This is a genomic window from Nocardia sp. NPDC006982, assembly GCF_042869435.1.
Taxonomy (GTDB): domain Bacteria; phylum Actinomycetota; class Actinomycetes; order Mycobacteriales; family Mycobacteriaceae; genus Nocardia.
Genome location: NZ_JBIAFV010000028.1, coordinates 1 through 53,898, shown reverse-complemented (window position 1 = coordinate 53,898; position 53,898 = coordinate 1). Strand labels below are relative to the sequence as shown.

Here is a 53,898-nt window from a genome sequence, read left to right as displayed (position 1 = left end):
TTGCGCACGACCTGCTCAGGGGTGTGCCTCTTGCGTGTCGCCATGGTCATCGAGCCTTCCTGCCCACTACGTGGGCCGCAAGGCTCTCACAGTCCTCGGACCGAAATCATGGGGTCAGGTCAGTGGCACAGTGTTCTGGGCGTACATTCCGAGCATAGGGCTCGTCGACCTCGGTGCCACGGCGGATGTCTCCTGGTGACGCCTGGCGGAGAGTTGATGGGACGACCGCCGAGGAGCACCCCGGATGAACGACAAGTCTGATCGGGATCGTTATGAATGACACCATCGATGTAGTCGAGACTCGCCCACACGACGAGCTGGATAGGCTCGACGAGTTCGCAGACGCTATTGCTGCTCCGTGTGCGCAACTGCGGTGAAATCGCGGTCGACCAGATCTTGGGCACGGCGATGACCGGCACCTTTCCCCGGGATCGTGCTGCGATGTTTGCCGCCGCGGACCACGCCGGACAGGCCTTCGTCGCGCATCAGCCGGTCGACGGTGCCGATGCCGACCCGGTAGCCCAGGCGGCGCAGATACGGGGTCATCTTGCGGCGCCCATACATGCCCTCAGGCGTGCCGACGGTGGCGTGCAGTGCATCGGTCAGATACGCATCGGTCACCGTCCGCGGCGAGGGCGGGGCGGTTTTCCAGTTCCTATAGGTGCGTCCGGCGACCTGCACGCCCTGCTCGGTGAGCACGCGACAGATCGGATCGACCCGGTAACCTTGTGCACGCATCTGGTCGATGAATTGGCAGATCACCGGCGGCGCGGGTCGATCTCCCGGGCGAAGAAGATCGAGGCCGCTTTCAGAATCTCGTTGGCCTCCTTCAGATCTCGGACTTCGCGTTCGAGTTCCTTGATCCGCGCCTGCTCCGCGCTCGTCACACCGAGAGCCTTCCTGGTGTCGATCTGGGCCTGCTTCACCCAGACACGCAACGACTCCGGGTGGACTCCGAGTTTCGGCGCGAGCGCTTGGCAGGCGGCATACGCCGACGGATACCCGTCGAGTCGGTCCAGCACCATCTTCACCGCACGCTCACGCTGCTCGATCGGATAACGCTTGGGCATGGCCCACATCCTCCACAGAGAAGGAAGCGGCCGGAAAATCGGGGCGGTTCAGCCCGCGACTTGGCCTGGCGTCGATCGTGACCAAAGGCTGGTCTGCCTGGTCTGGGGAATGGGTAGAGCCCTAGGGCGCGGCAGTGATCACCACATTTCCTGATCCTCTCAACGTAAAGCCACCGCGTCCGCCGGTCCGCGATTGGCCCGAAATGCTCTGCGCCGCTGCGGAACCCGACGCGTGGTCTTCAGAAAAGGCGATGGCTCATGGGCGACGAAGCTATCGCTCCGATCATCGCCTCGACGCTCCCCGCGACCGTAACCGTCATGACGGTGATCGGCTGCAGCGGCCCACGCCGTGCGGCGCCTGAGCGGGACTGCGACAGTGAAGACGGCGCAGGCGCATCCAACTCTGCTGTGGCACTGCCTATTTCATTACATAGAGCGGTTGAGTCGCAGGTTCTGATGCGGCGGAGGGCTGCACAGTCTTGAACCACGATCCGGAATCGAAAGCGGAGTGGCTGTCGTGGTACGGGGTGACGCTGCCGTATGTAGAGCATCGCGACGTGGGATGGGCTCGGTGATCAGCGAGACGTCTGCGGTGGTGGAGGTCGCCATCGATCGTGCCGCATCGTGGGTCGCGTGGGCGGCATGATCGCCGCGCAGCGGCGCGGCCGAGAGAAACCTCCTGTAGCCCCTCCCAGAGCCACCTGTTCGAGGTGACGATGCCCACTGGTAAGGGGGAAATCCGGTGACACCTTCGAATGACCGACACCAAAAGGGGATGCGGGTCAAGCAGCCAACATCACGGAGGCCGGCAAATTGTTTGGCGTGAGCAAGTGCGGGATGAACTCGTACAGAGTGCCATCCGGCGTCGAGAAAAACCCATGTAGCGCAAGTATGTCCGCGAAGTCAGGCCGGGCAGGCATGTACCACGTGTGGTCCGGAATCCTTCGGGTGGACAATTGCCCGCTTATCGTATGTGGCCACCAACTCTGAGCTGGATTGGTCGACGACGTGGTTGTAGCCGAAAGACCGGAGGAGGGTGTGGATCTGAACGGCGGTGTAGAACGTTTGCCACGGTTCACCCAGCTGCGCGACGGTCTCCGCGCGTGCCTGAAGCTGGTCGGTTGTAGGGTCATGTGGCGTCGAGACGATGGGTTCGACCCAGTAATCGAAGATCAGTTCGGAGCCGGAGTGGTGAGCGATGTAGCGGAGGGTTTCGTCGACGGCGGAGCGGGTCAGATACACGGTGACGCCGAGCCAGATGTACATCGCGCTGCGGGTCCGGTCGAGGCCTGCCTTAGTGAGTCCGTCCGCGAGCGTGGACTGGTTGAAATCGATCGGGACGAAGGTTAGCGAGTCTGGGATCGCGATCCCGCGCTCGCTGAGGATGTTCCGTTTCCAACTTTGCGTCGAGGGATGATCGACCTCGAAGAATTGCACGTTCTTGTTTGTGTTGCGGTAGGGGGCCGTGTCGAGTCCGGCGCCGAGGATTACTACCTGTTCGGTTCCTCTGGCTATGGCGGCTGCCGCGCGGTCATCGGCAAATCGGGAGCGTGCTGCGATGTACCACCTCCGACGACGAACTACGTCCGGTTTGAGTCCCCGGTCGAGGTCTGTTTCAGGGAGGACTGGTTCACCGAGGATCAGCTCTGCTAGTGGGTCATTGAATATTGATGCGTCGTCGGCTTTCTGGTGGAGGGCCCTGATGTGCGCTATCGCTCTCGCTGTTTCACTGGGTCGCCCGGTCTGCATGTTGTCGTCACCTTCCCGTCGGTTGGAAAACTCGCGGCTTGGTCTGCTGTTGCAAGCTGATCGGTTGAGCGCGGGGGAACACGACGGGTAGCGCCGTGAGCGCCCGCTGGAAGACGCCTGGCCGCCACGTCAACTCCGCGGCGCGGACGGCTAGCGTGATCTCCGGAATGAGGTCGAGCAGGTAGTCGACTGCGTCTTGCGCGACTTGGTACGCCAATGGTCGAGCAATGCAGGCGTGCGTCCCGGTACTGAAACTGAGATGGCTCCGGTTGCCGGTGCGGTCGCCGTCGGTGATCGGGTCGTTGTTGCAGGCGGCGATGCTGACGACGACCGGCTGGTCCGCGGGCAGCCAGGTCTCGTCGATCAGCACCGGCTGGCGCGGGTAGGTGATGCAGAAGTTGGTCATGGGTGGGTTGTCGAACAACACCGCATCGAGGGCGTCGCGGGTAGACAGGCTCCCGCCGAGCAAGCTGCCACCGAATCGGTCGTCGGTGAGCATCAGGTGCAGGGTGTTCAGGATCAGGTTGTGCAGCGGCTCGATGCCGGCGCCGTAGAAGCTGATCAGCTGGGCAACGATTTCGTCGTCGTTGAGCTTGCTCGGATGGTCGATCAGCCGCGTGGTTATGTCGTCGCCGGGCTGGTCGTGCTTGTACCGCACCAGCTTGGTCAATGCTTCGGTGAGCATCGCCATGCCCTGCTTCGCCGCGGCAGTGCTGTCGAAGCGTGCGGCGGTGCCGTCGGCGATTTTGTTGTCCGATTTCGTTCGGGCAGCCGATAGCGTGGTTGAGGACGGCGATCACGAGCGGGGCCGCAAACTGGCTCGCGAGCTCGACTTCGCCTGTCTCGATCCAGCCGTTGACCAGTAGCGTGACGAGGTCTTCGACGATGTCATGCATTGCGTGCAGGTCGACGGTCTCAGTCGCGGCGGCCGACGCTTCCCGGAGTCGCGTGTGTTCGGGGCCGTCGGTGTGCCGCGCGGCGGGGAAGTATACCATCATCGGCCGGAGAGGACAGTCATCGGCGACGGTCTTCTGCCACGCGCGCGGATCGACGGGAAAATGCCACGGGTCGTGGAGGATGCGCACGGCGGTTTGGTAGCCGAGCACGAGAGTGGCCGGAACGCCCAGCGTCAAGTCGACCGGCGCCAGTGTCCCGAACTGCTTCCGCAGCTGCTCGAGCACTGCATGCGGGTTCCTGGTGAACTTCTCACCGTCGAGCCGTACGCGCTTGACAAGCGATACGGGCTTGTCGTCCGTGTCGATAGGAGACCCGTAGACGACAGAACTCAACATAACTCCCCTTTTTGGACAGCGCTCCGAGCGCGCACAGTCGTTGTATCGGCCTCGTCGCCTACCCGAAATCAAATGCCATTGTTTCGGCAGCAGAACAGCACTGTGCCACACCTATAGGCACCGTCGAAATAGGTGACCCACCCAATCCGCACCCATCCGCGGAACATCTTCTTCGCACCCATTCTCGATAGCGGTTGATAGCGCTTGCAAGGCGAAGTAGCACATCCGAATCGCAACAAGAAAGCCCAGATCACTCTGCTTTTCGGGTTGTTCGATCATCGCTGGACCTGAATTCGAATGATTCGTTCCCAAGTCGCCCAGGCGGTGCGTCACCTATTGGAAGCTACGTGAATAGGTGGCCACCTATTTACCACCTATTTGGCTCACACCTATTCGCTGCGTGGGCGTGGAGTTGGGAATTGTTTCGATACCGCGCGGCATCTTTCACGGTATGGTCACTGTGTGAACAAACCTGGGGCGGGAAGCGCGGTGCCGGCACACCAGAGCATCGTGGGACGTGAAGAGGACTTGGCCCTCATCGGTGAGCTGGTGAAGGCTGGATCGGACCGGATGATCACCCTGGTCGGTCCGGGAGGGATCGGGAAAAGTAGTCTGGCGGCCGAGGCTGCCCGTGAAGCAAAGGCGCGCGGTGTCCAGGTGCATTGGGTGCGCCTTGCGCGACTGCCCGTGGATGCGGACTATGCGGCAGTGGAGAAGGAAACCGCGTCTGCGGTGATCGCGACCGACTTCTCAGAGCGAAATACGTGGGACGCACTGGTCGAGACTCTCGACCAAGCAGACAAGTCGGGGCGCCGTCGACAGGTCGTCCTCGTGCTGGATAACTGCGAGCACGTGATCAGGGGGCTAACTCTTTTGATCCCGGCCCTGCTCGATGCGGTCCCGGGGCTGATCATCCTGGCTACCGGCATCGGCCCGACCGGTTGGCAAGACGAGCGCCTGATCCCGGTGCGCCAGCTGCGCGAAGCCGACGCTGTGACCTTCTTTCTCCAGCGTGCCGAACTCACCGGCTATGCCCCGATTGACCCGAACGACCCGAACGAAGTAGGCATCGTCGCCGAAATCTGTGCCCATGTCGGCCGTAATCCCCTCTTCATCCGGCTGGCGGCAGCGAGGCTGCGGCACAAGTCGCTGCGTGGTTTGAGCGCCGAGGTCACCGGACGCGTGGGCGACAGGCGGATGCGATGGCAAGGCTCGGGAGTCGAGGAGCGCCATCTCGGGATTGGCAATGTCATCCGCTGGGCTTATGACCTGTGCAGTGACCAGGAAAAGCTCTTGTTCGAACGGTTCTCGGTGTTCGCCGCCGGGGGCGACACCGAGGGCGACACTATAAGCATCGCGGGGGTGGGTGCGGGCCTCGAGGCGATCGAAGCCGTATGCAGTGACGAGCAGACTGGTGATGGGCAGGCGACGCTGCCGAGGCACGAGATCGAAGCGGTGCTGGAACGGCTCGTGGACCAGTCACTTGTCACGATCCACATCACTAGCAGTGCCGCCGTGCGATATTCGATGGGAGAGAGTCTGCGATTGTTCGCGCAGGACCGGCTCAATGAACGCGGTCCCGACGAACGTGGGCGCCTGGCCCTTCGCCACCTGTACTTCTACCGGGACAAGGTGGTTGACGCCTCGCGCAGGTGGTTCAGCCCGGCCGAACGTGAGTTGCTTGATTGGGCGAAGGCCGCGTGGGGCAACATCGTTACCGCGATCGAGACCAGCATCAACACACCCGGCGAGGCCCGTGCGGGTTTGGAGATCTGCCGCGGGCTGATTCACTTGCGGCTTCCCTTCCTGCGAGGTTCGATCCGCGAGATCCGAGACTGGACCGAGCAGTGTCTGGAGGCGAGTAAGAAGCTGACACCGCAGCCCAGCGAGGTGCAGCTGGAGGCCAGGTCGGCTCTCGCGTGGATACTTGTGCGCCAAGGCAAATCCGCCGACGCCACACGCTTGCTCGATGAATGCGTCACCGCCTCCGATTCGAATGGCGCGGACTGGCAGAACAATCCGGCAGCTGTCAAGGGACTGACCGGCCTGCTCGATTTGGCGATAGGGACACGGTCGTTCATGGATGCCAAAAATCCAGCCGCTGTCGAGGTGTTGGAACGGGCACGCGGAAAATTCGAGGAGGCAGGCGAAGACGGCGCCGCTGTCTTCGCGGGCATGTTCGCTGGTCTGGCTGCCGCGTTGCTCGACACGACCGGCGACCGCGCCAACGAACTCTCCCGTCACGCGGTCAAGCGGGCCTGCGAGTCGGGAGCTGAGTGGGCGACGTCCTGGGCGTCGCTGGCGTTGGCGGTCACTTTGATCAAACACGGCGATCCCGGCGAGGGGGCGGAGATCCTGCGCGACACGCTCAGGAAACAAAGGGACATCGGCGACCGGTGGGGCGCGCATTGGTCGATCCAGTTGCGGGGCTGGGCACTGGAGGAGATGATCAACGCTGGTATCGGCGACCCCGTGCGAGTCGCGACCGAGATCGCCCAGCTCGCTGGCGGTCTCAAAACTCTGCGATCGATCTTGGGTATCGATCTGCTCCGCATGGGTACCTTTGCGGACGCAAGCCAAGAGGCGATCGACACCGCCCGCGGAGTGCTCGGTGATGTCGTTTTCATTGCGGAGATGAACCGAGGTGAAACGGGCCTGCGCTCCGATACTGACGACGTGTATCGCCTCGCACTGGGCGAAAACACCCTTGACCCCGCACCCGCTGAGACGGTCACCGACCCTGCTGAGGCGCTCTGGAAAAGTTTGGGCCGGGTGGAGCAGGGAGTCGCACTTCTACTCGCCGAAGGTCAATCGAATTCCTATATTGCCCGCCAGAACAACGTCTCCATCAAGACCATCGAAAACCAGGTTGCGTCGATACTGAGAAAATTGAATATTTCGTCGCGCGTGGAAGTATGCGGGGCCCTTCCCGAGAAATACCGGCCCGCGGTCGTGCGCCACCCGGCCCGACGTCGTAGATAACAGCAACTCGGCCATCTCGGATCCTCTAATTCCCGGCAGCCCCCACCAAGGCGTACGGTGCAGGGCCACCGGTGGGATCGGGCACAGAGGCCGTAACGAGAAGATTCACTTTGCGCTGAGGTGTGATCGGCAGAAGGGACATCGGTGGCGCATCCGAGCGCTGTGATGTCGCAGTCGGTTGAGCTCACGTGGTTCCTGACTCTGCCCGCTTGCGCGTAGCCATGTTACATCGCAAGGGAATTATTTCAGCGGCATTGCCGGTCGAGGTGGTCGGTGGCGACTGTCCCAGCCTTTCATCACTACACGAACACAAACGCATGACGCGGGAATTCGCCGACGGTCCTCAGTGCTCACCACCCATTCCACCTATCACCACCCGTTCGCGCGGGTAGCGACCTGTCCGGCGAGCCGCCCGGATGTGCGAATTTCCGGCGCGTCCGCGAGCTCGGTCATGAAGTAAATCTCCAGGTAAAAGGGGGAATTCATGACGAGCGGGTGGGTGGTGAATAGGTGGTCTTCCAGGTGGTGCGTGGGTGTTCCGCCTATTTCAATTCGATTGGGAGTATGTGAGAGTCGTGTCGTCAAGACAAGGCCGGCTCTTACGAGGAGAAACAGACGTGCATCGACCAAACATAGACATAGATTCTCGACCACCAGACGAACCCGAACCAGGTTCCACCTGCTGAATGAGCAGCAGTAGCAGTGCGTGCAGTACTACGGATTCTCGCATTGCTCGCCGCCAGGATGGAACAATTATCCGAGAAGGGGCTTTATGTCTCGCGCCTCCATCCATATGGCCAGTTCAGGCAATAGGCGCCATATATCAGTAGGTACATGATAGGTGTTCCTGCGTTTAGTTTTCAATGCGTCTATGTGGCTGTCGAGCGGTCAGTGACCAGCTCGTGAATACGTCGCTCCATGCGCTGGTTCCTTTCTTAGGCATTCGCTGTTCGGCAAATTACTCGACGGCATTATCGGTATATGTATCACGTCGGCAATCCGACACGGCATGAAGGATATCCCATGTCTCATAAAACCATTTCACGCGATCGGATCGCCGTGGTCGGCGCGGGCCCGGTCGGATTGTTGCATGCAATCGTGTTGCTGTGGTTCGGGGTGCCGTGTCGAGTTTTCGAGCAGGCGAGCGGGCCGCTGGGCACGTCGCGTGCCTGCGTGATGCATGCGAAGTCACTGGAACTGTTAGCTCTGCTCGGGATCGCCGATCGCTTTATTCGTCAGGGACGTCGTGCTTTCCGGTTCAACTATCACTTTTTGGGCGCAGGTGAAATTGCGCAGTTGGACTTCACCCGCCTCGACGGCATGTTTCGCTACATGCTCAATATCAGCCAGGGCACCATCGAGCAGATTTTGCGGGAGTATCTCGCCGAGCTCGGAGGCGTGATCGAGTGGAACACCGAACTGCAAGCTGTCACGACCGATGGTGCCGGTCGCATCACCGCGCGGGTGGTCAATAAAGTCACCGGTCGCGAGGAGACACTGCATCCTGAGTGGCTGATCGGCTGCGATGGATTGCGTAGCCGCGTCCGCGATCAGATGGGCATTCCATTTGTTGGCGGTGAGTACCACGCCGATCAGATGAGAATGACTGACGCATGGTTGCGCGGCCTGGTCTGGGCCCAGCAGCCGGGCACGGCCGGGCTCACGTTGTCCGAGGAAGATACCCACTACCTCGTCGACGATGACCGAATGACCTTGCTCATCAACCTCCCTGGCCCCCCATACCGGCTTCTGGTCAGCGACATGAGCGCGGTTCCCGAAGACGAAATTACCTCTGAGGCTTTCCAATCGGTGCTCGACAAGCACTTCCGCGGCGCAGTGACTCTCGGCCATCAGGAATGGGCGTCGAACTTCACCATCCGCAGCCGCATCGCCGAGACATATCGGCGCGATGGCGTGTTCCTGGTCGGCGATGCCGGCCACATCCACTCACCCGCTGGCGCGCAAGGGATGAATCTGGGGCTCGCGGATGCGTTCAACCTGGGCTGGAAGCTCGCCCGGGTCGCCAGGGGAGAAGCCCCGGAGGCGCTGCTCGACACTTACGAGCCGGAGCGGCGCCCGGTGGCCGAACAGGTCATCGCGCGGACGAAGAAGCTTCATGACTTGCTCATGAATCACGGCACGCCGGTTGCCGAACGTCTCGAGATCATCCGAGAGCCGGAGTTCCTGCAGCAGGCGGTGAACGGAATCTCCGGGATTGGCACGACCTATAGGCAGACAGCCCCAACAGTGCCTGGACTCACGGCGCTCGATGGCATAGCCGCCGGGGACCGCGCCCCGCAGGCGCACCTGACACCCAAAGAGCATGTGCACAAGCTGTTGCGTCATGCCGGGGATACGTTGCTGGTCTTTCAGGGCGACGCCCGGTCCGCATCACCATTGAAGGCATTGGAAAGCCGGATCGCCCGGCGTTTCGGTGAGCGAGTGCACTACCGGGTGATCACTCCACCCGATCTGAGCGCCGCCGCACCATCCGGTGCGATCGTGGCCGACAGCTATGCCGCCCACAAACTGTATGGGGCCGACAAAACCGACGCCATGGTTTTCGTGCGTCCCGACGGCCACATCAGCTGGCGGTGCGAAATGCCTTCGCCAGAGCTGATTCTCCCCTTGCTTGAGAGGCCCGTACTGACGTGACCTCGCGGCGCAGACGAGATCACGATCTTGTGGGAATCTCGATGACGAACTCTGATGCCGTCTTCATGTTGTTGGCAAGGCCACGGCCACATGAATCCTGTTCCGACTCTTGTGCACGTCGCGGCGTGTCTGGGTGTGAGGGTTCTGGCATGCACAGGTGTGGACGTTGGCAGTGCCGGATAGGTGGTCATGTCTGCCAGCGCTATCCAACCGATGCCCAGCTCGAGCCCGACCAGATTCGTTGGGCGTGATCGGGATGGATCGCCACATCGCAGTTGAGTTCGGGGTGCAGGGCCTGCCGATTCAGCACTACCGCGCCGAGGAGGCGGCAGCGGCGGCGTTCGCTGATGCCGTGCGACGGCAAGGTCTGGCGGAGTGGGTCACGATCGACGATCGCGTGACGGACGCGTTGAGAGATCTTCCCTACCAAAGGCTCTTCCGGCCATAAGCAGATGTCAGAGAGACGAGGTGTACGGCCGATGGGAGCGATGTGCCCAATGACCAGGCTAGATTCGGCACCGGCCGCACGGAGGCCGACCGAGGCATCTACTGACCTAGACGGCCATAGAGCTACTGATGGTGCGTTGGTGGACGCAACGGCCGACCAAGAGACACCGGTCACCGTTCACGGGTGCGGTGCTGCTGTGATCGTGCAAACCCGTTCTCGCGCCAGTCCTGTCGGCGTATTGCTGGCCGGCGATAACTTCGGTAGAGGTCGAATGCCCGCCGAATTTAGTCCCGTTGAAGCCCGAGCCGCAGGGCTGGACCGGTCGGTGCGGGGCCCGTTGTCGTTGAGCACGCTGGGGTTACGGCGTGCTCACCCGGTCGTCGTAGGTCTACTGCGTCCGGACTTGCGCGCTTTCGGGAATCGCGCGCTCGCGCAGGCGGCCGCCGATGCGGAGAAAAGGGAGATTGAGGCGATCGCCAACCAGCACCAATGGCAGTTGGTCACTGTGCTGGATCCGCTGGGGCTACCGCCGAAGACCGAGGAGATCACCGATCCGATCGATCATCTGCTGGGGGAGGTGCGCGCCCAGCGCGCTGATGCGGTGGTGGTCACCCACCACCGGTACCTGACCGATCTGCGGGGACGCGACTGCCTCGAGGTGGTGTGCCGGGAGTGTTCCGTTGCCGCGACCTCGCTGCAGCAACTGTGGCCCCACATACAGCCGCCACCATATTCGTACAGTTCCAGGCTGTGCTGACGTGAGCCTGAGAACTGGCCATTCGAAACATCGGTCCAGGCGCGGCCGACACGGGGCGTCGAAATTCAGTTCAAATCTGTTCGACCCGTGATCTGCTCGGCCTGGTGCGTGCGGTGAGGTGTGCAGGCCACTGCTTCATCCTCGGTCCAGGTGCCGGCAATCGAATCAGTCGTATCCACTTTGTGGTGCTCGGGGGAGTAATCATTTGCGTAGCATTGGACGAGGACAAAGAGCGTCTGCAACCGACGTCGCCATCGGTGAGCGGGACAAGAAGTATCTGGAGTACGGTCGCTGGGCGGGGGCTCAGCGGGACCACCCAACAGATTCGGAGCGCAAACCCAAGGCCGACGATTGTCGTCCGACGTCCAGCCGAGCCAATGACGCGGCCGCGGAACCTGGGGGTGCCGAGCACGCTCGCCAGCCCCCTGAGTGCCGTCGAGAAGTCGTGTCACGCAGTATTTCTGGCTGCGGCCCGGAAACAGCGGTTGGCAGCGCTCGCCGGCCAGACAGTCCGCCGCATCCGCCGGTAAGGCTGCCTGGACCGGGCCTATGGAAACGTGACGAAATCTGCGACTGGTTCGGTGAGCAGACCGGCCTGCAGATAGACGTTGCTGCATGGCGAACGACGATCGGTTCGCGACCAAAAAGTGCGGCATTGCTGGTACTCGAGGATCGCCTCGTAGTTCGATACGACGGTCGGCGGTCACTTCGGCATCAGATACAGCAGACGATGCACGAATTCGGTCATGTCCTGTGTGATCACTTGGGAGGCAGGAGGTTCCAGAGCAGGCCAGGTTTGTTTGCGACGAGTCTGGACGCGGCAGCGCTCGCTGCTGCGATGCAGCGAGATTCCCTCGACTCTGAGTCCGAGATCCAGGCGGAGACGATCGGCACCGAGCTTGCGCTCATGACCCGCGAGGTCGCGCAGTTGTCGCCAGGAGGTTCGCACGGTGCTGAGAGCCGTTCGCGAATCCTGGAACCGCTGTGGACGGCACTGACGGCGGTCGTGCCGGAGGTTCGGCTGGGTAACCGTGGGCACATACGATCGCCGATCGCCGCGGAACACAGGATGCGTGTCGAAATCGAGGACGCGATCGTGGCGCTGGCCCCAGTCCTCAACTTATCCGGTCATGCAAACGACGAGGCAGCATGGGCTCGCGCAGTTGCAGAGGCGGTTGATCGCGCGGAGTCCGGGGCCGCGGCAGATGCCGCCAGTCCGGCATGGCCGACAGATGAGCGCGCTGTGCTCGCAGTCGCGAAGGCCTGGACACGGCTCGATATGGGTAGTTCTCGTTGACACCTTCAAGGTCAGTCGATGTGCTTCGGTGGGCTACGCCGTGTTGCGCACCGAAGCTGTTTCCTGGGATGTGGGTTCCTTGAGTACTTCGAGGATCTGTTCGAGGGTGTCCAGGTCATATGAGCTGAATGCCCTGCCTGCGATATGCAGCCCACGATCGCGTAGCAGGATGAATATCTGGATGAAGAGGTCGATCTGTTTGACCTCGGGACCTTCATCGTTTGTCAGATAGATGGGGTCTACGCCGAACTCAGCGGCAAGTCCCTCGGCGATCTCGACAGGCAAGGTCGTGAGCTGTCCAGAGCGAGCCTCGCTGAGTATCGCACCCCGGACCGCTGTGCCGATTCGCCGAGACGCCGCCCGGGCGACATCATCGGTGGTGCGTTCGGGTTGGCCGTAGTCGTGCCTGAGCTGGAACAGTCGGTTCAGCTTGATCTCGAGTGTCAGCATCATCTTCCCTGCGTGCGGTTTGCGAATTGTTCGGCGTAGCGTTCCTGATCTTCTGGAGGTATGTTCTCGGGCCGTCCGAGCAGCCATCGGAGGTAGGCCGATTCATCGCGGTCTTGTTCGTCGTCGGCGATCGGCGGTCGTACTTGTACGGCCAGGAGGGTCGCGATGAACTCGCCATCATCGTGACCGGCCGCGCGGCGGCCTTCGACCTGCGAGACGACGAATGATCGCAACAAGCGATCGGTACTACGACCGATCTTCTGCCGCAGCTCCCTCAACTCGGGGTCATCGCTGGATTGCGCCATCTTCTCGAGTCCCTGGTCGGCCTTTACCAGCTCGATGAGGGCTTTGAGGGGGAGCTCAGCGCGAAAGTCGGTCGTAGGCACGCGCGGCGGCGCTGCGGGGACCGGGTCATCGGCGTTGACCGGCAGCTGTTTGAAGTTGTAGAGGTTCAAAACCGAGCCCGGCACATAGCGGTAGGCCTTATCGAGTCGTCTACAGGTGTCTCCGCGCCCGGGTGCCTTCTTCCCAGCCTCGATGTCGTGCATGGTCTGTCGCGACACCTTGCCGAGACGGGCAGCTTCCACCACCGTGAGTCCTAGGTGTTCTCGTCGCTGCCTCAGGATCTGCCCGTACTCCTTGAGCTCATCGGGCGATAGCAACACCTGACGCGAGCCATCCGCATCACCCGATGACGAGACAGCATCCGCGGATGTCTCCTCGGCCGCGTTCTTCTCCCCACGCGTATCCATTTGTCTACCTTAGCAGTCGTATCGAATCATATCAGGGCATCTGAGCTGCCCTATATCGCCCTTGGATGACTTAAAATGTCCAATAACGCTTGCATTTAAAGTCATCTCGACGTAGCGTCCTTCATGTCAACACGGACTGAGGGACCTGGAGGGAGGGGAACCAATGGACATCTTGAACGGACTGAGCGCGGGATCGGGCATCCTGGCGAACAGTGCTTATGTGCTCAACACGCTGGCCAACTTGGCTGGATTCGTCCTGTCGCTGATCCCGTAGCTTCACCACGGTTTGCGACAGGCATGTGACCGGCCCTTGCGGCGTATAACTTCCCCCACGAAATGCGCCGCAAGGGCCGTGTCCTTCTCGCGCGTACTTACCGCGCAAGGACTTCCGCCGTGATTTCGGCGGTATTCAGAGTCAATTGGCTCGCCGATCTGGGGTATCTCTCGGCGGCGTATTTCCGTGCACGGGATACGGCGAGCCGCTGTTCTGCATTCGTAGGGGCTCTTGGACTTCCTGAAAGACCCTTCTGCACAACATGTTTCGCCGAGTCTGTTGACATCGTCGCTGGCGATAGCTGTATGCGGCAGTCGCAACAGGTGACGGTTGTGCGCACCCACACAGTGAGGACGACCGTTGCTGCGCTCTATCGCCACGAACGAACATCTTGGAATCCACAGCGGATCTGTCGGGATATGCTCCGCGGACGACGAATCGATGCACCTACTGCCAGCTGGCAGCGACCGATTCGGTGCTGTCAACGAAATAGACAGCACAGTACGAGGTTTCGGCGCCACCGCATCCGATCACGGCGGATGTGGCTGTCTGTTCCGGGCCGGAACCTCGCATCATGGTCTTCTGGCGGAAGTGGAAGCCAAATGAGCAAACTCCGTGATCGCGGCAAGCAGATTGGTGCGGGAAAGCCGTCGACCTCCAGAGTCCGGCCAGGACGTGCTGTGGCCACCGTTTTGACATTGACTGCGACGGTGATCCTGACCTCGACCTCCGCTACCGGCAGTGCCTACGCGGTGCCGATCGAAGGTTGCCCGGCCCTTTATGTCATCGGCATCCAGGGCACAGGCCAATCGTCACCGACCGCGGACCCCTTGGCCGATACCGGCGTGCTCGGCACGCTGATGGCTCCGGTCCTGGCTACGGCGCCTGGGCTGGTGCAGCGCAGCTACATCAGCTATGGAGCTGGGTTTGGCGGGATCGTGCCCGGTGGTGGACCAGATCCTTATGCGTTGTCGGTGCGTGATGCACGCAGCCAGCTCGACGCTGCGGCCGCGCAGGTTGTCGCGGAGTGCCCGGGCAGTTTGATCGCTGGAGTTGCCTATTCCCAAGGCGCACAAGCGATGGCGGCGTTCGCGCAGGATGTCGGCGCGGGAGTCGGTCCCGTGCCGCCGGAGAAGATCGCTGCGATCGCGTTGTACTCCAATCCGACTCGGCTCGAGGGCAGCCCAACCTTCCCGGGGCGGCCAGGACAAGCCGTGCCCGACCCGGCACCGGGTACGAACGGCGATGCCGTGTCGCGGATACAGATCAGCAGCGGAGCGGCCAGTGGTAGCGGGATTGCCAGCACCGGCGTCGGGTACGGCGTCCTTGCGGGCCGCGTCATCGACATCTGTGTCGACGGTGATCTGGCGTGCTCGGCGCCGGACAATGCCGCGCTGCTGCGGATCGGCGCCGAGATCGCAGCCCAAGCCAACTTGAATGACCCGATCAGCGCAATCGCGTCGATCAGTGCGCTGTTGTCCGATGCTCTGGGCGATGCTTGGACCACCACTGTCCTCAATGACTTCCAAGTCGGCGGCGGCAACGTCGACTACATTCCGCAGCAATCTCTTTCGGCGCGTTTGATCGATGCGGCCGATCCACGAACAGCGGCACCATCACCACAAGACGCCGACACCGCGGCGGCCTGGTGGAGTGAGATCACTGCCGCCGTCGCGAGTAACCCACTGATGTTGCTGCCCAAGCTGGTTGGGCAACTTGGGGCCGCGTGGGCACAGTTGCTGGCCGACAATGCCGCCCTGGCGAATCCGCTCGTTTGGCTACATTTCGCGGACACCGTCGCACGCCATAACGGTTACGCCGCGAGGGGGCAACTGGCTTCCGGTGCCGCGTGGCTCACCGCCATCGCCTACGACATCGCGAGCCGATCATGACCGCGGCGACGGTGTCGGCTAATGCCCTTGGCCCGACGGTGGCGGCTGATTCGGTGCGCGCCAGCATTACGGAAGCTGAAGCGTCATGGGAATGACCAACGCCGACCGCCGTCCGGCTGGCCTGGTGATAAGCCGGGCGGTGCGGGTACTCGGTTGCGGTGCATCGTTTTTGAGCTTTCTGGATGCCGCCATCGTCAACATGACCTTCGCACCGATAGCTTCGGCGTTTCCCGGCGTCGCTCTCGCGACGCTGACGTGGGTGGTCAGCGGTTATGCGATCACCTTCGCCGGACTGTTGGCCGCTGCCGGTCATCTGGCGGACACGATGGGACATCGGCGAGTGATGTTGGCGGGGCTGGGCGCGTTTACAGCTGCATCGCTGCTGTGCGCGGTTGCGCCGACGGCCGGTTGGCTCATCGCTGCGCGCTTCGCACAAGGCGGGGCGGGTGCGTTGCTGTTGCCCTCAGCGCTCGGTGCGATGCTGACCGCTACGGGACCGGCGAAGGCAAGCCGAGTGATCGGCGCGTGGTCCGCCTCCGGGGCGTTGGCGGGAACCGCTGGTCCCGCGATCGGGGCGCTGCTGGTCGACTTTTGGGGATGGCGGAGCATATTCGCGCTCAACATTCCATTCGGTGTCGCCCTGTTCGCACTGGGGGCCTATGTCCTGCCTGCCACAACTAGGCGAGACCGAAGTCTGCCCGATGTGACGGGCGCGGTCATTCTGTCGGCTGGAATTGCCGCCCTCGTCGCAGCCATTGCTGAAGGCCACCGTTGGGGCTACACCAGCCCGCTTACCCTCGCGGTGGGCGCGACAGGAATCGTGACCTCGATCTGGGTGGTGCGACGCAGCCACCACCATCGGAGGCCTGCCCTCGCGGTGAGTTTGTGGCGCTCACGGTGTTTCGCGCTGAACAGCGTGGCCTCCGTGGCGCTCGGGTTCGCGTTGTTCGCCTACCTGCTGGCAATCCCGATGTTCTTCGTCAGCGTATGGCACCTGAGTTTGCTGCAGAGCGCGGCCTGCGTCGGTGTCGGTGGAGCGGCCGCCATGGCGGCGGCGATGGCGGGCCGTGCCGCGACTGCGGTGACGGCGCGATGGTACTGCGCCGGCGGGTTTGTGGTGGTAACTGCCGCGTTCGTGGTGATAGCCAGCGCCCTTGGCCCCCACCGTAATTGGGGACTGTGGGTCGTTGTGGCGATCGCACAAGGTGGCGGAGCCAGTGTGGTGATCATCGGGCTGTCGGTGATCACCGCGGCCACGGTGCCCGCGAGTCACTCCTCGGCGGGGATGGGACTGATGTTGGCTGCGCGCCAGAGCGGCGGTGCCCTGGGCGTAGCGGTCGTTTCGGCGATCCTCGTGCCAGGCCGGGACGTCCTCAGCTCCGTCCACGAACTTTTCGGGCTGCTCGCATCCGTGACCGCTGCCGCGGCAATCCTGTCGACAACGCTGATAACCCGCCGTGGTGGCACCGATGTCGCCGCGTTCGAGCAGTCGACCTCCTCACCGGCACCGCCGAGCTCTGAGAACACCAGCCGAAGGAGGCTCTGATGACCCGGACACCTGTTGCGGCGGCCTCGCGCGCCACCGATTTCCCCCCTGGCTCTCGACTGCCCGCTGTGATCCAGTCGCTGCTGTATGCGCGACGGCGAGCGTGGTGGCTGCGACGGCTGATGAACCGGCACGGCGATGTGTTCGCGATCCGGGTACCCCCGTATGCCGACGAGTTGGTGGTCGTGTCGAAACCGGAGCACGTCCGAAAGATCTTCGCAGCCACCTCGACCGAGGTCCACGGCGGTGAGGGCAATCATCTGATCTCCGGGCTCCTCGGATCCACCAGTGTCATGGTGGCCGACGAGACCGATCATGCGCGATTGCGTCGCCTGCTCATGCCCGCGTTCAACGGCGCGGCCCTTCGCGGCTACCGCGCCGCGATCCAGGAGATCGCCGAATCAGAACTCGACGCGTGGGCCGGACACGAGCGCGGACATGTAGCGGGCTTGGAGCGGATGAACGCATTTGCTCTGGAAACGATCCTGCAGGTTGTGTTCGGGTTGACCGATCCTGTTCGCCGAAGCCAGATCACCCCCTTGATCGAGCGAGTCGTCACGATTCACCCGCTCGTATTGGCGGGGCTGAACTGGCCGCGGTTGCACCGGTTCGGTCCGTGGGCCAGCTATCAGCGCATCGAAGCCCAGATCAACGTTCTGCTCGATGAGGAGATAGCCGAACGCCGCGCCGATCCAGGGGTGGCAGAGCGCACCGACGTGCTGTCGCGGCTGCTGGCTGTCGGCACCGGCGACGCGGCGACCGATGTGCCGTTGACTGACACCGAGATTCGCGATCAGCTCATTACTCTGCTGTTGGCTGGACACGAGACGACCGCCAGCGCGCTGGCCTGGACCCTGCACGAACTGGCCGCTCACCCGGACATCCAGGACAAAACACGTCGCTCTGTCGCCGGGGGCGACGACAAGTACGTGGATGCGGTGTTCAAAGAAGGCCTTCGGCTGCACACGATTATCGGCGGCACCTATCGGCGACTGACAACCGACCTGCAAGTCGGTGGGTGGAGACTCCCCGCCGGGATCTACGTCACGACCAGTTCGCTGCTCACCCACCGTGACCCCGAAAACTACGACGACCCAACAATTTTTCGCCCGGAGCGTTTCCTCACCGGGCAAGTCCCTGCGCACGCCTGGTACGCGTTCGGTGGCGGGGTACGCCGCTGCCTCGGCGCGCAGTTCGCATTGCTCGAAGCTCAGTGCGTGCTGCGCGAGGTGTTGAGCCGCTACACCCTGTCGCTGCCCGCCGCCGCGTCACCCGAACGCCACCACGTCCGCAACATCACCCACGTCCCCGCCCACGGATCACAGCTCGTGGTCACCGCTCGCAGGAGAACGTCTTGACCAGCACCAGAAATCACATCCGGCCACTGAGCGTGCACTCCGAGGATGGGCTTCGACTGGACGCGACCGAAGTGACAAGCCCGGCTCCCGCGGTGACTGTCATCTATATCCACGGTCTGCTCGCGGACAAGACCTTCTGGGAGCCGCTGATCGAGGCCCTGACACCGTTGACCGGGCACTGGGCGTCACACATCGCCTTCGACGCGCGCGGGCACGGTCGCTCTGACAGGCCGCATCGACGATCCGATACCGACTTCGGGCAGCTCGCCGACGATTTGGCCTGCGTGATCGACCACGTCCCTGGCCAGATTGTGCTGGTCGCCCATTCCATCGGATGCTTCACTGTCCTGGAATACGTTGGCCGCCATCGGCAGCAGGCGTCGCGGGTCGTTGACATCGTGCTGTTCGGGGCATCCGGTGAAGAACCATGGTGGCCAGCGTTGCGGACGTTCCGACCCGCCTCGGCCGCGCTGCGGTGGATGCGCCGTCGCGGCCCGCTGGACGCGGTCAACGCAGCCGGACACCGCGTGCTGGCGGCGCGACTCCGTAGCCTCGCCGCGCACGCCAAACTGGGTCGTGCCCAACTGATTCCGAGCATAGAGCCGGTCGACCCGCGAGTCACCGCTGACATCTGTACCGCGGTCACGAAATTCCGGCTGGCCGCGCCGATGGTGGATGGATTGAACGAAATCCGGGTGCAGCTGATAACGGCCGAGTACGACAGGGTGGTCCCTGCGGCACAAACTCAGTATCTGGCCACCCGGATATCTGGGGCGGTCCTGTATCACCTCGAGGACGCGGGTCATTCCCTGCCGCTGTCGGATCCCGACCGCGCGGCCGCGGCGATCGTGTCGTCCATCGCTCGGTACAAACCCTTGAACGCACCTTCGCATGCGCTGAGGTCCGCTGTCGAAGTCGCTGCTGATACAGGCAGCGATGCCACGTCTGCGGGCGGACATCGATGAGCCACGACATTATTGCGGTCATTGTGGCGGCCACCTTGGGGGCCGTGGTGGTGGTCATGTCAGTGATTGCGGTGCGTGGCCCGCGCCGCCTGGACGTAGTTGACGTTACACACCCAGCGGCGCACCCCGGTCTCGGCGGCTCGAAGGATGCTGTCTGCGCGTTCTCGGCGATGACGATGCAGGGGCGATGAGCATGGCTTCGATCCAGTTCGTCATTCCCGCCGCGATTTCCACGCTGGTTGTGATCGCCAACGTCGGCGTTGCAGTACGGGGTCATCGACCCCGCCGACTGGGTGCACCTGTCCGCCGTAGCGGCCGATTCTGTGCGTCGACGTCTCACCGCGGTAGGCGCAGATGAATGACTCGGGACCCCAAGCCCGGCATACCGCGGTGTCGGATCGAACTGATCGCGACGAATCCGGCGGCGGTCCAGGCACTGCCAATCCGTGGGTATTGGTCGCGACATTGGCGGATCGGACTACCTGGTGGGTCGTCGCCGAGGGCGCGCAGCCCAGACGATGGACACGCTTGAGCAGGACCCGAATTGCCAGCAGCAGCAGTATGAATCAGCATCTTGTGCCGATGATCGGGCAGGCGATCAGTAGCGGCGAACCTCAGATCCGTTCGTGCCACCTGTCATCCGGTGTGCGGATGCAGATCATCGCGGTTCCCGTGGTTGGACCGAACAACGAGGTATTCGCAGTCCATGTGTGGGGCGGACCCCGGTACCTGCCTATTCCGCCCCGGCCGAGTGTCGGAGCGCTGATGTGCCGGAGCCGGAAAGGCTTCACGACGACGGATTCAACATTCGAGGATCTGATCGACGCCGACGCCATCAAGACGCCAGCACGGGCATTGCCGGAGCTGATGCGGCACTTCGAAGGTACCGATGACAAAGCCGGCCTGATGAGGCTGTTCGACGAAACACCCGAGGGGCCCACACTGTGGTGCGCAACGGTTGTGACAACCGGAGTCGCAACGAATACGCGCAGAAACCTTTTCATCGCTGCCGCAAGTGTCCCCAATGGGAATGGACGGACAATCCGCGCCATCGCGTATGCCATCAGCAATGAGCACAACGCCCCGTCGCCAACACTGTGCGCGAAATTGGTGAGCACCCTACCGATCCAATCCCGTCACGCGGTCGGGATCACCGATCTCACAACGGGCTTGGTGCACCAGTGGATCAAAACCGGGCCACCCCCACTGGACCGCTGGATGTGCGAGATCCCCGAGACACATCCCGATGATGTCGCCGAAGTGGCCCACACCCGCGCCCGGCTACTGGCAGGCGTCGAACAGGCCGACATCAGATTTCGCCTCCGCTTCGACACATCCTCCTGGGTGAGCGTTCATGCCCACCTCACCGTGCTCACGCGCGGAATCTCGCCCCAAGCCTGCCTCGACCTACGCCTGGCTTCCCGACCAGCAAAAAGCCCTGATTCCCGACGACCTACCGACCTCAACTCACATAGCCGACCGATATCGGAGGTAGCACCCCGCCCATCGCGTCGCGCACGATCCCGGTCGCTGCAGACCGGAGGACCCCGCTCGATCGAATGAGCGAGCTATTTCTCCCGCGCGGTCCACCACCGCACGGTTGACGACGTCACCGACCTCCCTCAATTCCCACAGATCAGGCACCACACGACGTTTGGAGACTCATGACCACTCACGCCGCCCGCGTCGGCAAATCTTATTGGCGCTCAGTACATTCCAGCCGAACAAAGCGGCCAACGAGTATCGCATTGAGCCGGTGCATCGCTGGCGATGGCCAGAAAGAGCGTGCGTGGGTCCGTGCGCTGCTGCAAACCCTGGACGATCGCCCGGTCCCCGGACGAACTCACAGTGACGAAATCCGCCGCGGCTACGAGCTGCTCGGTGAGCTTGTCGCCGGGCTCGGCGGGTCCTCACGCGCAATAGCCCAGGATTTCGGGCTGCTGTGCGCGATATATGACGGTGCAGCGGTCCATGCGCCGCGGCTGCTGCCATTTTTGAGCCACTTCAATCTCGGTATCGGGACCATCGAAAGACTCGGCACCGACGAGCCCTATCAGCTCAGCTGCCTGGACGAACTGGACGACGTGCGCGCGGTCGGCGGATTGGCGGCCACCGAACTCGGCTACGGCACCAACCTTCTCGGGCTCGGGACCATCGCAGTCTGGCACCGCGACGCGCGGAAGATCACGCTACACACCCCCAGCGCCGAGGCGATCAAGATGTGGCCGAACGTAGGGTTGGCCGGGGTCGCGAAAACGTTCGTCCTGCTTGCCCGTCTCATCGCTGATGGCCGCGACGAAGGTGTCTGGCCCTTTGTGGTGCGCCTAAGGACTGGCGATCGCGTCGCTGACGGTGTCGAAATCGTGTCGTTGCCACCGACAACTCTCGGCCCCCCTATGGACCACGCCGCCTTCTGCTTCGATGGAATGGTCCTGCCAGAACATGCCCTCCTCAGTGGGCCCTCGGCCGGATTCGACGAACACGGCGAATTCCATTGCGACCTCAGCCAGCATGAACGTTTTCACCTCAGCTCCGCAGCCCTGCGATCGGGGCGGGTGTTGTTCGCAGGCGCCGCGCTGGCCAGCGCGCGCGCCGGGTGGGCGATCACATGCCGTTACGCCAATCAGCGGCCCACCTCTGGTGAGATCCTGTTGGCCGACCGCGACGGTGCACAAGAGTCTCTGGTGTCGTGCGCGGCGAGCCTGTTCGCGCTCACAGCGCTGACGAACCATGCTCGGGCTCGTCACGAGGCGCGGGATCCGAGTGCAGCGATTCTGGACATGCTCATCAAACCGGCCGCGTCGGAAACCGCTCACTCTGTTCTTGAGACCTGCGTCGAAGTATGTGGAGCACAGGGCATTTCCGGAGCGAACCTCATCGGAGACTACCTCTTGCGTATCAACGGCATCGAGATCGCCGAAGGGGCCAAATCCGCACTCAAGGCCGCCACCGGCCGCGCGCTATCACTCACGGACACATCTGGACTGCACATCGAGCCGCGGGGCGAACAGCTGCCATGGTGGCACAGCATGCTCCAAGAACGTGAGCAGACAATCACAGCCGAAGCTCGAGATAGGGCCCGGACAGGGGCGAGTTCTGTGCGCCCCGATTTGTCAGCCACTGAGGTCTATGTCGCGACTATGGAGCGAATGGCCGCGGATGCCCTCTCGGCGCGCGCTGTTGCCGTGAAGGAACCCGAAGCAGTCGCATTGGTCGATGACCTGGTAGCGGTCTACTGCCTGGAACGCATCAAAGCCCACGCGACCTGGTTTACCGCACGCGGACAGCTTTCCGAGGAACGTGCCCTAGACGTGGAATACGCACTGTCGACCCGGTATTCAACTCTTGCTCAGCATCTGTCAGATCTGGTCGACGCTGCCGATGTCCCCGCGTTGCCGGCCGCCATCGACGCCGACAACTACATCACCGGGTGGCTCGACATCCTCAACTGGCGGCACCGATTCCCCAACAAATGAAACCCGAACAGAACTTCGCGATGCGGCGACTCCCGATCTCCACTGCCGTCGCCGTTCACGCACGACCACCGTTCTGGAATATCGGCAACGAATACTTCCCCTTGCAATGCAGTGCGCCAGGACATTTGGACCGCGCGGCAGCCTCGCCAGGGGTGACGCATAGCGCAAACACAAGCGTCGGCTATGGGCGATATGAGCGTGTTGCTGGCTGAATCCCCACTGCAGCGGACATTCTCGACTCAACACCGATATCGCTGACCGATACCGGAAAGTTGAAGTCGCACACTGGCCGTAGCTGTGGCGCAAGTGCTCGCGGCTGGCGATGAGGCGATATCAGCGCGTGGCCATCAGTGATTGAGACAGGCGATCGGGAGACCCAAATGCCAGCGTGGACGCAGACAATTAGCGCTGCTGAATGGCGGGTAGCAAAACCATTGCGACAAAATGAAACTCGGCATAGCATGGGCAGTGCGCCCTCATTTCGATGGGTTTCCCGGATCTTGCTGGTGGCGGGTCCGGATGTAGCGCCGACGAAGTCAGGCAACTTGCCGATCCACATCGTGGGCTAACCAATTTCGTCTCCCCGCAGTGTGGTTTTCGCAGGGAGTGACCCCGGTAGTCCACGAACACCGGATCGGTGATGACTCGCTCGGATAGTGCTGAAACCTGCTGAAGATCAACGCTGTTCATCGAAATGAGGCCATCGGAGATATGAACGAGGTCGGACACAATCCACCACTGCCGAAAGAAGCGGGGAATCACGCGCCTAGCGCATCCGATTCGGCAGCCTGGACGCGCGTCGAGCGGTATCTGCGGGCCGCGTCGGTCGCGAGCCTGTCTGAGGATGAGTTCGTTCGGCGAGTGCGCCGATCCGGGATCCCCGTGTGGCCCACCGGAATCGGAAGCGACGGGATGCCGAGCACGTATGTGGCGCAGGTCGCGGTCGGGTCAGGTCTTCGGCGCTCCGATACCGAATTTCGCACCGACCTGTCTTTGACGGCGCTGCGTGGCCAGTGGGAACCTGGCCGCCTGTCGCGCCGCCACGCTATCAGCGAATGGCACGGTGTGCGCCGTCCATCTGCGTTCGACCGGGACCGAATCCTGCTGTCGCATCCGGTGATGTGGTCGCGAATGTTCGCCGATGCCGGGCAATTCAATGACCAGCTTCGCTCACGGCCAGCCTGGACGGGGGACGATCTGGCGTGGGCCGCTGCCCGGTTGGCTGGAGTGTTCGCCGTGTGGTCGATGCGCGTCGGAGACCGGGCGGGGGCATCGTTCGCGGCGGCCACTCACGAGTTGGCGCGTTGCGCGCAACAGCTCCCACCTGAGGATGACGCTGTGGCCGCACGCCGGCGCCGAGCTCGACCGAACCTCGGTCGAGTGGCATTCGGCCTGGCCCAACTCGACCGCAGTACGAGCGATCCATCAGACAAATCGCTACTGCTGCTGGTGCAGCTGGTCGGCGGGCTGCTGGAGATCGCGAAGGCTCACCGGCCAAATGATCTGGCCCGCGCGCTATCACTGGCACGAGTCGGGACGTCGTTGGATGGCGTTTGTGAGCAGCTACGGGTCGCAGCTCATCACCGCGAACACGATCGCCGAATGCGTGGCGATTGATGTCGGCGACATGGCTTCTGATCCGTTCACACCGCCGCGACGGCCCTAGTACGGAGCAGCGTCATCCCCGGCTCGGCCTCGACCGAGCACGAGTAGGGCTCGGTGATCGGGATGTGATCTCGATGGGACCCGACCTCGCGGTCGCACTGTTAGCCATCGCCAGGTCCCCGCGCCGTCCGAAGACGGGACCGTGCACACGGCAATCGCCCACCGGTACAAGCGAACTCGCGTGGGCCCGACAGATCAAGCGAATGAGGACTCGATGAATATCCGACAGCGCCCTTTGCTGGCGTTCGCAGCACTGCCTGTAGTGGCCGCCCTGCTCGCCGGACCGGCCCGAGCCGAGCAGCCAGGCCTGGAGAGCCCGGGCCAGGGCCAACCTGGCCTGAGTACGGCCCCGACACCACCTGCGCCCAAGGACACACCGACTGTTGTCGATCTGATTCCGAACCCGCCGCGGCCTCAACCCGTGCAGCAGACCCAGCCGCAGCACCTCGTGCAGCCGCCTGCCACGCCTGCGGTAGAGGACGAACCGGACGAAGAGGACGCTCCCGGCGACCAGCAACCCGCGCAGCCCGCCGAACCGGAACCACCCCAGCGCACGCTGCGCGTCGGCACCGAAGAGTTCCCCGTACCTGATTGGGTTCCTCCAGAGGCCCAGGCTGTTGGCCAGGATCTGGCAGACAAAGCCGAATGGTGGGCGGCGGCAGGATTCGACGCTCTCGGCTTTTCGACCGAGGAGTCCGACCGCAAGGCCGCCGCCACGATGGTCGGTGGAGCGGCAGGGTGGGCTGTTGGCGCGAACGCTGGCGGCTTCGTCGGCGGTATGACGGGCTGTTTCGCAGGGATGGCGATCGGAGGAGTCGCGGGCGGTGTCATTGGCGGTGCGGTTTCCGGCGGAGTCGCAGCACCACTGGGTGCGTTTGTCGGCGGTCTCGGAGGATGCGTCGCCGGTGCGGTAGTCGTCGGAGTCCCGTTGACGGTAGCTGCCGGGGCGGCGGGCGCGGCACTCGGTGCCGCAGCTGGCGCGGCACTGGGAACCGGCACCAACCCACCCGCCGAACAGAACGACACACCGCCCGAGGACGAAACCGCCGATACACAAGACGTGCCGCTCGATGGCGAACAGGCCGTTGACGAGCCCGGCGCAACCGGCGAGGAATGCTCGTGAATCGCATGGCCGCGCCAACAGTGGCTTGCGTGGTGGCGCTGACCGCCGTGGTGGTGAGCCTCGCGCCAACCGTTCGTAGCCAACCTGCCCAGGAGCAGTGCCCAGGACTGTTGGCGATCGGTGTGCAAGGCCCTGGCCAGGCGGCGGCGGATACCGCTGCGACAACCGACTCCGGGTTGTTGGGTGAGATCTTTCGCCCGCTGGTGACCACCGATGATGGGGCGTTCGGCAGAGTGTATGTGCGGTTCCAAGCAGATCTGAACGCCGTCACCAGCGGAGGCGGCCCAACTCCGTACGAGCGGAGTGTGGACGACGCGGCCGCGGCCGTGCACCGGACGGCGTCGGAATTTCTGGCACGCTGCCCCAACAGCCACATCGCGGTCGTGGGGTCCGCGCACGCCGCACAGGTGGCATCGGTATTTGCCCGACAGGTCGGTCGCGGCGGTGACGAGATCGCCTCGGATCGGGTAGCTGCGGTGGCGTTGTTCGGTGACCCCACCCGAGGTGCCAACACACCGTTGTTCCCTGGTGCTTCGGGGCAGACCCGGCCCGACATCGTTCCCGGCACCGCGGGGCAGGCGATGAAGGAGCTGGAGGCGCTGTCACAGCAGCCCGCGGCTGGCGGTGGAATCAGCCCGACCCGCACCTCCGATACCGGTTTCGGCAGGCTCACCAGACGTGTGGTCAGCTTCTGCATATCGGGTGACCTGGCCTGCGACGCCCCGGAAAACGCGCCGATTCTCAAGGTCGTATCCAACATCGTCGGTGCGGCCAGCGATGCTGGCGGTGACCCGCTGCGCGCGTTGGCATCGGTGACCCAGGCGCTGGCGTTCACCGCGATCAAAACCGCGACGAACGTGGTCAACAACGACGTGCAACGCACCTCCCTTGCGTCGCTGTCGTTGTCGCCGAACACATCGTTGTCGCAGCGGATGGCCGAGGCAAGCGACCCGCGCACCCCATTGGATATCACCAACGTTTTGAAGGCGGTGCTGAAGGTCGGCACCATCGCGATCAACGCTGTCGTGACCGTCGCCAAAGCGGTTGTCACACCGACGAATATCGCCGAGATCGCCGCCGCAGGGTTGTCGGATCCCGTGGCTGGCTTAGCAGTGCTCGGACAGAAACTCCTCGGCGCCTTACCTCAACTGATCCCACCATCGACCGGTACACGGTTGGTGGGACAGGCCTTCCAAGCGGTTGTGTCGAACGTGACCGACGCCGTGGCGCTGATCGACACCACGAACTGGGTGAAATTCAGCGACACCATTGCCCAGCAAGGTGCCTATCTGAACACCCCGGTCGCCAGTACCGGTCAAGCGCCAGCAAAATACGTCACCGACTGGTTCCACGCGATCGCCGCCGACATCGCTGCAACCCCGGTGAATCCATCGCGCTCTGCTCGCCCGTCACCCACGACATCACCGGCATCGATCAGCGCCTCGCCTGGTTCCACGTCGACGACAACACCGCCGCCCTCAACCAGTCGCAGCGTTGTCGAACCCCGGCCATCGGCCACAGCGGGCTGACACCGGCGGACATCACCCTGGGAGGAGACGATCCGATGGACAAAAGCCACCACCTGACCAGCGCTGACGGTGTCGACTGTCCTGCCGACTGGGACGACCACGCATGGACCGAACTGACCGGGTTCGGTGCTCTGGCACCGGAGCTCGCCGCTGGGCCGGCACCCATCGACAGCGGCTATGCCACCTGGCTACCAGGTGTCGATGGCGGAGACCAGAACACAGGACTTGAGCCCAATGGTGCGACCGTTCCCACCGACGTCGGTGGCGGATACACCATCTGGCTGCCAGACACGCGACACAGCACTGCGGGCGGCGCCGCGCTCGATGACGACGCAGCGCTGAAGACACGCGAACCGGCACACACCACCAGGATTCGAGTCCGAGTCGTTCTTGCCGGCCTGTCGACGTTGGCTTCGGTCATCGCTATTTCAGCGGGAGCCTGGCTGTTGTCGACGATCTCGACGGCACCTACAACTCAGCAGGGCACCGCGCAACCAGCGCCTGCCCCTGCTCCTGATGCGATCGTCACAACTACCTCCGTCGGGAGTTGGTGTGAGATCCTCAACAGCCCAGAACGCGTCAGCGGCAACGGGGTGGGATCGCGCGACTCCGGGCCGCAGGTGATCCTGGCGCTCGAACACGCCTACTACCTCGACCGAACCGCAGCGGCGGTTCGCCTCCTGCTCGCCCCGGACGGCCGATTCGGCAGTGACGAGGAAATCCAAGCGGGCATCGACGCGGTGCCGGCCGGGACAACCCACTGCACAAGCATCACCGCAGCGGGTACCAACCAGTGGTCGGTCGCGGTCACCGAAAGACGCCCACTCGGATCGATAGTCGTTCACCATCAAACGATTTCGACGACTCGACGCGACGGCCTGGAGCTGGTCGTCGCGGTCGAGCCCGCATAGGACGCGGTGATGACTACCGTGGCCCGCACCGCTCACCGTCTCGAAACCCCGACCGGGCTACAGACGCATCACGCACGCAAACCGACACCGCGACAGGTGGTCGCCCCACCCCCGGCCCAACGGGCGCCGATCTGGGATCGTCCGGTCCCGTTGCGCCGCACCGCGATCAGCGATGGACGGCCGCCGCTGCTATGGCTGTTGGGTGCTCACGGAGGGGCAGGCACCAGCAGTTTGGAGCGTGCGCTGGCTCCGGCCGCCGATTGCGCCCGACGCTGGCCGGCACCGATCGGATCCGAATCGCCGTACGTGGTGATGGTGGCGCGCGAGACAGCGGTAGGACTGGCTGCCGCCGATGCGTTACTACGCCAGCATCACGCCGGTTTGGCTGGCGACAGCATCGTTGTCGGACTTGTCACCGTCGCGGCGCGACCGGGCCGACTACCCGCCCCGATCCGCCGCGACCGGGATCTGTACAGCGGACTGGTCGAACGCCTGTGGCACGTCGATTGGCACGAAGCTTGGATGCTCACCAGCCACGCGGAACTTCCCGTGTGGGCGCCGGGCGACACGCCCCCGGACAAAAAGAGCCGCGCCGACGAACTCACCGCCGCACCGCCGGACATACGCAACCTCGGCCGCGAGCTCGTCGAGGTGATCAACACCTTGCACCACACCAGAACCACGATCGGAGAACCATCATGAGCTGGCTGCTCGCCGCCGAGAACGTGTCCGTGCTCGCACAGGTTGTCGACTACAAACCTGAATCACCACCAGGTGTCGAGGGTTTGACCAAGTTGGTGCGTTGGCTGATGTGGTTCGTTCTCCTGTCCGGCGTTGCCGCGATCATCTTCGCCGGAGGGCGTTTCGCCTGGGAGAAGTGGCATGGGGGAATGCTCGAATCGCCGAAGATGGTTATGGGCGCGCTCATCGGCGGCATCGTCGCCACCAGCGCCGGATCCATCATGAACGAGATCATCGGGAAGTAGTCCGGTGGTCGAGACAGTGCTCGCCTACCAGAACCTCCCCTCCGAGGTCACCACCCAACTGCAGCAACTGTTCCGGTGGCTGCTGTGGATCGTGGAAGCCGGGCTGGTCTCGAGACTCGCCTGGGTGGGGGGCTACGCCGGATGGGAGTACTTCCATCCACCCCCTGGTCCTCCCGCCGCCCCCTCGGCCATCGTGCGCACCTTGGCGGCGTGGATTTTCGCCACAGTCGCCTGGCCCATCGCCGCCGCGTTGCTGATGAACCTGGCCTTCTGACCGAGATGATCAGCGAAAGGTATTGACAATGAGCAACTTTCGAACGAAGGCGACATCCGCATGCGCTGTCGGGTGCGTCGTGATCGCGGCGCTGATGTTGGTGCTAAGCGTTGGTTGCGGCGGTGATGAACAGGCTCAGGATTCAACGACGCCGCGCGAGCCGGATCTGTCGGCCTCCCCAGCGGGAGTGCGTTGGCTCGACTATCAAGGTGTGCAATTGCCGGTCGGTGCCGACGGACCGAGCGAGGTCACGGCGATGTCGGCGACCGGATTCACGCAGACCCCGCAAGGTGCGGCACTTGCAGCAATCGTGCATACGATCCGGATGTCGCTGGCCCCGGATGAACACTGGGCCGACATCGCAAAACACGAACTGGCCATGGGCCCCGGCCGGGACTCGTGGGTTACCTCTCGAGGACTGCTGTCGATCGAAACCTCCGCCGACCCCGCGCAGGCACCGCGGGTGCGTGGTTACACGATCACCGACTACACCCCGATCAGCGCTCGCGTCGACATCTTCACCTCCTTTCCGGATCAATCCATCGCAATCAATTCGACCGTTGTCGTGTGGATCGGCGGCGACTGGTGGCTGCAACTGCCCCCACCGGACTCCATCGAACCTGTCGTGCGGGCAGTGGACTCCGTCTCTGCGGTCGTGAAACTGGAAGCCCCCCAATGACTTCCGACGACATCAGCGGTCAGAAGCCGCAAGGCGAGCGCCCCAGCATCTGGGCGATCGCTTCGGGGACGCTACTGGTGATGATCTTGATCGGTGGTTCGGTGGCCTTCGCGATAAACCGCACCAGCGGCGGCCACGACACAACACCCACTGCGTCACCGACCCTCTCGGCGTCGACGCCCGCAGCTCCCCGTCGCGGCGAAGGCGGATTCGGTATTCCCGAGATCGACCAGTTCGGCCGTCGCGTGGACATCCCGAACAACCCCGATGGCCAATTGCGCGAACAGTCCACGCGGCAGAAGAGGATCGGTGACCACGACTGGCTCACCGCCGCACCGGCCGGGCTGCGCGAACAGGGTGGCTGGCAACGCATTCACGGCGCGGTGGTGCCGATCTCCTCCTCCGACGGACCGACTCGCATCCAAGACGGCGTCCCCGGCGGATACGCACGAACTCCGCAGGGCGCGGCGCTCGCGGCGTCAATGAGCGTGTACCAGGTCGGGGCACGTCCCGGTGACCGTGCGGTGCTGCGGGCGCGGATGGTTCTGACCTCGGCCGACCAAGCGAGCTTCGACGACATGATCGCGAAAGGGAAACTTCCCCGCCAGCAGCCGGAAGTGGTGACACGCGCGCTGATCGCCCACGACGCGTTCCGCATCGACACCTATGCCGATGACCTGGCGATTGTGCGGCTGGCGGTTCGCGGGACAACCACTGCAACCGAGCGGTCCTGGGTCACCGTCACGGTGCCGATGGTCTGGTACGACGACGATTGGCGATTGAGGGGCAGCGGTGGTCAGCTACCGACCGAAGTCGTTCACGATCTCGGGGGGTGGACCCAATGGTCCTGACTTCTCGGCGAATCATCGTCCTCATCGCTGTGGCCGTAGCGATGATCCTCGGCTGCGCACCCTCGGCGGTGGCACAGCCGAGCACCACTGCGAACCCGGATTCGGGGACCAGCGACTCGGGAACCTCGAGCACCTATGGATTCGATCAGCTCTGCAACGAGATTCATGACGGTCTGTCCCAAATCCCGGTAATCGGAGAAGGTCTCGGAGACGCCGGATCAGCGGCATGCAAGGCGGGCAACGCCGCCTCGCACCCGGGCAGCGCGATCGAGGCCACGAAGTCGAAGCTGTGGGAGTCGACCTTCGGGAAAGTGACCGAGATACTGCTCAGCGGTCTCGGGGACGCGCTGACTCTGAGCATGTCGTGGGTTCTGGTCCCCAACGACCGAATCCTGACCACGCCGGGCAACAGCACCGATCCAGAACAAACGTTGTGGGGACGAATCGATTCCTACACCCGGCAGCTGCAGACCTGGTTGCTGGCGATCTCGATCGCGGTGTCAGCGTTGCGGATCGGTATTGCGCGCGCCCATATGGCAGCCGAGCACGCCGAAGAGGCGTTCAAGATGCTGGCGCGTAGCACGATGACGACCTGGGTCGCTGGTGCGGCGATCTTAGCGGGTGCGCGGATGACTGACAGCGTGTCGGTGTGGATCATCAACGACGCCACCAGCGGGAACGCAACCGGTGCCGCGGAATTGCTGGTCCGTACCGACCGTTTCGGGGTGTTCGGGCCAGGGGTGGTGTTCCTGGTCGCGATCGTCGGCATCCTCGGTGCACTGGCGATGACTGCGTTGACGATCATTCGTCAGGCGCTGCTGGTCGTTGCTGTCGGTATCTACCCGCTGACCGCCGCCGCGTCGGGCACCGCTGGTGGCAAGCAGTCCTATCAGAAGCTCGGTGCCTGGATCATCGCGTTCTTGCTGTTCAAGCCGACGGCGTCGCTGGTGTACATGATCGCGTTCACCACTGCGGATCAGACCAATTCCGATGTCGAGCAAAGCCAAGCGGGAGCGGTCGACTCCGCGCATCGCGCCCTGGTCGGGATCGTGCTGCTGTGCAGCGTGGCGTTCGTGCTGCCCGCGCTCATACGTCTTGTGACCCCAGCGTTGTCGGCGGTCGGATCCGGCGGAGGTGGCGCGGGCGCGACTGGATTCGCGATCGGCGCCGCAGCGGCCCTGGCCACTGGTGGCAAAGCTCTGCTGGCACGCGGCGCGGTTTCCGGGGGTGCGGGGTCGGCGGGGTTCGTCTCGAACACAGGAACAGGGTCAACGCCTCCGAAACCTCCCAACGGAGGCGGGTCAAGCGGCGGCGCGAAAAGTCTGCCTCCAGGTCCTTCTTCCGGCCCACAGGGTTCCGGCGGAGGCGCGCCGAGGCTCAACGCTTCTCCGCAAGGCACACACGGTCCGGTGCGAACGGCGATACGAGCCGCGGGAGCAGGGATGGGAACCGGCAACCGGGTCAACCGCGTCGGCAATGACGTCAGCGGCGGGAACTCCGAGCCACCGCCGCGGGCAGAGCTGACCCGAGGTACGCAGCTGGGCCGGCATGGGATCTCCAAATGATGTGCGCTGCAGGACAACAGATTTGGATAGGCAAGGAGCCGCCGCGATGACCACCGAGTACTTCGAACGCACCTACAGCGCTGGAACCCGGCCACGTGCCGAAGGCCTGTTCGGGTTGTCATGGGTCGCGATGGTCACCGCCGGAGTGGTGATCGTCGCCGTCGTGCTGACCCAAGCCATCGTCGGTCTGCTCGCCGCGGGCGTTGTGCTCGGAACCGGGGTGGTGATCACGGCACCGCTGGTGATCCAAATCGGTGGCCGCACAGGATATGTGCGCGCGATTCTGATGTGGCAGTGGTGGCGCGGTGGACGACGCGGCGAGCACCTGTACCGCAGCGGATCGTTCTCGGCGATCCCCGGCGGCGCGACCACTCTTCCTGGGCTGATGGCACCCACGCGGATGTATCAAGGCCAAGCCGTCGACGGACGCACCTTCGGGATGATCCACCTGCCCAAACTCGACGAGTACACCATCGTCGTGCGCGCCTGGCCCCAAGGCGGTGAAGCCGTCGATCAGGACCTGGTGGATCAGTGGGTCGCGGCCTGGGGAGCCTTCCTCGGCTCGCTCGGAAGCGCCCCGGACGTGAAAGCTATTGTCCCAGTGATCGATACGGTGCCCGAGACCGGTAATCGATTGATGTCGGAGGTCGCCTCGATCACGCGGCAAGACGCTCCAGAGATCGCGCACACTGTGATGTGGGAGCTGGCCGAACAACTGGCCAGCCAACGTGTACAACTCGAGCCGCGCATCGCGATCACCTTCGAGGCCACGACACCGGAGCGACGCAAAATTCCGGCTGAAGAAGCCCTCGAGATCGGACGCCGTCTGCCGGGAATCCTTGCCGCACTGGCCGAAGCGGGGATCCGCGCGGAACCGATGACCGCCGAGCAGATCATCGCGTTCGTCCGTCGCTCCTATGACCCGGCGGCTCAAGCCGACCTGGAGATCGCCGCCACCGAACCCGAAGGGCACGGGATCACTTGGTCAATGGCCGGCCCCCAAGACGAGCGGCAACGTTATGACCGGCTTGAGCATGCGGGCGCGGTGAGCATCACCTGGGAGATGACGCAAGCACCTCCGGGTGTGGTGACCGAGCGTGTTCTGCAACGTCTGCTCGAACCGAACCCGGAGCTCCCACGCAAGCGAGTGGCCATCGTCTACCGGCCGCATTCGGCAGCAGAAGCCACACGCATCGTCGATGACGACTGGCGCAACGCGCGGGTTGCCGAACAGAACACCAAAGGTGGCCTTGTTTCGGCCGCCGCGAGCATCCGCGTCGCCGGGGCCGATCAAGCGCGACGAGAACAAGCACTCGGCCACGGTCTAACACGTTACGGATTCCTGATCACCCTGACCGTGCCACGCGGAGAAGACATTCCGAGAATCGAAGCGCTCACCCAAGACCTTTCGACGCAAGCGCGTCTTACGATCCGCCGATGCAACACCTACCAGTCCGCGGCATTCGCGGGATCGCTGGGTGTCGGGGTGATCCTGCCCGAGCATGCGACGGTCCCGGAAGCGCTGGAGGGCTGAGCATGCCCACAGAGTCGACAACCACAACCCAAACCCGTGTAGAGGGCCAAGGCAGCACGGTGGCGGCGCAAGGTTCTGCAAAGCGTGGGCCCCGGGTCCTGACCGATGAGAAACGCACGGTGCTGCAGGTGCGGCAGCGATCGGGTGGATTGCGGGGTGCGTGGGCGGGGATGTTGCTGTCGCGCGATGACCACCGCCGCCGCAACGTCGGCATGATCGCCCAGTCTGTGGTGGCCGATGACTTCGATCGGCCCGCGCTGCGCCTGACCGACAACGGATACGCCGGACCCACAGGCGGGCGAGTATCCGCGGTGGGCCGACCGGCGGAGTGGCGCGGCACGACCGCCCAAGTGGTAGGGCTGTGGCCGTGGTCGGTCGGCGCGGGCGCGCCACTGGTCGGCACGCCATTGGGTCCGCACCTGCGCACCGGTGCCCCGGTGTGTTTCGACCCCATGAACTGGTTCATGCGCGGCGGATTTATCACCGCGCCGAGCCTGTTCGTGTTGGGGCTCAACGGATTCGGCAAATCATCTCTTGTCCGACGCATCGTGCTCGGCGGCATCGCGCAGGGCATCACCCCGCTGATCCTCGCCGACGTCAAGCCGGACTACCGGAAGTTGGTGGAGCTGGTCGGCGGGCAGGTCATCGACCTCGGCTACGGCTACGGGCATCTGAATCCGCTCGACACCGGAGTCATGGGCGAGGTCCTGGCCAAGCTCGAAGCGGCCGAAATGTACGAGCGGGCTGAAACATTGGCCCAAGAGTTGCGTGCTCGACAGATCGCGTTGATCTGCGCATTGATCGAACTGGTGCGTGGGCAACGGGTTGCCGACTTCGAAGAGACGGTGATCGCGACCGCGCTCGCGCAGCTCTACACCCCCACCACGCACGGCGGGCGAGGATTCAGCACGGCCAGCCAGCCGATCCTCGACAATCTGCTCGAGGTCATCGTCGCTGGCAGCGACGAGCTGCACCTGGACGCGGCCGCCGACACCGACGAACGCTATCAAGCCGTGATCGTTCCCCTGCGACAATCGTTGCGCGCGTTGACAAAAGGACCCTTCGGACAGGTATTCAACGGCCCAACTACGGTGGGGATCGACCTGAACTCCACCGCCGTGTGTATCGATGTCTCGCACATCCCCAAAGGAGACAAGAAACTCAAGGCCGCGGTGATGTTGGCCTGCTGGGGCGCCGGTTTCAGCGCCGTCGAGGCGTTGAACATGCTCACCGACGCCGACTTGGCCCCGCAGCGGTACTTCCAGGTCGTGATGGATGAACTCTGGCAAGTCCTTGGGCTGGGAGAGTTCATGGTCGAGCGCGTCGACGAGCTGACGCGACTGCAACGCGGCATCGCGGTCGCGCTGATCATGATCAGCCACACCATCAAGGACCTGCAATCCCTGGGCACCGCCGCCGCGATCAGCCGCGCGCTGGGGTTTCTCGAACGCGCCCGCGCCAAGATCCTGGGCGCGTTGCCCGGCGAAGAGGTCGACCGACTCGACAGCATCATCCCCTTCACGGCAGCCGAACGCGCCATGGTCACCAACTGGTCAGCGCCCCAAGCATTGACAGGCGAAGCCATCGGTCATGGACAGGTGCGCCCGACACCACCGGGGACGGGGAAGTTCCTGCTGAAGGTCGGCGAGGGACGGCAGCCAGGAATTCCGTTCCTGGTAGAGCTCACCTCAACTGAGCTCTCAACTGGCATCCACGACACCAACACCCGATTCGCTTCGTTTGACACCACGGGCGGTGCTGCATGACTACTACCACGATTGAAATTTTCATGACTGAGTTCGATTGTCTCACAGTCTATTCGGCGCGGCGTTCACCGACATCGCCATCACGTCCGGGCAATACCGCCGTGCCACCCGCCACTGCGGACGATCGACGCCGACCATACGGAGGCCGCGAGACATCGCGTGGCGAACACGAATGAGCATCTGCAGATCAGCGGCTTGGAATATGTTGCGTCCGAATGACCTTGGCGAGCGGGGGCGCCGCGTCGCTGAGCGCCGACATTTTCCTGTCATCGAGGCAGCGTCGGTGGGCGGCTGGGCAGTGGCCGCACCTCTTCGGGGGCGGCCATGAAATCGGTCGCGATTGTGGGTGTCCTCGGCATTACCATCATTTTGGTGATGTTGTTGGTGGTGCTTGTCGAGGACGACCAAACTAGTTGCACGCCAACTACTTCGGGAGTGCCCGGTTCTCGAGTGATGCCGATGAAGTCGGGCACCTATCACCTCAGCGACGGGTTCGGGCCACGCGGAGGGGAATTCCATCAGGGGCAGGATTTCGGGTCGACAGCGGGCGTGCCGATCTACGCCGCCGTCGATGGGGTGGTCGCCGCGGCTGGACCCGCGAGCGGGTTCGGGGTGTGGATCGTCATCGACTCCAATGTCGAGGGCAAGGTGCTCAGCACGGTGTACGGGCATATGTTCGCCGCGGACGTGGAAGTGGGCCAAAGCGTGCGCGCCGGGCAGGCAATCACCACAGTCGGATACAACGGCGAAGTGTTCCCGCCGGGCCCCAGCGGCGCGCACCTGCACTTCGAGGTCTGGCCCGGCGGACGGCTCACCGGTCAAGGCAGTCCCGTGGACCCGATGCTATGGCTGGCCGGTGCCGCTGAACCTGGCACCAGCACTGCACCGACACCGCCATCCACGACCGCACCCGATGTCGGACTGGCCGCAAGCAGTGCTGAGCTGCCACCGCTGGCGGGCAAAGGCAGCGAGGAACACATGCAGATCGACACGATCCGGGTTGCCCGCTCGGTAGCGGCCCGGTTCCCGGAGATTACGACGTTCTACGGCTGGCGCGAGACCGACAGCCATCCTGATCATCCATCAGGCAGAGCGGTCGACATCATGATTCCCGACTACACCAGCGGCGATGGGAAGGCGCTTGGGGACCGGATCGCAGACTATGTGCTTGCGAACCAGGATGCCTTCCATATCGACTATGTGATCTGGCGGCGGATATATCGGCCGGCCAACGGTGACTCGAGTGAGATGGACGATCTCGGCAACGACACCGCCAACCACCTCGATCACGTCCATGTCACCACGATGGGCGGTGGTTACCCGGACGGGGCCGCGTCGGTTGGATCGGCTCCTCCCACCGGTTCCGGAGCATCATCGGCTGGGTGCGGCCCGCGCGTCGATGACGATCTCGCACCGGGTTCGGTGCCACCGCAGTACCAGCAGTGGTATCGGCGGGCGGGTGCGTTGTGCCCGCAGATCAGCGCGTCACTATTGGCTGCCCAAGGCAAACAAGAATCCGGGTTCGACCCCAGAGCGGGCAGTTCCGCAGGGGCGCAAGGGATCGCACAGTTCCTCCCAGGCACTGCCGCCTCGATCGATCCCGACGACGGCCAACCGTATGTGATCGACGCCAACGGCAATGGTGTGGCCAGCGTATGGGAGCCCGAGGACGCGATCATCGGCCAGGGCCGCTACATGTGTGCCATCGCCCGCAAAGTCGATACCTGGATCGCCGAGGGAAAGGTCCAAGCACCCAACGGACGAGCTGAACTGTACTTAGCCGCATACAACGCCGGGGAAGGCGCGGTGTTGAGTTCGGGTGGATTCCCCACGGGCTCAAGCGATTACCAAACTCAGACCCGTCCGTACTGCGACACCATCCTGGCCACTGCCCGCAGATTCGCGAAAACGCTGAGCTGACAAGGAGATCGGAAATGGCGCAGCGAACACGGCTCATTCTCATCGGCGCGATCGCGGCGACGGCAGTGATCATGACCGCGATCATCTCGCGCACGGATTCAGACACTGCAGAGTCGCCGACACCGGCGGGCGATGCCGGTTTGGCCGTGCATGGTCCGCAACCAGAGGGAGCTGGCCCGCAGACCGCAGCCGTGCAGGCATTGACAGCAATGTTCAGCTGGCAACCGGTGTCGGATCCCTCGCCCGGCGCGGCGCTGACCCGAGCGAGGCTATGGCTGACCGGTGAACTCGCCCTGGTCGCGGACAGCCCACCGGCCACTGGGATTCGTGAGCAACCAGGCTGGTCCGCGTGGCGACGCTCCGGTGACATTCTGACCGCCACTGCGAACGTAGACGGAGCAGGCGAACACACCGATCTGCGGGTCAACCTCACGGCAACAGTCACCCAGACCGTGCTGCACCGCGACGGCACCACAACCACCTACCGGGAACTGCGCATCACCGCAACGGTGCTGCGAACCAACCACGGTTGGCGGCTGGCCGCCTACCACGCCAGCAACTGCGATTCAGGACAGAAAGGAGCAAACACCGATGAGTAGCACTGACTCTCACCCCGCAGCGACAGCACCCGACGCCGCGATCACCGTGCCGGCCAGACCAGCGGCAGGCATCGGTGCATCAAGTGGCCAGAGCGTGGCGCCGAGCCTCGGTCGCAGACCTGACCTTGAGCTACCGACACTGGGCCGATACCTGCGTCGGATTCGCGACCACGACAACGACCATCTCTCCCGGGAAAAGGCATCGGTCAAAATCGGAATCAGCGCCGCCTACCTCGTGCAAATCGAGAACGGCGCGCGAGTACCGACGCCGGAGATGGTGAAACAACTCGCGACCGGCTACAGGCTATCGGCGGCGCAAACCAAACATCTGCTCGAACTACGCGCGCCCTCCGCGGATGTCCCCGCGGTCGAGACAATGAGAGCCCACATCCACCGGACGCCTTCGGTGCTCGAACGCCTCGACGACCTTAACAGCGCCGGTATGGTTGCGGCATACTTCGGCCCGCTGTGGCATGTCCTGGCAGCCAATGACAGTATGCGCCAAGTATTTCCAGGAATACACGAGGCAGGCAACCTCCTGGTGTGGCACTTCCTTCCGATCGCCAAAGACGTCCTCGTCGACTGGGAGCGTGAAGCCACCCTGATGGTGCAGATCCTCAAAGCAACGCTGGGCCGTCACCGCAAAGCAACTCTGGCCCGCCGACTGCTGAGTCGGTTACAACGCGATGACGACTTCTACCGCATGTGGACGACCAGTACCCACATCTCCTACCGGCGCGCCCCTGGCGTCCATCTGCATATCCGCACAGCGGACAACACTTTGGCCTCGCTCAGCATCGAGACAAGCATCGTCGCCGACGCGCAAACCTACATCCGCTTGTATCAGGCAGTCCGAAAGCCATACTCGCGGGGCTGACTATGGCTTGCGGCTCCAGATCTATTGTGTCTCCGATGCTGAACCCGAGCCATTTGGCTGCGTTACCGATAGGCGTTCAAGGTTTTGATTCGGCGGTGTTGATGCAAGCTGCGTTAATGCTGCTACTGGTGACACATCGTGCCGATCGGCTGTGATTGTTATCAGGCGACAGTGCGGAGAACACTTCTCGCTTCTGCGCCTCCCCTTCGAGGGACGCGTTACGTCAATCGAACAGTCCCCTGCGGCGTGTTCCCTCGAAGGGGCTGATACTGCGGCCGAGAGGTGACGTCGAGGATGCATCGAGAAATATTCACCCCTCGAAGGGGCCAACCTCTGTTATCGGCGGAATACGGAACCGTCGTGATGAGGTGGATGCGATGAGTGAGGCCGTCGACGAAGTAGCCGGATTGGGTTCGCGGCTGGTGCGAGCATTGCAGGCCGGATCGTTCATCGCGAACTGGTGGTACACCCAGACACGTGAGCAACGCTCCGCGATGGAAAGTGCGCTACGCATCGACAACGAGCAGAATCTCCTGGCAGCGAAACTTGGCAGCATCGCAGCGCGCGACAAGCAGGGGCTTGAGAAGCATGAACTCGACCAACACGCAACCAGACGCACCATAGAGCGGGCCGACGAGGACATAGAGCGCCGTCGCGCCGAGAGCGCCAACGACAACAGCCGCAAGCAGGAAGCCCACAGCGCACATATGGGCAATAGCTTCCTGCGTGGCCAGCTGACGCGGCTGGAAGCAGCAATCAAGGTGGCAGATTTCCAGCGTCGAACGCAGGACAGTGAAGCGGAGAACGATCGCAAAGATGACGAGTCCGCCGCACGTGTGGAGGCCGCGCAAGCCCAGAAAGCGATGTACGAGAAAGAGACTTCGGTCAAAGGCGAGGACCTCGAACGACGCAATACCGACAGCGAGAACCGCAACACGCGCGACAACGAAGCACACGCTTGGCGAAGGACGAACGCGACCAACCGCGAGCAGCGGGAAACCGAACTGCACAACAAGAGGATGGAGGAGATCCAGCAACGGATAGATCATGGCAAGCGGACGATGGGATTCAGCGAAACCCTCACAGATCAGCAGCAGAACTACGATGCGGCGATGGGGGCGGCGGCGGGATTCGGCGCGGCTGTCGGCACGGCGGACCTGAACCCGGAACAACAGGCCGCCGCTGATGCCTGGAAGGCACGATACGGCGAAGACACCGGCCAAGACCCCGAAGTGCTCATCGAGGAAGCGGTCCGCCGTGCCGCGGCCGACGCACCGCTGGACGGGGAAGCCTCCGACGGCGTCGAGGACTTGGCGGCGAGGTTGGCGGCCGACGCTGTCGAGAGCGACGTCATCGGTGAGGACACGGCACCGCCCAGCGGACCTGACACCGGCGAACAGATCGGCGCAGCGATCAAGGACGCCGCTGCATCGTTCGATGGTGGCTCCGAAGGTCATGCACCCGTCAGCGACACTGAACCCGCCACGGCGGTGGCGCCGGACGCGGGTCCGGACGTCGCGGGATAAGACGACCGGATATGTCGAGAAGCTTTGAGTCGTCGCGGATTCCGGTAACAACGAGCGCATGCCACTACCCGCGTTCGACAGTGTTGCGGAGTCGAACGCCAACCTCAGCATGTCCGCGTTGCGGTGAGATTCAGCCGGGCCTACCTGAGGGCTGGTCGCGATGATGGGTGGGCGCTGATGGTCGAACTGTTTGGCCGAGCACAGCGGATGGCGTATGTGCACATTGCGGTAGCCCTGCACCGTGGCAACACGATGTCCGCGGACCGCAAGTGGCCGGGGCCCGCGTTCTCCTCTACACCGCGGATCGCGGGGATCTTCACGGAATCGATAGCCGATGCCCGCGCTGCCGCCGAGGAGCGGATGCGACAGTTGAATTACGAAGGCCCGCCAGAGGATATGGCAGCAGCCCTGGCCGAGGCTTGGGTGTGGAAGACCGGCTCCGCGGTGGCTACGGAGACCTTGGCGAACCTGATCGAACACTATCGAGACGAATACGGACTGATCATCGACGCGGCGACAGGACGTGTCACCGTAGACCCGGAAATCGACCCAACCTGGTTGGATACAAACAATCGTCGCTTCGCCGCACTGAACCGAGCGGTGAGCGCGGAAAAGTTCGCGCGCACCACCATCGAGGCAACCTCCACGCCGCACACGGCACGCAGCGAAGTACTCGCGGCGTTCGCGCGGTGGCGCGAGTCGTTCGACCCTTTCGCCGACCAGAGAGAGCGCCAACGATCCCAAGACAAGCGCGACCAGATTGCCTCGGCAATGCAGCGCGCAGATCTCTCCGCCGAGACACGCAACAAGGTCTTGTTCGTTTTTGCCTACTTCTCGGGCTGGCGTCAGGAGGAATTCGACCTGCAATCCTCGCCGGTTCTCATCGATCCCGGCGAAGAGGTGAAAGGGCGAGTGGATGCCCTGCGGGCCGCAGCGGAGATCGCGTGGACAAGCCAGCAGAGCGAGAAGCAATTCGCTGTGCTGAGCACCACCGACCGACAATTGCTGTCGGCCTCACCGGCGTCACCGTGGCCTGACCACGTCAACCGTGACCTGTTGCAGCAGATTCTGAATGAGCATGCGCGAACCGTCCGGGCAGCACAAATACACGCCACCGTCCTGGCACGCGATCCAGACCAAGCGGTCGGGGAGGGCGCTGAACGGATCATCGATCAGCTCGAGGCACAGCGGCGCGCGATCCTGGCACTGGTCGATCACGGCCAGGGCCTCGATGGTATCGAGCGAGACATGATCCGCTGCCTGCTCGATGAGGCAGCCAACGGCGATGCCGAGCTGCCAGCATTGGTACTTGTCGACGAGCGCAGCAAGAAAGCCGCCGACGAGGCAGCGCGCTACGGGACCGCGCAGCGGGCGGCCATAGCCACTGACGCACAGATTCTGCGAACCCTCGATGCCGCCGGTGTGGGTATCCGCGATGTGACGAATACCGCCGTCGAGCCGATCCGATGGTCGATCGAGTCGACCGAAACCAGCATCGACGCATTGGCGCATCGGTGGATCAAGGATAGTGATGCAGCGCGCGAGACTTGCTGGCGTGAAGTCGCCGAACTGGACCGGCGACTGTTCGCTTCTGGACTGTCCGATGACGACCGCTCCCACATCCGTGAAACCCTCAGCCAGGCAGTTGATTTCGCCTATCGCCATGCCCAGGACGGCGATGAGCGAAGCCGGTGGTTCGACAAACGGGTGACACGGGTGGTTACAGACCGCGATCGTGTCACAGCCGTCGCTCAGCAGTCGACGAAGGATGACAATCCGCTGCCCGCCATCAGCGCGGGCAGCAGCGGATTCACCACCACGATCGAGGCGGCCCTCCCCAATGGACCTACTCTGCCGTGGCCGAACCAGGCAATCACCGCCGGCCCGACACCACCCCAAGCACCGCAGATGGATACGGGGCACACGCTGTGAATCTCACAACCTCGACCGCGTCGGGCCTGACATCCCGGCCACCAGGAAACGACCACGCAACCGTCGAGCAGGCGATCGAACAATCCGCCATCTCGCAGGTTACAGCCAGATACGAGGCCGCATCGAAGCCAAAATCCGACACCGTCGCCATCAGTCGGGAGGCCAGCGATACACGCTTAGCCTTTGAAGAATTCGGCACTGACAGAGATGCGCAGGGGCACGCACTTAGCTCAGCCGACCCGAGCTGTGCAGCGCCAGTGGGGGGTTGGACATGACCAAAACAGCCGCGCCGCCAGCCGGGACGAACTGGTCGCTTCACTCGGGCCAGGAACATGCCATGCCGGACGCCGCCAGCAAATGGCGTACCTCCGTCTGGGACGCTGTCAATCGCGCGTACCGACAACTGTGGATCCAGGGCTCGCGAACGGTCCTGGCAGACGGGCGTCGCCGATTTGTTCGACTCGATCCTCGACGCCCCTGCCGCCGCAGACAGTGGTGGCTGCCCGCTGATCGCCGCCTTATCTACCGACGTCGATCGCCGTGCAGCCACCGTGAAACGGTCGGAGAAATACATGACCAACGAGCCTAGGAACTCGGATCGGCCCCGAGCCCAAACTCGTAGCCACTCGTCACGAAAAGACCTGGTGCACACCAGTTGTCAACGGTTATGGATTCCCAATACTTGGGCAACAGGATGGAGAGATAAGCCATGGAACGCGATGCGGATGTGGACGAGCGTGCATCCCTGCGGAACGCTCGACTGCACGAACTCTACAAAAACCACCCACTAGCGGCTCGTCAGCCCCGGCCACCGTCCGCCGCTAATCCGGCTGCGGCTGCACTAGCGCAATCCGCGACTGCGCCAACGGCACAGCCGAATTCGACGACCGTGAACGACGCGGACCGCGCCAACCAGCGGTATGCCCAGCTGCACGAACTGTACAAAACCCACCCTCGTGTGGGCAGCGAGCCTCCACCACTTTCGACGGCGGATCCGACGGTTGCGGGTCCCGCACAAACCGCGACTTCACTAACAGCGCAAGGTATTTCGACGCAAATGACTCCCGATGAGCGTGCTGTTCTGCGCAACGCGAAACTTCATGAGCTCTACAGCAAACTGGATTTGCCTGCGAACGCCGCTGCAAAAACGACGACCGGCGTTCCTGCGGAGCCGCTGAGCGAGGGCGCTCGTACCGGGACCGTGATCGACGCCGCACGGCTCGGCAGCACCATCAGGCAAGCGCAGAGCTACACCGACCCCAGCGTCGCCGGACCCGGTGGTCAACGCCCAGTCGAACGGGGTGTAGGCCCGTCCCTGTAGTCCGGTCACGACTATCTGAATTTCTCCAGTTTGAAACACGTAACTTACTGGTAGTCAGCCTCTTTCGCTGACTACCGATGATCGGCGACGAACGCAGGGGACATCTCGTACGGCCGCCGTGGACATTTCCGTTGTGCGGCCTCGATGTGTGAGGTCGAAACCTTGACTGACCCCTATTCCGTTATCGGTGAGTTCACCGAGCCAGAGGAACAAACAACTCTAGACCCGATCGGGCGGGATCGCGCCCCGGATTTGACCAACGGTGCGGGCTCCTGGGGTGCGCTGATCCCCACCGAAATGCAGACCGCGCCGATCCGATCCGACTACGGGCTCAACGCTGTCCTGGATGCCTCGCTTGCTGGACACGCGCGCCTGATCCAGAACCTGGCCGCTGAGCATTCGCGGCTGATCGAGCTCGGTCAGCGCCAGAGCCTTGATCGTGACCAGTTCATGCGTCGTGAGCGGTTGAGTATGGCGCTGGAGGAAGCGACACACGCCGCAAGCAGCCACGGTCTCGGGCAAGCGGATATTGCCGACAGCGTGGCGGCGGGCAGCGAGGGTATCTACTGGCATGAACGTCCGGGTGCTCGTCACCTCGGCCGCATCGAGCAATTGACGGCCGCTCTCGCAGCCTCGGCTCCCAGCGAGTTGGACCGCGTCAACACTGAACTGGCAGCAGAGAAACAACACAACCGCCAGTTGTCGGTTGACAACGCGGCACTTCACACTCAACTCGAGACAATGAACAGCCACGTTATGGCGCGGTGGTCGGACGTGACCGCCACCGATATTGCTCGCAGCCAGGATCCGGTGACCTCGACACCGCACCGCGGACCGGAACCAACTGTTGGCCAAGCGAATACGCCATTGAATGTCGCATTCAACCTTGACCCCCCGGGCGCAGCGATCGGCGAGTCCGTGGCAGCCCTCGGGCCTGCGAGGGCGGGATCGGAGTGGTCGGCGCCCGGCGATGACCGGGGGGCGGCGGCTATGCGATCTGAGTACGGCCAGGCCACCGGCGCGGGGGCGGACGCATGACGCGGGCGTGGTCGGCGGCGATGTCGAGTCGCTGTGATCGGTTGTCGCCGCGGTGGCGGTGGTGTCGATGAGCCCCGCTCGAGAAGTCCGGCGCCGCACGAAGGCCGGTATGGGGGAGGAGCTGAGCAAGCTAATTTTGCTGTTGGGCGTGATCGTGGTCGGGCTGTGCTTGTGGGCGGCGCTGACTTTGGGCAGCGTGTGGACAGGGTTGCCGGTCGAGATGAATCCGACCGCGGCGCTGTTGCAGGTCGCTTATGGTGATCGCCGGTGGCCGTGGCCGTCGACGCTGATCCTGGCGGTGTTCACGGCGGCCGTCGCGGTGGTGGGATGGCGGATATGGCGGGCGCGGGGCGGGCGGGCGGAGATCGATGCCGCCGCGCGCACGATGCAGCGGCCGCGTGAGCTGAGCATCGCGCGCGTCAGCGACAATGCCAAAGCGGCTCAACGGCTACTGCCCGACGCCGCGCCGCAGATTCAGGCAATGAAGGGCCCGCCGTTGGGGACCACCGTTGTCGGCAATCTCGCGTTGCACGTTCCCCCGGAGCTAGGAGTGTTCTTCGCGGCGGGTACGCGCACCGGCAAAACCATGGCCTGGGCGATCCCTGCGGTCCTCGCGGCGTGGGGGCCGGTACTGGCCACCAGTAACAAGCCGGATCTATACAGGCACACCCTTGCGGGAAGGGAACGACGCGGACGGGTGTGGTTGTCAGATCTACAGGCCGTCACCGGCGAAGCGCAGTGCGGTTTCTGGGTGGATCTGCTGCGGCAAGTCCACTCCATGGCAACGGCCAGGAAGCTGGCGAGCTTCTTCGTGTCGGCATCGAAAGACCCTGGTTCGAAGGTCGATTCGTACTTCGACGGTGGCGCGCAGGAATTGCTTGCCACCTACATTCTCGCTGCGGCGTCGGCGAAAGGTGATCTGCTGCATGTGGTGGAGTGGCTGGGGCGCGACCAAGACGAAACCGCCGCACTGCTGCTGCGGAAGGCAGGACATCACCGGGTTGCGCAACGTCTGGTCGAAACACAGCAGTTGTATGCCAGGCAACGCGACGGCCTCTACGACATGGCACGCCGTTTCTTGAACGTGCTCTCCGACCATGGCTATGCGCGGATGGTGACCCCACCGAGCCGCCGACTGATCACCGCGACCGAAGGAGTCGAGGACGACGTCGTTGTCACGATCACGCAGGCAAAGGCCACTCATGATCTGCCAGAGTTCGATCCGCGCGCGTTCGTCACCTCGAACGACACGTTGTTTGCGCTGTCGATGGCGGGGCCGGATTCAGCGTCGCCGCTTGCGGCGGCACTGATCGGTCAACTCCTCGAATGCGCGCTCGCGGTCGCACGTGCCCGCCCCGATGGACGGTTGGCCGTGCCGATGACCGGAGTGCTCGACGAGGCCGCCAACTGCTGCCCGATCGACGCGCTACCGAATTACTACACCTACGCCGGAGGACATGGCGTGGTGCTGATGACGTTCATTCAGGTCCTCGAACAGGGCGTGGACTTGTGGGGCGAGAACGGGTTGAAAGCTATTCGGGCGCAATCGATCGAAGTCTATGGCGGCGGAATCGGTGATACCGAGTTTTTGAGCCAATGGTCCTCGATCAGCGACGAGCACGATGTCGCGGACCGCTCCCATAGCGTCGGCCCAGGTGGAACCAACCGGTCGCTGAACTGGCGAGCTGAGCCGATCCTCAACGTCGCCGCTCTGGCTGCACTACCGAAAGACCGTGCACTGGTGCGGCTGCCCGGCCACAGACCAATCCTCATCCGCAAGATTTGGTGGCAGGACACCGAATTCGCCGAGGTGATCCAGGTGTCGTTGGCGCGCTTCGCGGTAGCCCCGCCATCTGCCAAGACGTCGCTTGCCGCGGCTGATACAGCTCAGACGGGACAGGAACTGTGAGCGGGAAACAACGCGGCAAGCAACCGCCACCACCACCGCGATACCCGAACTTCGTCACCTTCGCTGAATCGTGGCTGTTGCCGGTGATCACGCTGCGAATGGCCGAAGCCAATCGAGAAGGCACCAACACCTGGTGCACCAGCTGGTGGAAGCACCGCGCGGTATCGGTGCGGATCGCGCACCTGCATCCTGCGTTCGAAGCTGCTCGTGCACGCACCGACGGCGCCGCGATCAGCTCGTATCTGCTCCAACACGTCGACCCGCATTTCAGGGTGATCCTCGACGCGGCGCACGGCCCCCTGCACCGCTGCACACGCACCAAACACGTCGCACTGCCGTCATTGCCGTTCGATTCGGTCCCGCCCGGATGGTTCGGACTCGCCACTGCCTCACAATCTCACAGCAGCGAGGACCCCGACGAGCCACCAGCGTTGCGGTACACCAGCTTCGTCGACTTCGTCGAGCAATGGCTGTTGCCGGTGATCTCAGTCCGGCTGGCTGGGGCGAACCGGGAGGGCAACCTGACCTGGTGCCGGCAATGGTGGCGTCACCGCGCGGTCGCCGTGCGATTCGCCGCGCTTCACGCGACATTTGAAGCGGCGCGCCGCAGCGAGGACGGCAGCGCGATGAGCAGTCTGTTCGTCCACCATATCGACCCACAATTCCGTGTGATCCTCGACGCGGCGAACGGACCGCTGTATCGGTGCTCACCTACCGAGCACAGTGACGTGCCGTCGTTACCGTTCAGCACAGTGCCCCGAGCATGGTTCGGGCTGCTAGGGATCCCCGTCCCCGTGGAGGATGCTGGGTTCGGTCCGGACTTTCGCACGTTCTGAGGTACCGACAAAGCCAGCTGCGGGCGAGTGCAGGTGAGGATCATCGGCCGTGCCCGATGACACGGGCAGCCAGTGGATCACAACTCGAGATCTTCACCCCGTACTTCTGTCGGGCTTTCCACTGGATCCGGTTCCGCCGGGGACGGCGTCATCCCGTAGTGGTCGCGATGGCGGTCCTCGATGGCGCGCCGCTCTGGTGTCAGCAGATCGCGGCGGCGGCTCTCGGCGCGCAGGTCCGCCAGCTGACGCTCCAAATGCGTTATATCGGTTCGGGGTTCCGGTTTCGTGTGGGTGGTCGCATCGCCTCCAGCGCCGACACGACCGGGGTGAGCGAGGATGTCGTCCCAGCGGTCTCGCGGCCCGGCGAGCAGCGCGGCATCACGCTCGGCGGCCTGAGCAATACGGCGGGCGTTGTCGCGGTCCTGGATCAGCTGTTGCTTTGCAGTCGACAATGTGTCGCGGGTCGATGTGGCGGCGCTGAGCGCGAAGCTGACTTGCTCGATCTGATGCGCAATCGCATCGAGGTCACTGTTGCCGGGTTCAGCGGGTGCCGCATTGTGGATCAGCTCCTGCCTCTGCATGGTCAGCGCGGCCAGCCTCGCTGTGGCGCTGGCGATGTCGGTTCGTGCACGGGCGGCTTGTCGGGCAATGGTGTTGATCCGGTCGGCGAACTCTTCCACGGCTGCGGCTGCGGAACGAGCATGGGTGATGGCGTCCGCCGCGGCGATGCCAGCGTTGCGATCGTCAGCGGTAGGGATCGCTGTTGAGGGACTGTCGAGCACCGAGTCCATGGCATCGGCGAGCGCGATCTGCTGGCGCACCTCACCGATTCGCTGCATGAGTACAGCATCGGGGAGTGCTCGCGGCGAATCCGGCGCTGCGGCGATATCGAGCCCGTGTTCGGTGATCCAATGGGCGATCATCCTGCGGCGGATTCCACCGACGCGCCGCCAGTCCCGGCGCAAGAACGCAAGAGCATCAGCCGGTGTACGCGTGTCTGCGACATATGCGCACCGGGCCTGCAGGTAGCGCGCCGAGTCGTGCGCTGGGATGCCCGGCACCTCATTGTCGCGGCAGTCTACGCACAATCCGTCGTCGGATTCGCTGCCGCCAGTAGCGATATCCGGTCGAGGACGGTCAATGGTGGGCCGGTCGAGTCCGCAACCGACGCAGGGCAAATCCCATGGACCTCGTAGGGTGTCGGCGTCGTAGTCGCGGCGTTCGGCGAAGACAGGAGAGTGCCGCGGCCGCTGGTCGAACTGCTGCTCCGCAGTGTCATCGAGGTACAGGTCATGATCTTCGAGTCGATCGTTGCGCCCAGGTGTGAGCGGTTGCGCTCGGGTGCGATCGACCCAGCGGCGGCTGTCGCGAGGGGCCCGGTCGCGGCGGTAAGTCGGCGCGGGCGAATCGGTATCGGGTTGGTAGAGACCGGGGTCAGCTTCAGGGATGAAGGCGTGGATCAGAGCGGCGTGTGCAGGGAACTGGTCAGCGGCCCGCCGCAGGCGCGCACGCGCGATGGGAAATGCGTACACGGCCAATGTGTTTGCGATTCGGCGCATGACCTTGCGTTGTTCATCGGTTGCGATGTCCGTCAGCTGTGTTATCGCCGCCGTGACCGAGGTGATGTCGCCAGCTTTGAAACGTGCTGCCACTGATCGGATCTCATCAGCGAGCTCGACTGGAGAGGATGTCCGAGCTGTCGCCGGATCGGGTGTCGGTGGTGAGTCATCGACGGGGAACGGGTGTGTGGGAACGGCGTCGTCGACCATGGTGTGCTCCGTGGGTGTGGGCGGGTCTACGTCGAAGTCGCTGGTGCGATGGAACTCGTCGGGTCCGTCCGCAACGTCGTCGGCCAGGTCGGGTGGTTCCGTGGGCAGCGGGGCGTCGGGGTAGGTCGGTACGTCGTGGATGATCGCGTCGATGCGCCAGGCAAGGGCGGTCGCGAGCTGGTCGGGGCGCAGAACGTCGGCGCGGTCCGCGCGGCCGCTGATCAGCAGCTCGCAGGTGACCTCGAGTAGTTCTCGCGCTGTCCACTGCGATTGCGATTCCATAGCGTGTTCGACGGCCGCGACCACTTTCGGCCAGGCGGGGTCGGCGATGACCCGCTCGGCGGTGTCGGCGCCCAGCACTGCGTGCAACTCCGGGGCCCATGCCGGGGCGAGGCGGGTATTGCCAGAGTCATTGGAGTCGAGTGCGCTGGGCTGCAGTGACAGTCGTGACCACAATGCGGCGGCGGGAAGTTCGTCGGGTAGCGGCCGGATGGCGGCCGCGGTCGTGAGCATGGCTTCGACGTCGATGCCAGCGCGGTTGGCGGTTTCGAGGTGGTCGGCCAGGATCGGCCAGAACGCGTCGGTGAGGATGCGGGCGTCGATGCGTTTGGCGGTCGGTGCCCATTTGTTGACCGCCAGGTTGACATCGCCTATGGCCTCGGCGACGCGGACGGCGAGGTGGTCGTAGTGGCGGCGCTCGGTGGCGGTGAATCGTGAAGGCCCGCAGGGGCGTAGGTCGCCGGCGTCTACGTGGGCGGCGGCTCGCCATACCGCGACATCGGCGAGCAGCGCGGGATCGGCGCCGACGAGAGGTCGCGCCCACACCGGCGCAGTGGACGGGGTGAACGCGCGGGCGTCGTCGCCGACTTCCTGGGCGAGGTGGGTGATGATGCTTTCACGGGCGATGAGGAATCCTGCGACGTCCGGGGCCTCACGCAGTCCGGCCGGCATGCCGGGCAGCCACGGCAGCGGGCCGGGGTTGGCTGAATGTGCGCCTGATGTGTCCAGCCGCCAATCCAGGACTGCCGCAATCTGATCAGCGGTGTCGATCTCGCGGGCACTGATCGCCGCCCGTAATGCGGCGATGGCGTCGCGGCCGTGCAGCATGATTGTCGCCAAGTTCTGCCGCAACACTGCGTAGCCGGGGCTGATGGTGAGCCCTGGCAGCAGATGTTCGACGTCGATATCGAGTTGAGTCATCGCGGGCTCGCCGAGGGTGTACTCGGTGGCCAATGCCAATGCGTCGAGGTAGATGTCGACCGCGCGGCCGAGCCGCTGCCAGGGATCGAGGGCCTCGCGCAGTTCGGTATGGGCTGAGCGCTGCGCGCCGTCGCGGCTGAGGATGCGGATCAGAACCTCGACCGCCGTGCGGGGCAAGACGGCGAGTTCGCTCCAGAACGATTGCTCGCTGCCATCGATAGTGGTTGTGAGGTAGATGTGGTTGGACAACCGACCCCGGGTGAGTGCGACATAGAGCTGACGGCGGGACTCGTGACCGGTGAGCGCCGTGTGGCAGGTATCTGCGGTAATGCCCTGCGCGGAGTTGATCGTGGACGCATAACCCAACCGGACATTCGCGCGGACGTAGTCGGCTGGCAGAGCCACACTTTCGCCGAAGGTTCGGTGTGGCTTGAGGTGGGTGGCAGTGATCGAGCCGTCGGCGTGGACAGTGGTGATCACCCACTGATAGCCATTGCGAACGTAATCGTCAGCGCCGACGATGAGTTTGGGATTGTTCAGACCCGTGCGGATCGTGTCACCCGCCGATGCCGACAACCCATCGGCCAGCTTGACCTCGATACCAGTGTCGGTCCCGGCTCGCGCCAGCCGATCGGCTCGGGCAAGGCTGTTGAGCTCGCCGACGATCTCGTGTGTCGCGCCGAGCATGACGGTGTCCAAGCCCGCCGCATAGTCGGCGAGCCATCCGGCGAATGCGCCATCGGCTACCGAGGCGGGACTGCCGACGTGGACACGTCCGCGGTCGAGGTAAAAGCCGAGCCCGGCCGGATCGCCCTCCCGCAGAAGCAAACTCGCCGACGCTTCGGCGTCGTCACGAAACCGCACCACGTGGGTGAGGGTCTGGGTCCAGTCCCCGGTGGCATCGATCATGTCGTGGACCGCCCCACCGGCGTCGATGGCGGATAGCTGCTCGTCATCACCGATGAACCGGACTGTCGCGTTGCGTGATCTGAGGAAGATCAGCATCCGTAGCCGATCGGCGTCCGAGATCTGGACGTGCTCATCGACGATCACCAGGGTGTCGGAGTCGATGTCGAGAACCCATTGTGGAAGCGAAGGGGGCGGGGCATCGGAGGTGAGAAGGACATGTTCTCGGGTGGGTGTGTGCCTGGCGAGGACATCGAGGAGTTTGTCGACCGTCGCCACGCGGGCGTGAATGTCGGCTCCGAGCTCACCGACGGACTTTGCTGTCGGTGCGTGCCCGAGTACTGTTCCGCCGCTGGCGCGCCACGCGTCGGCAAGTACTGACATGCTCGAGGTCTTGCCTGTTCCTGCGGGAGCGTTCGCGATCTGGATGCGGGCGCCCGACGTCGCAAACGCGCGAACAGTGGCGATTTGGCCTGCGTTGAGCTGCTTATCCCGGTTGTCGGGGTCGTTGTTGTAGTCCTTCACCGCCGCCTCGACGATGGCGGCGGGAACCGTGCGACCACCGGTCTCCAACGACATCTCGATCAGCTGCGCTTCGGTCGTCAGGATGTGCGGCGAGGTGTATAGCTGAGAGTCTGCGGCACGGTAGACACTGGTGCCGTCGGGGCGCCGGAAAATCGATGGCGCTGTCCGCAGCTCTGGTTCGGCACGAATATCGGGATCACCGCGAGCGACGGATCGGGACGGCGAGAGCGCGGCATCGACGACTGCCGAGCTCACCTGCGCCCACTGTTCGGGACGGATAACTCCGCGCAGCAGACGTTCGACTTCGCTGCGAACGTGAACGCGAGTCCAAGTGGAGCGTTCGGCGGACACGGTGGCGATCACCCGGTTCGCGCAGTTCGAGATCCACTGGGCATCGACGATGGCCCGGTGGAAACGGCGCGGACGTAGCGCCGCGGCGATCATCGCGGTCAAATGTTCAGGACCACCGAGCACCTTGACCGCCTGCTGGTACCACGTGGCGCGCTGCTCGGCGAGGGATCGCATCTGCTGCTTGCGGTCGCGGGTATCGAGAGTGGCTTGTTCCATCAGCCCGTACATCTCGTCCGCAGTGGGCTCACGGCCAAGCACATGCTGGAACGCCACCGTCAATTGCCCCAGGCGTGCGGTGATGGCGGCGTCACGACTGGACCACAGTTCGTTCAAACGCGGGTCCACGCCGACGATTTCGCGGATGGCTCGTTTCGCAGGATCGGTACCTGGGCGGACCGCGAATTCCAGCCCGAGCATCATCTCCAGATGCATTTCCAGCCGCGTGTTGTAGATCTCGCTGGCACAGACCGCCGCCCGGTAGAACATGGTCCCATCCAGCGTTCTCCATACCCATCGATCGCCGACACGGGTGCGGACTCTGTTGGCCACGACCAGATGGGTGTGCAGATCGGGGTCACCACTGCGCGAGTCACGGTGTTCGAACGCTGCCGCGATCAGCCCCTCGACACCGACTTGCCGGACGCCGTTGCGTCCGAGCCGGGTGTAGGCGGCGTTGGCTTCGAGGAAGGCGAGCGAATCGGCGACGGCGGCGCGATGGGCGGCCTCGATCTTTTCGGAGATGGCTCGCGGCGCGACCGCCCACAACGTGGACACACTCTTGACCGGGGAGAACGTCCAGTCGAACCCGGCGACAGCGGTGGTGCGTTGACGATTGTTGCGAGCCACCCAGCCCGACAGCTCACGTTCGTCCAACGGCGGGCGACTGAACTGCTCGACGAACATCGTTCGAGCGATCGCGGTGCGGATGTCGGCGCGCTCGGCATCGGGAATCGCTGCGTACTCATCCAGTCCGCGCTCGAGGTTGTAGTCGCTGAAGGCGACCGCGCATCGGCGTCGGAATTCGGTTGCGCCGGTGTAGATGCGGAACGGGTCTCCGAGGCGTGATGCCTCGGACGCAACGCGTTTGGCGTCCTTGCGTTTGGCGCCCCGGGCGACCTCGTTCGCGACGATGGTGGCCTCGATCTGGTTGGCTTGAGGATGCCGACCGAGCCCGAACAGCGAATTCATCTGCTCTTCGGTGACCGTGTCACCGGCCTTGAGCCGCGAGCATTTCAACCGGCTCTTGCCATGGGTGACGGTGAGTCCGTGCAGCCCTGTTCCGAACCATCGACCAGGTGATTCACCGTGCGCGGCGTAGTAATCCGACAGCGGCGCTCGGCCGC

Annotated in this window: 40 protein-coding genes; 33 read left to right on the top strand and 7 right to left on the bottom strand. The window is 63.7% G+C overall.

Features of this window, described 5'->3' with window-relative positions:
• Positions 1–345: 345 nt before the first annotated feature.
• From ACFYOW_RS45870 to ACFYOW_RS45855, 4 genes are all read right to left on the bottom strand, one after another.
• Positions 346–738, bottom strand: a complete 393-nt coding sequence (locus tag ACFYOW_RS45870) for an IS3 family transposase (protein ID WP_387297851.1) — start codon at positions 736–738, stop codon at positions 346–348.
• 20 nt (positions 739–758) lie between these two features.
• On the bottom strand, positions 759–1,070 hold the full coding sequence (locus ACFYOW_RS45865) for a transposase (RefSeq protein WP_387297849.1): 312 nt from the start codon (positions 1,068–1,070) through the stop codon (positions 759–761).
• Between the two features lie 903 nt (positions 1,071–1,973).
• The gene (locus ACFYOW_RS45860) at positions 1,974–2,819 is read right to left on the bottom strand and encodes a class I SAM-dependent methyltransferase (protein ID WP_387297847.1); all 846 of its coding nucleotides are present in this window, start codon (positions 2,817–2,819) and stop codon (positions 1,974–1,976) included.
• Between the two features lie 7 nt (positions 2,820–2,826).
• Positions 2,827–3,504 (bottom strand): hypothetical protein, encoded by a 678-nt coding sequence (locus ACFYOW_RS45855; RefSeq protein ID WP_387297845.1) that lies wholly within the window; start codon positions 3,502–3,504, stop codon positions 2,827–2,829.
• Here ACFYOW_RS45855 and ACFYOW_RS45850 point away from each other — a divergent pair.
• The 6 genes from ACFYOW_RS45850 (at position 3,497) to ACFYOW_RS45825 (ending at position 12,250) form a co-directional block, all read left to right on the top strand.
• Positions 3,497–3,685, top strand: a complete 189-nt coding sequence (locus ACFYOW_RS45850; RefSeq protein WP_387297843.1) for a hypothetical protein — start codon at positions 3,497–3,499, stop codon at positions 3,683–3,685. The genes ACFYOW_RS45855 and ACFYOW_RS45850 overlap by 8 nt on opposite strands.
• A gap of 888 nt (positions 3,686–4,573) precedes the next feature.
• On the top strand, positions 4,574–7,093 hold the full coding sequence (locus ACFYOW_RS45845) for an AAA family ATPase (RefSeq protein ID WP_387297841.1): 2,520 nt from the start codon (positions 4,574–4,576) through the stop codon (positions 7,091–7,093).
• Positions 7,094–8,116: 1,023 nt separating this feature from the next.
• Positions 8,117–9,748 (top strand): FAD-dependent monooxygenase, encoded by a 1,632-nt coding sequence (locus ACFYOW_RS45840; RefSeq protein ID WP_387297839.1) that lies wholly within the window; start codon positions 8,117–8,119, stop codon positions 9,746–9,748.
• A 247-nt stretch (positions 9,749–9,995) separates the two neighbouring features.
• On the top strand, positions 9,996–10,196 hold the full coding sequence (locus ACFYOW_RS45835) for a hypothetical protein (RefSeq protein WP_387297837.1): 201 nt from the start codon (positions 9,996–9,998) through the stop codon (positions 10,194–10,196).
• A 271-nt stretch (positions 10,197–10,467) separates the two neighbouring features.
• Positions 10,468–10,953 (top strand): hypothetical protein, encoded by a 486-nt coding sequence (locus tag ACFYOW_RS45830; protein ID WP_387297835.1) that lies wholly within the window; start codon positions 10,468–10,470, stop codon positions 10,951–10,953.
• A gap of 730 nt (positions 10,954–11,683) precedes the next feature.
• The gene (locus ACFYOW_RS45825) at positions 11,684–12,250 is read left to right on the top strand and encodes a DUF6545 domain-containing protein (RefSeq protein WP_387297833.1); all 567 of its coding nucleotides are present in this window, start codon (positions 11,684–11,686) and stop codon (positions 12,248–12,250) included.
• 33 nt (positions 12,251–12,283) lie between these two features.
• Here ACFYOW_RS45825 and ACFYOW_RS45820 read toward each other — a convergent pair whose 3' ends face one another.
• Both ACFYOW_RS45820 and ACFYOW_RS45815 read right to left on the bottom strand, forming a co-directional pair.
• Positions 12,284–12,703 carry a hypothetical protein gene (locus ACFYOW_RS45820; protein WP_387297831.1) on the bottom strand — a complete coding sequence of 140 codons (420 nt, stop codon included), beginning with the start codon at positions 12,701–12,703 and terminating at the stop codon, positions 12,284–12,286.
• Positions 12,700–13,452 carry a helix-turn-helix transcriptional regulator gene (locus ACFYOW_RS45815; protein WP_387297829.1) on the bottom strand — a complete coding sequence of 251 codons (753 nt, stop codon included), beginning with the start codon at positions 13,450–13,452 and terminating at the stop codon, positions 12,700–12,702. Before ACFYOW_RS45815 ends, ACFYOW_RS45820 begins: the two co-directional genes overlap by 4 nt.
• Before the next feature lie 954 nt (positions 13,453–14,406).
• On the opposite strand from ACFYOW_RS45815, the gene ACFYOW_RS45810 reads away from it, so the two are divergent.
• The 27 genes from ACFYOW_RS45810 to ACFYOW_RS45680 all read left to right on the top strand — a co-directional run bounded on the left by ACFYOW_RS45810 (position 14,407) and on the right by ACFYOW_RS45680 (position 47,804).
• A complete protein-coding gene (locus ACFYOW_RS45810; protein ID WP_387297827.1) occupies positions 14,407–15,618 on the top strand; it encodes a cutinase family protein in 1,212 nt (403 codons plus the stop codon).
• Positions 15,619–15,709: 91 nt separating this feature from the next.
• Entirely contained in the window at positions 15,710–17,164 is a 1,455-nt protein-coding gene (locus tag ACFYOW_RS45805; RefSeq protein ID WP_387297825.1) for an MFS transporter, read from the top strand.
• Entirely contained in the window at positions 17,164–18,522 is a 1,359-nt protein-coding gene (locus ACFYOW_RS45800; RefSeq protein ID WP_387297823.1) for a cytochrome P450, read from the top strand. The genes ACFYOW_RS45805 and ACFYOW_RS45800 overlap by 1 nt, the downstream gene beginning before the upstream one ends.
• The gene (locus ACFYOW_RS45795; RefSeq protein WP_387297821.1) at positions 18,519–19,487 is read left to right on the top strand and encodes an alpha/beta fold hydrolase; all 969 of its coding nucleotides are present in this window, start codon (positions 18,519–18,521) and stop codon (positions 19,485–19,487) included. Before ACFYOW_RS45800 ends, ACFYOW_RS45795 begins: the two co-directional genes overlap by 4 nt.
• Positions 19,488–19,841: 354 nt before the next feature.
• On the top strand, positions 19,842–21,050 hold the full coding sequence (locus tag ACFYOW_RS45790) for a GAF domain-containing protein (protein WP_387297819.1): 1,209 nt from the start codon (positions 19,842–19,844) through the stop codon (positions 21,048–21,050).
• Between the two features lie 101 nt (positions 21,051–21,151).
• On the top strand, positions 21,152–22,963 hold the full coding sequence (locus ACFYOW_RS45785) for an acyl-CoA dehydrogenase family protein (protein ID WP_387297817.1): 1,812 nt from the start codon (positions 21,152–21,154) through the stop codon (positions 22,961–22,963).
• Between the two features lie 912 nt (positions 22,964–23,875).
• Positions 23,876–24,580 (top strand): hypothetical protein, encoded by a 705-nt coding sequence (locus ACFYOW_RS45780; RefSeq protein WP_387297815.1) that lies wholly within the window; start codon positions 23,876–23,878, stop codon positions 24,578–24,580.
• 262 nt (positions 24,581–24,842) lie between these two features.
• Positions 24,843–25,751, top strand: a complete 909-nt coding sequence (locus ACFYOW_RS45775) for a hypothetical protein (protein ID WP_387297813.1) — start codon at positions 24,843–24,845, stop codon at positions 25,749–25,751.
• Positions 25,752–25,756: 5 nt separating this feature from the next.
• On the top strand, positions 25,757–27,280 hold the full coding sequence (locus ACFYOW_RS45770) for a cutinase family protein (RefSeq protein ID WP_387297855.1): 1,524 nt from the start codon (positions 25,757–25,759) through the stop codon (positions 27,278–27,280).
• A 35-nt stretch (positions 27,281–27,315) separates the two neighbouring features.
• Positions 27,316–28,191, top strand: coding sequence for a hypothetical protein (locus tag ACFYOW_RS45765; protein WP_387297811.1), 876 nt, complete (start codon positions 27,316–27,318; stop codon positions 28,189–28,191).
• Between the two features lie 9 nt (positions 28,192–28,200).
• Positions 28,201–28,893, top strand: a complete 693-nt coding sequence (locus ACFYOW_RS45760) for a hypothetical protein (RefSeq protein ID WP_387297809.1) — start codon at positions 28,201–28,203, stop codon at positions 28,891–28,893.
• On the top strand, positions 28,890–29,177 hold the full coding sequence (locus tag ACFYOW_RS45755; protein WP_387297807.1) for a hypothetical protein: 288 nt from the start codon (positions 28,890–28,892) through the stop codon (positions 29,175–29,177). Before ACFYOW_RS45760 ends, ACFYOW_RS45755 begins: the two co-directional genes overlap by 4 nt.
• A gap of 4 nt (positions 29,178–29,181) precedes the next feature.
• Positions 29,182–29,451 (top strand): hypothetical protein, encoded by a 270-nt coding sequence (locus ACFYOW_RS45750; RefSeq protein ID WP_387297805.1) that lies wholly within the window; start codon positions 29,182–29,184, stop codon positions 29,449–29,451.
• 28 nt (positions 29,452–29,479) lie between these two features.
• A complete protein-coding gene (locus ACFYOW_RS45745) occupies positions 29,480–30,130 on the top strand; it encodes a hypothetical protein (protein WP_387297803.1) in 651 nt (216 codons plus the stop codon).
• Complete coding sequence (locus ACFYOW_RS45740) at positions 30,127–30,981, top strand: hypothetical protein (protein ID WP_387297801.1); 855 nt, start codon at positions 30,127–30,129, stop codon at positions 30,979–30,981. Before ACFYOW_RS45745 ends, ACFYOW_RS45740 begins: the two co-directional genes overlap by 4 nt.
• Positions 30,972–32,546: a hypothetical protein gene (locus ACFYOW_RS45735; protein WP_387297799.1), complete on the top strand. Its 1,575-nt coding sequence runs from the start codon at positions 30,972–30,974 to the stop codon at positions 32,544–32,546. Before ACFYOW_RS45740 ends, ACFYOW_RS45735 begins: the two co-directional genes overlap by 10 nt.
• A 46-nt stretch (positions 32,547–32,592) precedes the next feature.
• The gene (locus ACFYOW_RS45730; RefSeq protein ID WP_387297797.1) at positions 32,593–34,080 is read left to right on the top strand and encodes an SCO6880 family protein; all 1,488 of its coding nucleotides are present in this window, start codon (positions 32,593–32,595) and stop codon (positions 34,078–34,080) included.
• Between the two features lie 128 nt (positions 34,081–34,208).
• Positions 34,209–35,846, top strand: a complete 1,638-nt coding sequence (locus ACFYOW_RS45725) for a hypothetical protein (RefSeq protein WP_387297795.1) — start codon at positions 34,209–34,211, stop codon at positions 35,844–35,846.
• A 459-nt stretch (positions 35,847–36,305) separates the two neighbouring features.
• Positions 36,306–37,766: a peptidoglycan DD-metalloendopeptidase family protein gene (locus ACFYOW_RS45720; RefSeq protein ID WP_387297793.1), complete on the top strand. Its 1,461-nt coding sequence runs from the start codon at positions 36,306–36,308 to the stop codon at positions 37,764–37,766.
• Positions 37,767–37,780: 14 nt separating this feature from the next.
• Positions 37,781–38,365, top strand: a complete 585-nt coding sequence (locus tag ACFYOW_RS45715; protein WP_387297791.1) for a hypothetical protein — start codon at positions 37,781–37,783, stop codon at positions 38,363–38,365.
• Positions 38,358–39,242, top strand: coding sequence for a helix-turn-helix domain-containing protein (locus tag ACFYOW_RS45710; protein WP_387297789.1), 885 nt, complete (start codon positions 38,358–38,360; stop codon positions 39,240–39,242). The genes ACFYOW_RS45715 and ACFYOW_RS45710 overlap by 8 nt, the downstream gene beginning before the upstream one ends.
• A 407-nt stretch (positions 39,243–39,649) precedes the next feature.
• Entirely contained in the window at positions 39,650–40,768 is a 1,119-nt protein-coding gene (locus ACFYOW_RS45705) for a hypothetical protein (RefSeq protein WP_387297787.1), read from the top strand.
• Between the two features lie 177 nt (positions 40,769–40,945).
• Complete coding sequence (locus tag ACFYOW_RS45700) at positions 40,946–42,700, top strand: hypothetical protein (RefSeq protein WP_387297785.1); 1,755 nt, start codon at positions 40,946–40,948, stop codon at positions 42,698–42,700.
• Positions 42,701–43,589: 889 nt separating this feature from the next.
• Complete coding sequence (locus ACFYOW_RS45695) at positions 43,590–44,021, top strand: hypothetical protein (RefSeq protein WP_387297783.1); 432 nt, start codon at positions 43,590–43,592, stop codon at positions 44,019–44,021.
• A gap of 162 nt (positions 44,022–44,183) precedes the next feature.
• Positions 44,184–45,059 carry a hypothetical protein gene (locus ACFYOW_RS45690; protein WP_387297781.1) on the top strand — a complete coding sequence of 292 codons (876 nt, stop codon included), beginning with the start codon at positions 44,184–44,186 and terminating at the stop codon, positions 45,057–45,059.
• A gap of 67 nt (positions 45,060–45,126) precedes the next feature.
• Positions 45,127–46,968, top strand: a complete 1,842-nt coding sequence (locus ACFYOW_RS45685; protein WP_387297779.1) for a type IV secretory system conjugative DNA transfer family protein — start codon at positions 45,127–45,129, stop codon at positions 46,966–46,968.
• Positions 46,965–47,804, top strand: coding sequence for a DUF4913 domain-containing protein (locus ACFYOW_RS45680; protein WP_387297777.1), 840 nt, complete (start codon positions 46,965–46,967; stop codon positions 47,802–47,804). The genes ACFYOW_RS45685 and ACFYOW_RS45680 overlap by 4 nt, the downstream gene beginning before the upstream one ends.
• 77 nt (positions 47,805–47,881) lie before the next feature.
• On the opposite strand, the gene mobF is transcribed toward ACFYOW_RS45680, so the two are convergent.
• Positions 47,882–53,884, bottom strand: coding sequence for a MobF family relaxase (gene mobF / locus ACFYOW_RS45675; protein ID WP_387297853.1), 6,003 nt, complete (start codon positions 53,882–53,884; stop codon positions 47,882–47,884).
• Positions 53,885–53,898: the final 14 nt, after the last annotated feature.

Excerpts from the sequence above, each read along its gene's own strand:
- ACFYOW_RS45870 (WP_387297851.1), bottom strand. The coding sequence starts at position 738 with ATGCGTGCACAAGGTTACCGGGTCGATCCGATCTGTCGCGTGCTCACC.
- ACFYOW_RS45865 (WP_387297849.1), bottom strand. The coding sequence starts at position 1,070 with ATGCCCAAGCGTTATCCGATCGAGCAGCGTGAGCGTGCGGTGAAGATG.
- ACFYOW_RS45860 (WP_387297847.1), bottom strand. The coding sequence starts at position 2,819 with ATGCAGACCGGGCGACCCAGTGAAACAGCGAGAGCGATAGCGCACATC.
- ACFYOW_RS45855 (WP_387297845.1), bottom strand. The coding sequence starts at position 3,504 with ATGCTCACCGAAGCATTGACCAAGCTGGTGCGGTACAAGCACGACCAG.
- ACFYOW_RS45840 (WP_387297839.1), top strand. The coding sequence starts at position 8,117 with ATGTCTCATAAAACCATTTCACGCGATCGGATCGCCGTGGTCGGCGCG.
- ACFYOW_RS45830 (WP_387297835.1), top strand. The coding sequence starts at position 10,468 with ATGCCCGCCGAATTTAGTCCCGTTGAAGCCCGAGCCGCAGGGCTGGAC.
- ACFYOW_RS45825 (WP_387297833.1), top strand. The coding sequence starts at position 11,684 with ATGCACGAATTCGGTCATGTCCTGTGTGATCACTTGGGAGGCAGGAGG.
- ACFYOW_RS45820 (WP_387297831.1), bottom strand. The coding sequence starts at position 12,703 with ATGATGCTGACACTCGAGATCAAGCTGAACCGACTGTTCCAGCTCAGG.
- ACFYOW_RS45815 (WP_387297829.1), bottom strand. The coding sequence starts at position 13,452 with ATGGATACGCGTGGGGAGAAGAACGCGGCCGAGGAGACATCCGCGGAT.
- ACFYOW_RS45805 (WP_387297825.1), top strand. The coding sequence starts at position 15,710 with ATGACCAACGCCGACCGCCGTCCGGCTGGCCTGGTGATAAGCCGGGCG.
- ACFYOW_RS45800 (WP_387297823.1), top strand. The coding sequence starts at position 17,164 with ATGACCCGGACACCTGTTGCGGCGGCCTCGCGCGCCACCGATTTCCCC.
- ACFYOW_RS45790 (WP_387297819.1), top strand. The coding sequence starts at position 19,842 with ATGAATGACTCGGGACCCCAAGCCCGGCATACCGCGGTGTCGGATCGA.
- ACFYOW_RS45785 (WP_387297817.1), top strand. The coding sequence starts at position 21,152 with ATGACCACTCACGCCGCCCGCGTCGGCAAATCTTATTGGCGCTCAGTA.
- ACFYOW_RS45780 (WP_387297815.1), top strand. The coding sequence starts at position 23,876 with ATGCCGAGCACGTATGTGGCGCAGGTCGCGGTCGGGTCAGGTCTTCGG.
- ACFYOW_RS45775 (WP_387297813.1), top strand. The coding sequence starts at position 24,843 with ATGAATATCCGACAGCGCCCTTTGCTGGCGTTCGCAGCACTGCCTGTA.
- ACFYOW_RS45770 (WP_387297855.1), top strand. The coding sequence starts at position 25,757 with ATGGCCGCGCCAACAGTGGCTTGCGTGGTGGCGCTGACCGCCGTGGTG.
- ACFYOW_RS45765 (WP_387297811.1), top strand. The coding sequence starts at position 27,316 with ATGGACAAAAGCCACCACCTGACCAGCGCTGACGGTGTCGACTGTCCT.
- ACFYOW_RS45760 (WP_387297809.1), top strand. The coding sequence starts at position 28,201 with ATGACTACCGTGGCCCGCACCGCTCACCGTCTCGAAACCCCGACCGGG.
- ACFYOW_RS45755 (WP_387297807.1), top strand. The coding sequence starts at position 28,890 with ATGAGCTGGCTGCTCGCCGCCGAGAACGTGTCCGTGCTCGCACAGGTT.
- ACFYOW_RS45745 (WP_387297803.1), top strand. The coding sequence starts at position 29,480 with ATGAGCAACTTTCGAACGAAGGCGACATCCGCATGCGCTGTCGGGTGC.
- ACFYOW_RS45740 (WP_387297801.1), top strand. The coding sequence starts at position 30,127 with ATGACTTCCGACGACATCAGCGGTCAGAAGCCGCAAGGCGAGCGCCCC.
- ACFYOW_RS45735 (WP_387297799.1), top strand. The coding sequence starts at position 30,972 with ATGGTCCTGACTTCTCGGCGAATCATCGTCCTCATCGCTGTGGCCGTA.
- ACFYOW_RS45730 (WP_387297797.1), top strand. The coding sequence starts at position 32,593 with ATGACCACCGAGTACTTCGAACGCACCTACAGCGCTGGAACCCGGCCA.
- ACFYOW_RS45720 (WP_387297793.1), top strand. The coding sequence starts at position 36,306 with ATGAAGTCGGGCACCTATCACCTCAGCGACGGGTTCGGGCCACGCGGA.
- ACFYOW_RS45715 (WP_387297791.1), top strand. The coding sequence starts at position 37,781 with ATGGCGCAGCGAACACGGCTCATTCTCATCGGCGCGATCGCGGCGACG.
- ACFYOW_RS45710 (WP_387297789.1), top strand. The coding sequence starts at position 38,358 with ATGAGTAGCACTGACTCTCACCCCGCAGCGACAGCACCCGACGCCGCG.
- ACFYOW_RS45700 (WP_387297785.1), top strand. The coding sequence starts at position 40,946 with ATGGTCGAACTGTTTGGCCGAGCACAGCGGATGGCGTATGTGCACATT.
- ACFYOW_RS45685 (WP_387297779.1), top strand. The coding sequence starts at position 45,127 with ATGAGCCCCGCTCGAGAAGTCCGGCGCCGCACGAAGGCCGGTATGGGG.